The organism is Kitasatospora sp. P5_F3 (assembly GCF_054049135.1).
In genome coordinates, this window is record NZ_JBFUMY010000011.1 from 1 (window position 1) to 57671 (window position 57671).

General features: G+C 71.6%; 40 protein-coding genes and 1 pseudogene (1 of these 41 running past the window's edge). 20 read left to right on the plus strand and 21 right to left on the minus strand.

The window, feature by feature from the left end; all coding sequences use genetic code 11:
• Positions 1-36 precede the first annotated feature (36 nt).
• Positions 37-3792, minus strand: a complete 3756-nt coding sequence (locus ACXJMZ_RS09395; protein WP_457029526.1) for an FG-GAP repeat domain-containing protein — start codon at positions 3790-3792, stop codon at positions 37-39.
• A gap of 153 nt (positions 3793-3945) precedes the next feature.
• Positions 3946-9465 carry an RHS repeat-associated core domain-containing protein gene (locus ACXJMZ_RS09400; RefSeq protein ID WP_457029527.1) on the minus strand — a complete coding sequence of 1840 codons (5520 nt, stop codon included), beginning with the start codon at positions 9463-9465 and terminating at the stop codon, positions 3946-3948.
• Between the two features lie 199 nt (positions 9466-9664).
• Here ACXJMZ_RS09400 and ACXJMZ_RS09405 point away from each other — a divergent pair, with 199 nt between their 5' ends.
• A complete protein-coding gene (locus ACXJMZ_RS09405; RefSeq protein ID WP_457029528.1) occupies positions 9665-13390 on the plus strand; it encodes an nSTAND1 domain-containing NTPase in 3726 nt (1241 codons plus the stop codon).
• 19 nt (positions 13391-13409) lie between these two features.
• On the opposite strand, the gene ACXJMZ_RS09410 is transcribed toward ACXJMZ_RS09405, so the two are convergent.
• Complete coding sequence (locus ACXJMZ_RS09410; protein WP_457029529.1) at positions 13410-14132, minus strand: hypothetical protein; 723 nt, start codon at positions 14130-14132, stop codon at positions 13410-13412.
• Between the two features lie 194 nt (positions 14133-14326).
• On the opposite strand from ACXJMZ_RS09410, the gene ACXJMZ_RS09415 reads away from it, so the two are divergent.
• From ACXJMZ_RS09415 to ACXJMZ_RS09425, 3 genes are all read left to right on the plus strand, one after another.
• Positions 14327-15412 (plus strand): S-(hydroxymethyl)mycothiol dehydrogenase, encoded by a 1086-nt coding sequence (locus ACXJMZ_RS09415; protein ID WP_457029530.1) that lies wholly within the window; start codon positions 14327-14329, stop codon positions 15410-15412.
• Entirely contained in the window at positions 15412-16053 is a 642-nt protein-coding gene (locus ACXJMZ_RS09420; RefSeq protein WP_457029531.1) for an MBL fold metallo-hydrolase, read from the plus strand. Before ACXJMZ_RS09415 ends, ACXJMZ_RS09420 begins: the two co-directional genes overlap by 1 nt.
• Before the next feature lie 62 nt (positions 16054-16115).
• Positions 16116-16994: a hypothetical protein gene (locus ACXJMZ_RS09425; RefSeq protein ID WP_457029532.1), complete on the plus strand. Its 879-nt coding sequence runs from the start codon at positions 16116-16118 to the stop codon at positions 16992-16994.
• Between the two features lie 481 nt (positions 16995-17475).
• Here ACXJMZ_RS09425 and ACXJMZ_RS09430 read toward each other — a convergent pair whose 3' ends face one another.
• Both ACXJMZ_RS09430 and ACXJMZ_RS09435 read right to left on the minus strand, forming a co-directional pair.
• Complete coding sequence (locus ACXJMZ_RS09430; RefSeq protein WP_457029533.1) at positions 17476-17922, minus strand: hypothetical protein; 447 nt, start codon at positions 17920-17922, stop codon at positions 17476-17478.
• 295 nt (positions 17923-18217) lie between these two features.
• Positions 18218-19132 carry an MBL fold metallo-hydrolase gene (locus tag ACXJMZ_RS09435; RefSeq protein ID WP_457029534.1) on the minus strand — a complete coding sequence of 305 codons (915 nt, stop codon included), beginning with the start codon at positions 19130-19132 and terminating at the stop codon, positions 18218-18220.
• A 101-nt stretch (positions 19133-19233) separates the two neighbouring features.
• Here ACXJMZ_RS09435 and ACXJMZ_RS09440 point away from each other — a divergent pair, with 101 nt between their 5' ends.
• Both ACXJMZ_RS09440 and ACXJMZ_RS09445 read left to right on the plus strand, forming a co-directional pair.
• A complete protein-coding gene (locus tag ACXJMZ_RS09440) occupies positions 19234-20151 on the plus strand; it encodes an AraC family transcriptional regulator (RefSeq protein WP_457029535.1) in 918 nt (305 codons plus the stop codon).
• Positions 20152-20165: 14 nt separating this feature from the next.
• Positions 20166-20669: a GNAT family N-acetyltransferase gene (locus tag ACXJMZ_RS09445; protein ID WP_457029536.1), complete on the plus strand. Its 504-nt coding sequence runs from the start codon at positions 20166-20168 to the stop codon at positions 20667-20669.
• Here the strand turns inward: ACXJMZ_RS09445 and ACXJMZ_RS09450 are convergent.
• The 5 genes from ACXJMZ_RS09450 to ACXJMZ_RS09470 are packed head-to-tail and all read right to left on the minus strand — an operon-like array spanning position 20644 to position 28037.
• A complete protein-coding gene (locus ACXJMZ_RS09450; protein WP_457029537.1) occupies positions 20644-23676 on the minus strand; it encodes an alpha-mannosidase in 3033 nt (1010 codons plus the stop codon). The two genes, ACXJMZ_RS09445 and ACXJMZ_RS09450, sit on opposite strands and share 26 nt — an antisense overlap.
• 39 nt (positions 23677-23715) lie before the next feature.
• Positions 23716-24960, minus strand: coding sequence for a glycoside hydrolase 5 family protein (locus tag ACXJMZ_RS09455; RefSeq protein WP_457029538.1), 1245 nt, complete (start codon positions 24958-24960; stop codon positions 23716-23718).
• 35 nt (positions 24961-24995) lie between these two features.
• Positions 24996-25850 carry a carbohydrate ABC transporter permease gene (locus ACXJMZ_RS09460; protein WP_457029539.1) on the minus strand — a complete coding sequence of 285 codons (855 nt, stop codon included), beginning with the start codon at positions 25848-25850 and terminating at the stop codon, positions 24996-24998.
• Between the two features lie 2 nt (positions 25851-25852).
• Complete coding sequence (locus ACXJMZ_RS09465; protein WP_457029540.1) at positions 25853-26725, minus strand: carbohydrate ABC transporter permease; 873 nt, start codon at positions 26723-26725, stop codon at positions 25853-25855.
• A 25-nt stretch (positions 26726-26750) separates the two neighbouring features.
• The gene (locus ACXJMZ_RS09470) at positions 26751-28037 is read right to left on the minus strand and encodes an ABC transporter substrate-binding protein (RefSeq protein WP_457029541.1); all 1287 of its coding nucleotides are present in this window, start codon (positions 28035-28037) and stop codon (positions 26751-26753) included.
• 271 nt (positions 28038-28308) lie between these two features.
• On the opposite strand from ACXJMZ_RS09470, the gene ACXJMZ_RS09475 reads away from it, so the two are divergent.
• The 4 genes from ACXJMZ_RS09475 to ACXJMZ_RS09490 all read left to right on the plus strand — a co-directional run bounded on the left by ACXJMZ_RS09475 (position 28309) and on the right by ACXJMZ_RS09490 (position 33917).
• Complete coding sequence (locus ACXJMZ_RS09475) at positions 28309-30744, plus strand: endo-beta-N-acetylglucosaminidase (protein WP_457029542.1); 2436 nt, start codon at positions 28309-28311, stop codon at positions 30742-30744.
• A 129-nt stretch (positions 30745-30873) separates the two neighbouring features.
• A complete protein-coding gene (locus tag ACXJMZ_RS09480) occupies positions 30874-31752 on the plus strand; it encodes an ATP-binding cassette domain-containing protein (protein WP_457029543.1) in 879 nt (292 codons plus the stop codon).
• On the plus strand, positions 31749-32405 hold the full coding sequence (locus ACXJMZ_RS09485; RefSeq protein WP_457029544.1) for a hypothetical protein: 657 nt from the start codon (positions 31749-31751) through the stop codon (positions 32403-32405). The genes ACXJMZ_RS09480 and ACXJMZ_RS09485 overlap by 4 nt, the downstream gene beginning before the upstream one ends.
• A 321-nt stretch (positions 32406-32726) precedes the next feature.
• Positions 32727-33917: an MFS transporter gene (locus tag ACXJMZ_RS09490; RefSeq protein ID WP_457029545.1), complete on the plus strand. Its 1191-nt coding sequence runs from the start codon at positions 32727-32729 to the stop codon at positions 33915-33917.
• Here ACXJMZ_RS09490 and ACXJMZ_RS09495 read toward each other — a convergent pair.
• Positions 33904-35604, minus strand: a complete 1701-nt coding sequence (locus tag ACXJMZ_RS09495) for a substrate-binding domain-containing protein (protein ID WP_457029546.1) — start codon at positions 35602-35604, stop codon at positions 33904-33906. The genes ACXJMZ_RS09490 and ACXJMZ_RS09495 overlap by 14 nt on opposite strands.
• Positions 35605-35716: 112 nt before the next feature.
• On the minus strand, positions 35717-36577 hold the full coding sequence (locus tag ACXJMZ_RS09500; protein ID WP_457029547.1) for an MBL fold metallo-hydrolase: 861 nt from the start codon (positions 36575-36577) through the stop codon (positions 35717-35719).
• A gap of 228 nt (positions 36578-36805) precedes the next feature.
• Between ACXJMZ_RS09500 and ACXJMZ_RS09505 the strand changes: the two genes are divergently transcribed.
• Genes ACXJMZ_RS09505 through ACXJMZ_RS09520 form a run of 4 tightly spaced genes read left to right on the plus strand, consistent with a single transcriptional unit; the run spans position 36806 to position 39391 of the window.
• Positions 36806-37333: a TerD family protein gene (locus tag ACXJMZ_RS09505; protein ID WP_457029548.1), complete on the plus strand. Its 528-nt coding sequence runs from the start codon at positions 36806-36808 to the stop codon at positions 37331-37333.
• On the plus strand, positions 37318-37974 hold the full coding sequence (locus ACXJMZ_RS09510; protein WP_457029549.1) for an AIM24 family protein: 657 nt from the start codon (positions 37318-37320) through the stop codon (positions 37972-37974). Before ACXJMZ_RS09505 ends, ACXJMZ_RS09510 begins: the two co-directional genes overlap by 16 nt.
• Before the next feature lie 16 nt (positions 37975-37990).
• The gene (locus ACXJMZ_RS09515) at positions 37991-38683 is read left to right on the plus strand and encodes an AIM24 family protein (RefSeq protein WP_457029550.1); all 693 of its coding nucleotides are present in this window, start codon (positions 37991-37993) and stop codon (positions 38681-38683) included.
• 24 nt (positions 38684-38707) lie between these two features.
• Complete coding sequence (locus tag ACXJMZ_RS09520) at positions 38708-39391, plus strand: AIM24 family protein (RefSeq protein ID WP_457029551.1); 684 nt, start codon at positions 38708-38710, stop codon at positions 39389-39391.
• A gap of 19 nt (positions 39392-39410) precedes the next feature.
• Here the strand turns inward: ACXJMZ_RS09520 and ACXJMZ_RS09525 are convergent, their stop codons facing one another.
• A complete protein-coding gene (locus ACXJMZ_RS09525) occupies positions 39411-40109 on the minus strand; it encodes a DUF7158 domain-containing protein (RefSeq protein ID WP_457029552.1) in 699 nt (232 codons plus the stop codon).
• Positions 40106-44350 (minus strand): glycoside hydrolase family 38 N-terminal domain-containing protein, encoded by a 4245-nt coding sequence (locus tag ACXJMZ_RS09530; protein WP_457029553.1) that lies wholly within the window; start codon positions 44348-44350, stop codon positions 40106-40108. The genes ACXJMZ_RS09525 and ACXJMZ_RS09530 overlap by 4 nt, the downstream gene beginning before the upstream one ends.
• A 210-nt stretch (positions 44351-44560) precedes the next feature.
• Between ACXJMZ_RS09530 and ACXJMZ_RS09535 the strand changes: the two genes are divergently transcribed.
• The 5 genes from ACXJMZ_RS09535 (at position 44561) to ACXJMZ_RS09555 (ending at position 51453) form a co-directional block, all read left to right on the plus strand.
• On the plus strand, positions 44561-45583 hold the full coding sequence (locus ACXJMZ_RS09535; protein ID WP_057235928.1) for a LacI family DNA-binding transcriptional regulator: 1023 nt from the start codon (positions 44561-44563) through the stop codon (positions 45581-45583).
• 324 nt (positions 45584-45907) lie between these two features.
• Positions 45908-48124, plus strand: a complete 2217-nt coding sequence (locus tag ACXJMZ_RS09540) for an MMPL family transporter (protein ID WP_457029554.1) — start codon at positions 45908-45910, stop codon at positions 48122-48124.
• Between the two features lie 2 nt (positions 48125-48126).
• Positions 48127-49356 carry a sensor histidine kinase gene (locus ACXJMZ_RS09545; protein WP_457029698.1) on the plus strand — a complete coding sequence of 410 codons (1230 nt, stop codon included), beginning with the start codon at positions 48127-48129 and terminating at the stop codon, positions 49354-49356.
• A complete protein-coding gene (locus tag ACXJMZ_RS09550; protein WP_457029555.1) occupies positions 49353-50033 on the plus strand; it encodes a response regulator transcription factor in 681 nt (226 codons plus the stop codon). The genes ACXJMZ_RS09545 and ACXJMZ_RS09550 overlap by 4 nt, the downstream gene beginning before the upstream one ends.
• 133 nt (positions 50034-50166) lie before the next feature.
• Entirely contained in the window at positions 50167-51453 is a 1287-nt protein-coding gene (locus tag ACXJMZ_RS09555) for an MFS transporter (RefSeq protein ID WP_457029556.1), read from the plus strand.
• 163 nt (positions 51454-51616) lie between these two features.
• On the opposite strand, the gene ACXJMZ_RS09560 is transcribed toward ACXJMZ_RS09555, so the two are convergent.
• The 6 genes and pseudogenes from ACXJMZ_RS09560 to ACXJMZ_RS09585 form a co-directional block, all read right to left on the minus strand.
• Complete coding sequence (locus ACXJMZ_RS09560) at positions 51617-52483, minus strand: SDR family oxidoreductase (RefSeq protein WP_457029557.1); 867 nt, start codon at positions 52481-52483, stop codon at positions 51617-51619.
• Between the two features lie 38 nt (positions 52484-52521).
• A complete protein-coding gene (locus ACXJMZ_RS09565) occupies positions 52522-52986 on the minus strand; it encodes a hypothetical protein (protein ID WP_457029558.1) in 465 nt (154 codons plus the stop codon).
• 149 nt (positions 52987-53135) lie between these two features.
• Positions 53136-53654, minus strand: a complete 519-nt coding sequence (locus tag ACXJMZ_RS09570; RefSeq protein ID WP_457029559.1) for a MarR family winged helix-turn-helix transcriptional regulator — start codon at positions 53652-53654, stop codon at positions 53136-53138.
• Positions 53655-53800: 146 nt separating this feature from the next.
• Positions 53801-54232 carry a hypothetical protein gene (locus tag ACXJMZ_RS09575; RefSeq protein WP_457029707.1) on the minus strand — a complete coding sequence of 144 codons (432 nt, stop codon included), beginning with the start codon at positions 54230-54232 and terminating at the stop codon, positions 53801-53803.
• A gap of 206 nt (positions 54233-54438) precedes the next feature.
• Entirely contained in the window at positions 54439-54825 is a 387-nt protein-coding gene (locus ACXJMZ_RS09580; RefSeq protein WP_457029560.1) for a hypothetical protein, read from the minus strand.
• Positions 54826-54910: 85 nt separating this feature from the next.
• Positions 54911-55516 (minus strand): annotated as a pseudogene (locus tag ACXJMZ_RS09585) (DUF1152 domain-containing protein); the annotation flags it as partial.
• Between the two features lie 232 nt (positions 55517-55748).
• Here ACXJMZ_RS09585 and ACXJMZ_RS09590 point away from each other — a divergent pair.
• Entirely contained in the window at positions 55749-57134 is a 1386-nt protein-coding gene (locus ACXJMZ_RS09590) for an STM4012 family radical SAM protein (RefSeq protein ID WP_457029561.1), read from the plus strand.
• Positions 57135-57139: 5 nt separating this feature from the next.
• Here the strand turns inward: ACXJMZ_RS09590 and ACXJMZ_RS09595 are convergent, their stop codons facing one another.
• A protein-coding gene (locus ACXJMZ_RS09595; RefSeq protein ID WP_457029562.1) for a DMT family transporter crosses the window boundary here: on the minus strand, positions 57140-57671 show its 3' portion. It continues 404 nt past the right edge of the window; only the last 532 of its 936 coding nucleotides appear in the window; its start codon lies off the right edge, out of view; its stop codon occupies positions 57140-57142.

Sequence of the window (57671 nt, forward strand, 5' to 3'; positions counted from 1 at the left end):
ACGGGTGTAGTCCGCCTCGCCGCGTGGCCCGTCCGGTCAGGCGAACTTGAGTCTGGTCTGGTCGGTCCAGCCGGCACCGACCACTCGGGAGGTCCCCCAACCCGAGACGGTGACGTCCGGGTTGGGCCAGGCCAGCAGATCACCGTTGTCCTGAACTCGGACCAGGTCGTCCCGGTGGTCTCCGTCCAGGTCGGCGAAGAACACCCGCGACGGGTCGGAGAACCCGGAACCGATGACCCGGTCGGCGCTCCAAGTCCCGCCCAGAGCATTGACGTTGACCCAGGCTCGCAGGTCGCCGTTGCTGTCGACGTGCACGAGGTCGTCCCGGCCGTCGGCGTTGAGGTCGGCGAACCGGACCCGAGCGGGGTCGGCGAAGCCGGTGCCGATCTGGCGCTGGGCTCCCCAACTGTTGGTGATGCCCTCGATGTTGGGCCAGGCCTGAAGGGTGCCGTCCGCCTCGATCCTGATCAGGTCGTCCCGGCCGTCGCCGTCGAGGTCGGCGAACCGCAGGCGCGCCGGGTCGGGGAAGCCCTCGCCCACCTTGCGGCCGGTCCCGTAGCCGTCGTTGAGGCCGTCGGTGTTCGGGTATCCGCGGAGCACGCCGTCCGGCTTGAGGTAGATGAACTCCTTCTTGCCGTCCCCGTCGAGGTCGGCGAAGAAGGCCCTCGCCGGATCGGTCGAGGTGCCTGCGGAGTACCGCTCCGGGCCCCAGGAGCCGTGCAGGCCGTCGATGTTGGGGGCACCCCAGAGCTTGCCGTCGGACTTGATCCGGACGGTTTCGGCCCGGGAGTCACCCGTCATCGATGCGCCCTTGCCGGCGATGCCGAGCCCGGCGGTCACCCGGCCGTCCCACCGGAGGGTCCGGGTGAAGGCGGTGCCGTCGGTGGTGCGCATCGTCCAGAGGTTGGTCTGGGTCGCGGATGCGCGCTCGACCAGGACCGCCTCGTCGGGGCCGGTGTTGTCGACGTTGGCGGTGGACGGCTCCAACCTGTTCCAGTCCAGCGCCTCGGACGAGCGCTGCACCTCTGCTGCGAAGGCGTCACCGGCGACGTTCCCGGTGCTGGTCAGCGTCCGGAAGATGGTCTGGTTCGGCGCGGTGTTGTAGAAATCCCCGAGGTCGTCGCGTCCGTCACCGTTGAAGTCGCCGGCGACCGGCTTGACCTGGTTCCAGTCCGAGCAGCCGCTCTCCTTGACGCCGGAGAACCCCTGGGTGACGGAGCCCCGGGCGCCGGGCTGACGGAAGGTGTCGATGCTCCAGTCGCAGTTGCCGTCCCAGCGGTAGAGGACCGCGATCTCCTGCCGCCTGTCCGGCGCGTTGTCGAAGTCGCCGACGACGGCCTTGACCCGGTCCCAGCAGAACCCGTTGACGTTGCTGGCCCAGGCGGGCTGAGTGAAGGAGCCGCTGAACGCCGTGCCGGTGGAGTAGTACACCCAGAGCTTGGTCAGGCAGCTGCCGTAGTTGTAGTAGAGACCGAGGTCCGCTTTCCCGTCGCCGTCGAAGTCACCTGCGACCGGCTTGATGTTGCTGGTGAGCCAGCCGGGGTTGCTGCCGGAGTCCAGCGCAGGGGTGGTCGGCGGCTGGTAGGTGGTGCCGTCCGACCGGTAGATCCATCCGGTGATCCGGCCGCCGGTCTCCTGACGGATCATCGCGAGGTCGGTCCGTCCGTCGCCGTCGAAGTCACCGCGCACGGTCTGTACGTCGGAGGCCGCGTACCCGTTGTTGATCTCGACGCCGACCGGCGGGTAGCTGCCCGTCGCCGAGGCCTGCCAGGTGTAGACCGAGCTCTGGGTGGCGTTGTCGGAGAAGACCGCGGTGGTGTCGGCGAGCCCGTCGCCGTTGGCGTCTCCCCGTCGGCCGGGCGCGGTGTTCTGGTTGTAGGCGGCCATCACGTCGAAGGACGCGGTACCGAGGCTCTCCTGCCCGGCCCGGTTGACCGCCTTGACGAACAGCCAGGTCGGGTCACTGGTCCACTGGGTGACCGGGATCGTCGCGGTACCGTCCGGGCCGGCGGCCACGGTCATCGTGAACGCACCCTGGCGGGTGCCGTACCGGTACCTGACGATGCCGGTGTCACCCGGTGCCGGGCTGAGCGTGACGGCCCTGGCGGTGCCCATCGGCACGCCGAACTCACCGCAGGCGGGCGGATCGCAGCGCGAGCTGACCAGCGGGGTGCTCGCCGCCCCCAGGTCGATCTCGAACTCGCAGCCCGGAGCCGTCGTTCCGCTCCACGCCAGACCGTCCCAGGTGGACGCCCGGTAGGTGTAGACGACGCCTGCGGCGAGCGTGCCGGCCGGGACCGGGGCCCAGGTCTGGGCGCCGCCACTGGCCACCGACTGCGCCGGGTTCTGGCCGGCCGGAGGGTCGGAGTAGACCGTCGCGCCGTCGCTCTTGCGGACGACCTCCAGGCGGGCTCCGACGTTGTCGCCGTTGGGGTCGGAGAGCTTCGCCGTGAACTGCGGTGAGGTGGAGGTGAGATAGCTCCGGTCGGGCCCGGTGGCGCAGGGCTTGGACGGGACCATGGCCAGCGCGGCGGGAGCGCTCGGGGCGTGGTTGTACTCCACCACGAGCCGCGTCTCACCCGGTGTCAGCAGCTTGTAGACGCCGCTGGTCGCGGTGTTGATGCCGAAGGTGATTCCGTTGGACCAGTTGTTGCTCGCCGCTTCCTGCAGCTTGGCCCGGAAGGTCTCGTTGCTGGGGAAGTACAGCCCGTTGGCGTCCCCGCAGCCGAATGCGGAGGACATCCAGGCGCCCCAGCCCGAGTTCGACCAGGTGGCGTTCTGCGGGACCTGGGAGTTGATGTGCAGGTTCATCGCCGTCGAGGCGTCGCAGTTGGTCGCGGAGTTGACCACCACCTTGAGCTGCGCGCTGCGGACGGTCGAGCCGAAGATCGGGTCCACCCAGAAGCGGAAGATCCCCCGCCACTCGCGACTGCCGTCGGGCCCGACCTTGATGGCGTTGCCCTGGACGCCCCAGTAGTTGGTGGTGGTGTGCTGGCTCTCGAAGATGTTCCAGTCCCACATCGGGCGTTCGAGGTAGGTCGGGTCGATCACCAGCGGGAAGCGGGCGGCCGGGTCGGTGAGCATCGCCCGGTCCGGCACGACCTCCAGCTGACGGTCGGTCACCTTGACGGCGACCTTGGCCTGCTTGGCTTCACCGGCCGGTACGGGCGTGACCCGGTGATCCGCGGCCGGCGTGTCCCACATCGCCGGATCGGCGGAGGCGAAGACCGCCTTGCCGGTCGAGTCCTTGGCGGTGAGGGCACCTGAGCCGTTCACCTCGGTGGTCAGACCGGTGTTCGTCAGGCCGAACTTGACGCTCTGCAGGGCCGGATTCCTCGCCGCTGTCGGGTTCTTGACGACCAGGAGGTGGCTGAAGCCGGTCGAGGTCGCGTGCAGCACCAGGTCGGTGCCCGGGAGCACGTCGGCGTACGTCGCGGAGTCACCGTCCAGCGTGGGCTTCGGGAGGGCGGACGGCCAGCTGAGGCCGAACTCCTTGCCGTCCTTGGTCATCCGTACGAGCTGGGCGGCGCCACCGCCGGAGAACACCAGGTCGGTGACGGCCGCCTTCGGAGCGACCGTCCCGTCCGCGCGGACGGCGAGGGTGGTGTCGACCGGTATCCAGGTGTTGCCGTGCCTGACCCGGACGGCGGTCGGCGCGAACTCGGCGGTCAGGTGGCCGTCCGGATTCGCGAACACCTGCGCCGCCTCGGTCCGCCGGTCGAGCACCTCGACCCGCTTGCCGGAGTGCTTCGCTGCGGCGACGGCACCGGACTCACTCGCCGCCTCGGTCACCGCCGGCAGGCTGCCCGCCGACTCCCGCGCGGCAGCCGACCCGACACCCAGCGGCAGCATCGTCGCGGCAACGACGACTGCAACTCCCAGCCCGCCTTTTTGGATGGCCCGAGAATAGCCAAATCTTGTTCTTGCCAATCGCACGGTACTCTCCTAGTTCAATTGCCTTGAAGTGCCCATCAAGGGCAGATTTGGCTTATTCGGACCGGAATCCCTGGTGGATCCGACCAACTCGCGAGTGACTACCGTACGAATCTCGTAGCCGGTCCTGCCGTCCGGCATTTTGACCGAGGCCCATTTCTCCTCGGCGTAGTAAACGAACGTCGGATACTCCCAGTGCACCCGATTCGCGTCGTTGACATAGGAATCCGTGGTCTTTACGGTCTTCTTCACCTTCTCTCCCTGCTTGTACTTCACGCCAAGGTCGATCAAATTGGCCTTCCCGCCGACGCTCAGCTCCATTTCCGTGGACCACTCGACCTCGAAGATTCTCTCCTCACTACCCCCCGGTATCACCGTCACCGGCGAATACATGGTCACCGACTTGTCATCTTGCGGAACTCCGTCGTACAGGACGTGCCGCCCCTCCAACTGGTACTTCGCCTTGAGAAGCTTGAGGCCCTTACCCGAGTCCGAGCACACCTTGGAACAGGCGCCGACAATGAATTTCGGTACCTGGGGGTGCCGCCGCGCATCCGTGGGATCGTCCGGCACGGTCATGTAGTTCGGGCTGTAGTCCATCTGGTTCTGGCCGTGGTTCGAGTGGTCCTCGTTGACCGGGCGGCCGGTGTCCGGGTCGAGGGGGATCATTCCGGTGGGGTCGCTGAGGGTGGCCGGGCTGTTGTTGGCGTAGGCGTAGCCGTTCAGCTGTTGTGGGTCGTTGGAGTTGGTCACCGGGTCGTCGGAGATGAACCGGCCGAGGGCCGCGTCGTACTCGCGGGCGTCGAGGTGGATCAGACCCGTGGAGACGTCCTTGGTCTTGTTGAGGAAGCCGTGGTCGTCCGGCCAGCTGATCGGGGCGCCACGGTCCTCGCCGAAGGGGAGGGACCTGCGCCGGGTGACCGCGAGGGTGGCCGAGTCGAAGGCGAGCGTCGAGGTGCCGTGCTGGTCGCCCGACAGCCAGGACACCGTGCCCGCGCTGGTCCGCATCGCGAGGACCCGGGAGCCGAGCCCGTAGTAGCGAGTGCCCGTCACCGAGCCGCCGGACAGGCGGAGTTCGGTGCCGCCGACGTAGAGCGTGGTGCCGGTGGGGTCCTTGCGGAGCAGGCGGGTGCCCTCCGCGTCGTAGACGTAGTCGGTGGTGCTGGTGCCCGCGACGATCCGGGTGACCTTGCCCTCGGCGTCCCAGGTCAGCTGCTGTCCGGGGCGTGCTGTGGTGTTGCCGGTCCGGTCGTAGCTGTAGGCGTCGGTGCGTGCACCGCTCGGTCCGGTGGTGGCGACGGAACTGAGCAGATCGGGCTGCGGCTGGCCGACGGCCGGGTAGGTGTAGGTCTGGTCGGTGCGGCCGGAGCCGAGCCGCAGGGCCTGGGTGGCCCGGTTGCCGGCCTGGTCGTAGGTGTAGGAGGCCCAGTACTTGACGGGGTCGTTGGCGGGCGGGGTCACCGGGTTGGCGCACGTGGCCGTGGACGGCGTCCAGGCCTCGGTGAGGCGGCCGAGCTGGTCGCTCCGGAAGCACTGGTAGTCCGCCGGCACACCCGTGGTGGCGCCGGGCTGGCCGAAGATCGAGGTGACGTTGCCCGCCGGGTCGTACGTGTAGCGGGTGTCGCCCTGGGTCTTGCCGGCCACCTCGCGGTCGGTGACCGTCCGGGTGAGCCGGTGGGTGGCCTGGTCGTACTCGTTGCTCAGCCAGACCGACTTGCCGAGCGCGCCGAGGCTGACCTGGGCGATCTCGCCGAGCGGGGTGTAGGCGGCGTTGCGGACGTACGTGGTCTGAACGGCGCCGCTGCCGTCCTTGGCCTCCAGGCGGGTCGGGTTGCCGAAGACGTCGTAGCCGTGGTCCAGCTTCTCGGCCGGCAGACCACCGACGGCGGGCTGGCTGGAGGTGGCGATCTCGCCGCCGGCCAGGTAGGTCATCGACACCGGGTAGGTCCCGGCGAGGGCGCCCTCGGTGGCCGGGATCGTCACCGAGGTGCCGGTCGGCCGGTAGCCGGCGTCGTAGCCGGTGGTGCTCAGCACGTACTGGGCGGAGCCCACGTACCGGGTGGCGGAGCTGAGCCTGCCCAGTGCGAGCGTGTCGAACTGCCAACTCGCCCGTAGCGGGCCGGTCGTGGAGCCCTCGCGCAGCGAGACCTTGCGGCCGCCCGCGTCATAGCCGTAGTACAGCGACCGGTTCTCCGCGTCGGTGCTGGAGAGCCGTTGGCCGGCGTCGTCGTAGCTGAAGGTGGTGGCGCCGTGGTCGGGATCGGTCGACCTGACGGTCCGTCCGCGCAGGTCGTACTCGGTGCCGAACACCCGGCCCGCCGGGGTCGTCACCGAGGTGGCGCGGCCGAGGCGGTCGAATCCGTACCGGGTCACGTCGGAGCCGGTCGGTGTCAGCTGGTCGAGCTCGACGGTCTGGCCACGCGCATCTCGGACGGTGGTGGTCGCCGTGCCGCCTGCGGGAGGAGTGACGCTGACCCGGGGGCCGTCGTAGGCGGTGAGGGTCTCCCACTTCTTGATGTCGGAGCTGTACAGCGCCGAGGCGGTCACGCGGCCCGTGCCGTCGAAGGCGGTCCTGGTCTGACTGGGTACCACCGAGTCGGCGACGACGGCCAGTTCGGTACCGGGGGGCGAACTGTTGTAGTACGCGCCGTTGGACTTGACCGCCTGGCCGCGCGAGTCGTACACGGTGTCGGTGATCGTCCGGCCGCCGGCCGGGGTCGGTGACTGGGTCTGCCGCGGCCGGGCCAGACCGTCGACCAGGGAGTAGCCGGTTCGGTATGTGCTGTCGGGTGCGAGCGCGAGAGTGGTGACCACGCTGGCCTTGCCGTTGGTGTTCAGCGCGTAGCGGTACTCGCTGTTGGGCCCGTCCACGGCCTTCTGACGCCCCGGCAGCCAGACCTTGCGGGTGCGGCCGAGCGGATCGGACTCCGTGTCGGTGCGCTTGCCGTTCGCGTCGGTCTGCGCGACGGCCGCGCCCCGGGCGTCCTTCTCGGTGGTGACGGCGTGGCCGAGCGGGTTGGTGACCTTGACCCTGGCCGGGCCGCTCAGGTACTCGGTGGTCGTGGTGCGGTCCAGCGCGTCGCTGCTCGACGTGGTGCGGCCGAGCGCGTCGTAGGCCGTCCGCCCGGCCGAGGTGTACCCGGGGGTGCTGCCGTTCCAGCCCGACAGCACCTCGGACCGGGTCAGGTCGCCCACGGTCGGAGCGGTGCCGAAGGCGGAGGCGCCGTCGTAGTAGCTGCGGGTGTCGGCCAGCACATCGGCCGGCGCCGGGGTGTCGGTGCAGGCACCTGCGACGGTGACCACCCGGCTCGGCTTGTTGACCAGCCAGCCGTCGGTGTTGCGGACGTAGCCGGTGCGGGTGCACCGGTCGTCGTCCGTGGTGCTCAAGTCGCCCTGGTCGAGCGAGTCGAGCACCGTGCCGTACGTGCTGTCGTAGGTGGTCTCGGTGCCGCTGCGCAGCGCGACCGTGCCGTCGGCCTTCGCGGTCCGGGTACGCGTCCTGGCCACGCCGGTGAGGCGCGCGGTGTCGGTGCCCCAGGGGCGGACCCTGGTGGCGGTCGGGTCGGACACCCACTGGTCGTTGATGGTGCCGGTGACCTCCTTGCCGCCGACGCCGTTGTAGGTCACGCTCTCGCGGACCGTGCCCGCCAGCGGCGCCGCGTCCGGCACGGCGACGCCCTCGGTGTCGGTCACGCTCGCGGAGCGGGTGCCGGAGGGGAGCTTGTCGCCGTCCATGCCGCGGAAGTACGTGGTCTCGGTCGAGGACCGGGCGCCCTCGGCCTGGTTGCCGCCGATCACTCGGACCTTGCCGTAGCCGCGCCACTGGGACCAGGTCTTGCGCGAGGCCGGCACCAGGCCGTCCTCGCTGTCGTAGTGCCAGGCGGGCGTGCCCAGGTACTCGTAGGCGGTCTCGACGGGTGTGGACTGGTCACCGGTGAGGTTGGCGTTCTGCACGACCCTGGTCACCACGTACTTGTGGAAGTACTCCAGCTTCGGCTGGCCGTCCTTCTCGTACAGGGTGGGCAGGCAACGCCGGGTGTTGCTGTCGGGCGAGGCGGGCAGGTTGCCGGCCGAGCAGTCCTTGTCGGAGTAGGTGACGGTGAGCGTGCCGCCGAACTCGTTGCGGATCGCCTTGATCCGCCACCAGTTCATCAGTGGGCCGTCGGTCTCGTTGACCCGGTTGGGCATCTGCACACCGTCGAAGACCACCTCCGGCATCGCCAGGGTGCCGCCGAGATGGCCGGTGTGCGTGATGCCGTCCAGCCAGAGGCTCGCCGGGGTGCCGTCACCGTTGCTCGGGAACGACTGGCGCAGGGTCCAGGAGTCCACGTCGGCGTACGCGCTGCCGTTCCACGCCTGGGCGACCACCCGGGCCAGACGCTTGCGAGTCCAGAACGACGGGCCGGTCTGCTGGCACGAACCCGCTCCGCAGTCGAGCGTCACGGGGGTGTCCGGCAGGCTGCCGGTCGGGCCGGTGCGGTCGGCGGTCTCGAAGACCACCCGGGCGGCGGCGGTACCGGCGACGCCGTCGCGCCTGCCGTACTCGATCTGGGCGAGCTGTCCGCCGCGGACGTACTGGGTGCCGGCCGTGGTGTTGTTGTTGCGCGCGTAGTAGTTGGTCTCGGGCGTGTAGGTGTAGACCATCGCGTTGCCGTGGGTGTCGACGACGTAGTCCAGGTTCCACCGGTAGGCCTGGGTGCAGGTCGAGTCCGCGAACGCGGCCTTGTTGCAGGGCTCGCCGCCGTTGTTGCCGAACACCGGGACCGTGTACGTCGACTTGGTGTCCGGGCGGGATCCGAAGTGGTACCTCGTCCCGTCCCGGGAGGTGACCAGCCACGACTCGCCGTTGTCGTCCCCGTTGGCCGTGCCGGTGAGGCGCTGCACCCTCATGCCGTTGTCGTTCTTCAGCCGCCAGGTGGTGCCCGCCGGGTCCACCGGGACGAGTTCACCGGCCGCACCGTCCATGGAGAGTGTCGCGTTGTCGGTGCCCCAGCACAGGTCCTGCGTCTTCGTCTGGCCGTTGTTCCCGCCGAGGTCGTCCGAGCACGCCTTGTAGCGTCGCTCGATGCTGCCCGGCGCGAGTTCCCAACCTTGCCCCGCCCAGGAGGGCTGGTTGTTGGTGGCCGCGGTCCGCCCGTCCACGCCCTGGGAGGAGTAGGCCAGCGCGAGGGTGGGCGCCAGAGCGCCGTCCACCGGTGGCACGGGCATCGGGTAACTCCAGGAGAAGTCACCCGAGGAGCCGCCCGAACTCCAGGTCCCCGACGAGGAGAGCGGGGTGACGGCGAAGCTTCCTGACGGGGCGTCGCCCGCTGTGGTGGCCGCGGCCAGGCCCGAAGTCGTCAGCTTCGTCGGCTCCTTGACGACATGTTTGGACACGTCGGTGGGTACGACGGCCTTGGGCCGGGGCGTGGAGACCGGCACCGACCTGGGGGCCGCCACCCTGGACGGGGTCAGATCCTCGCCCGCCAGGGCGGGTGTCGCCTGCAGCACACTCGCAGGCAGAGCCAGCGCGAGCAGCGCCACTCCGAGCACCCTCGGCGATCTCCTCCCTCGTGGTCGAAGAAAGACTGAGAACTTCGTCAAAGCTCCTCCAGAAGATCATCTGTCCCGCACTGGCGCGCTGGGCGGGAACAGCCTGGACAGTGGCTGCGGCACCATGTCTAATCGGCCCAGAGTTGTCCGGCAGGTGAGTGGGCGCCGGACAAACAACCGTGGTCAATGGGGGGTTGGCGTGGGTCGTCCGGAGAAGCCGCTGGACCCGGACGGCGGTCGGACGGCGCTCCTGGCAGCCGGGCTGCGCGAGCTCCGGGAGCGGGCGGGGCGCCCCGGCTACCGGGCGATGGCCCAGCGCGTCCACTACTCCGCCAGCACGCTCGCCGAGGCCGCCAAGGGACAGCGGCTGCCGTCGCTGGAAGTCACGTTGGCCTACGCGAAGGCTTGCGGCGGCGACGATGCGGAGTGGCGGACTCGGTGGGAGGCGGCGGCCGACACCGGCGGCGCGGCGGCGCGCGAGAGTGCGGCGCAACCCTGCCCGTACCAGGGCCTGGCCGCCTTCCAGCCCGAGGACGCCGGATGGTTCTTCGGCCGGGCGGAGATGGCCGGCCGGCTGCGCGCGAGGGTCGAACGGCTGCCCCTGGTGGGGCTGTTCGGGGCCTCCGGCAGCGGGAAGTCCTCGCTGCTGCGGGCCGGGCTGGTCGGTGCGCTGGAGGCGGACCGGGCCGCCGCGAGCCGGTGGCGCACGATCCTGATGACCCCGACGGCGCACCCGCTGGAGGAGTTGTCCGACCAGCTGGCGAAGTTGTCCGCCGGCGATGCCGCCCGCCTGTCCGAGGAGTTGACGGCCGATCCGGCCGCCCTGGACATCGCCGTGCGGGGTGTGTTGGCCGCGGGGCCCGCCGAGAGGCGGCTGCTGCTGGTGGTCGACCAGTTCGAGGAGGTCTTCACGCTCTGTGCCGACGAGGCGGAGGCGTTCCGGTTCGTCGACGCCCTGCTGGACGCGGCACACGGCCCGGGGCGGCGGACCACGGTCGTGCTCGGGGTGCGGGCCGACTTCCTGGGCCGGATCACCCGGCACCCCGGGCTGACCGAGGCGCTGCGGGACGAGGCCCAACTCCTGTTGGGGCCACCTTCGCAGAGTGACCTGCGGGAGATCGTGGTGCAGCCGGCCGCGCGGGCAGGCATGCGGCTGGATCCGGAACTCGCAGCGGTGGTCCTGGCGGACGCGGCGGAGCAGCCGGGCTCGCTGCCGCTGGTGTCGCACGCGCTGCTGGAGACCTGGCGCCAGCGCACCGGCGAGGAGCTCACGGCGGCCACCTACCGGGCCTGTGGCGGTGTGCGCGGAGCCCTGGCGCAGACGGCGGAAGGCGCGTACCAGCGGCTCGGTCGGCAGCAGGACCTCGCCCGGCGGATCTTCCTCCGCCTGGCCGTGCTCGGCGACGGCACCGAGGACACCCGCCGGCCGATCACCCGGTCCGAACTGAACGGCCTGGCCCCCGACCAGGCGCTCGCCGAGGTGCTGGACCTACTCGCCGGCGCCCGGCTGATCGTGCTGGACGGGGACTCCGTCCAGCTCGCGCACGAGGCGCTGATCCGGGCCTGGCCCCGGCTGCACCGCTGGCTCACCGACGACCGGGCGAGCCTGCTGGTGCACCGCAGGTTGACCGACGCCGCCCAGCACTGGCAGACGCTCAACCGGGATCCCGGTGCGCTCTACCGGGGCACTCAGCTGCAGACCGCGCGGGCCTGGGCGGCGGAGCACCCGGGCGAGGCCAACCACGGGGAGGCCGACTTCCTGCAGGCGGGTTCCGAACTCGAGGCGGCCGAGCAGGGGGCGGTGCGCCGTAGGACCCGCCTGTTGCAGCGGCTGGTCGCCTGTACCGCGGTACTGCTGGTGTTGGCGCTGCTCGGCGGCGGCGTGGCGCTCAACGCGCGCCAGGACGCCCAGCGGCGTCAGACGGCCGCGCTGGCCGGGGAGTTGGCCCTGAAGTCCCGCTCACTGCTCTCGAGCGACCCGGCACTCGCGGGGCTGCTGGCGGTGACGGCCGCCCGGATGCACCCGGACGCCGAGACCCGGGGCTCCGTATTGAGCGCCGCTGCGGCGCCGCGCCCCATCGAATTCGGCACCCCCGGCGTGCCCGTGTACAGCGTCGACTTCAACCCGGACCACACGCTGCTCGCCTCGGCCGGGGTCGCCGGATCGGTGAGCCTCTGGGACCCGGCGACCGGTGCCCTGGTGGCCGAACTCGCGGGCGGCCAGGGCGTGGTGCAGCAGGTGCGGTTCAGCGGGGACGGGCGGCTGGTGGCCTCGGCCGGGGCCGACGGTACGTCAGGCTCGGTGGTCGTCTGGGATGTGGCACAGCGCCGCCAGGTCACCCGGCTGGCGGAGGAGGGCGTGGGCCGGGGCATGGCGTTCAGCGCGGACGGGCACCTGGTCGCGGTCAGCGCGGCGGGCGGCTCGATCGCGCTGCACGACCTCTCCTCCGGCGCGCGGACGGTCCTGGCAGCCGGACAGGCCCAGGTCACCACGCTGGCCTTCAGCCCGGACGGGGGCCTGCTGGTCTCCGCCTCGGGCGGCGACGGACCGCTGGTGTGGGAGGTGGCTACGGGCCGACGGATCACCCAACTCGCCGCCGCTCGTTCGGATTCGGTGGCCTTCGGGGCGACCGGACGAATCCTGGCGGCCTCGGCCGACGACCACGGCCTGAGCCTGTGGGACCTGAGCGGACCGACCCCGGCGGCGATCACGCCACCTGCGCTCACGTCCTCGTACGCCTGGACGCCCTCCGCCCCGGCCGGGGACCGGATAGCGGTGGCGGACGAGACCGGCACGGTGCACCTCTGGGACTTCCGGCGCGGTGTGGCACTCGGCTCGTACCGGGACCGGGGGCGCAGCGAGACGGTGTCGGTGGCGCTCAGCCGGGACGCCGGCATGCTCGCCTCGGCCGGCTACAACGGCACCATCGTGGTGCACGACCTGGCGGCCGAGCCGTTCGGCGGTTTCAGCGCCGAGGTGACCGACGTCCGGACCAGCCCGGACGGTGCCACGGTCGCCACCGCCGGGAGCGACGGCGCCGTACGGCTCTGGAGCCGGGACGGCAGGCCGACGGGTGTGCTGGACGGTCACGGGGACGAGGTGGCGGCGGTCGCCTTCAGCCCGGACGGACGGCTGCTGGCCGCCGTGACCCGCAACCGTCGGGTCACCCTCTGGGACGTCGCCCGGCGCTTTCGGGTCGGCGAGCCACTGGGGCCGTTCGGCTTCGGCTCCGCCACCGGCATCGCCTTCGCACCCGACGGGAAACTGCTGGTGGTGGCTGCGCTGGGACTGTTCGCCTGGGATGTCGGTACACCCGCCGCCCCGGTGGACGTCACCGCACGGTTCGCCTCCCGGCTGGCCGGCTCGGTGGCCTTCACCCCCGCCGGCGAGCGGCTGGTGGGCGTCGGGCCGTCGGGGAAGCTGACCACCTGGGACACGACCTCGGGGGCGGTCCTGACCCGCGACGACACCGGTCAGGGAGCAGTACAGGCGCTCGCGCTCAGCCCGGACGGCAACGTGCTGGCCACCTCCGGCGACGGTCGCACGGTGGCGCTTCGCGACGGCCGCACCGGTCGGCAGACCGCTCTGCTGGAGGGCCACGGTTCGGCCGTCCAGACCCTGGCCTTCAGCCGGGACGGACGACTGCTCGCCTCGGCGGGCGACGACGGCACCGTGATGGTGTGGGACGTCGCGGCGCGGAGCAGGCTGGCCACCCTCACCGGCCACACCGCACGCATCCGTGCGCTGGCCTTCACCGACGACGGCGCACTGCTCTCCGGTGCCGAGGACGGCCGGGTGATCCGCTGGCCGCTCGACCCCGACCGCGCGGCGGCCGGTATCTGCCGGGCGGCAGGGACGGGCCTGAGTCGTGAACAGTGGGGCGACTACCTGCCGTCGCTGGGATACCGGGGCGGTTGCCTCTGAGCTTTCCGAAAGAACCGCCCTACGCCACCCCGCGTCGACCCGCCGCCGGTACCCCGCCACGCGCATGCCGGCCGGCCGCACGCGGGCTGCGCCCGGCCACTGCGGCCACCACGCCGGCCACCAGCAGCAGCCCCGCCGGGACCGCGAGCGCCAGGCACTGCCGGATACCCCACCGRTCGGCAGCGACGTCCACCGGCAGGTGGATCAGGTCCAGCAGGTGGAACGCGTCGTAGGTGGCCAGCACGTAGGCCAGCGCCGCGTACCCGAAGGCGAACAGCAGCAGCCAGCTGCTGCGTTCGGCGGCCGCCAGCAGCACCAGGGCGGCGGCCGAGACCAGCAGTGGGGTGGCGCCGTTGAAGATCAGCAGCTGGGCCGAGCCCAGCACCGCCGAGGGCGAGCGGAAACCGTGCCAGTGAGTCACCGTCAGCGCGGCTGTCGCACCGCCGAGCAGCACCATCACGGCCAGCGCGGGCAGGGCCCGCCGCAACCGCCCGGCCCGCCCGTACCGACGGGCCGTCAGCCAGACCGTCAGCGGCAGCGCGACGGCCCAGTAGACGGCCAGCCAGCCGGGGTGGCTGAGCACCTCGGGCCTGAGGATGCCGCCGGGCGCGTGGACGGGCACCGCGCAGATGGCGTCGGCCGCCCCGCCGCAGCGGGTGCCCGGCAACCGGTACAGCGGCAGCGGAAGTGCGAGCAGCACGCCGAACAGCACGAGCACGAACCAGTACCGCCGTGCGGCCACTTGCCCTCCTCTTGTCCGCCTCGGAGACAGTTGCCAGGCATCTTCCAGGGGTGACGGCCCGCGCACAAGGGGGATCGCCACCGGAATCGGGGACACACCTCGTAGGCGGGGCCGGACGGGTGCTCGTTGCGTAACCTTGCCGACGGGAGGGAGCCGTGGGTTCCCCGGCCGGTCCGACGAAGGGGTTTCCATCCATGTCCCAGCAGGTCAAGGGCGTCATCGCCCGCGCGAAGGGCGAGCCCGTCCGGGTGGAGACCATCGTGGTGCCCGACCCGGGGCCGGGCGAGGCGGTGGTGCAGGTACAGGCCTGCGGGGTCTGCCACACCGATCTGCACTACCGCGAGGGCGGGATCAACGACGAGTTCCCGTTCCTGCTCGGCCACGAGGCGGCCGGGGTGGTCGAGTCGGTCGGCGAGGGCGTCACCGAGGTGGCCCCCGGTGACTTCGTGATCCTCAACTGGCGTGCGGTGTGCGGCCAGTGCCGGGCCTGCCGGCGCGGACGGCCCTGGTACTGCTTCGACACCCACAACGCGAAGCAGCGGATGACGCTGCTGGACGGCACCGAGCTCTCGCCCGCGCTGGGCATCGGCGCGTTCGCCGAGAAGACCCTGGTGGCGGCCGGCCAGTGCACCAAGGTCGACCCGCTGGCCTCCCCCGCCGCCGCCGGACTGCTCGGCTGCGGCGTGATGGCCGGTCTGGGCGCGGCGATCAACACGGGCGCGGTCGGCCGTGGCGACAGCGTGGCGGTGATCGGCTGCGGCGGTGTCGGCGGCGCGGCGATCGCGGGCTCCCGGCTGGCCGGTGCGGCCCGGATCATCGCGGTGGACATCGACGACCGCAAGCTCGACCTGGCCCGGGGCCTCGGCGCCACCCACACCGTCAACTCCCGCCAGGCGGACGCCGTCGAGGCGATCCGCGAACTGACCGGCGGCTTCGGCGCGGACGTGGTGATCGACGCGGTCGGCCGCCCGGAGACGTACCAGCAGGCCTTCTACGCCCGCGACCTGGCGGGCACCGTCGTCCTGGTCGGCGTGCCGACCCCGGAGATGAAGCTCGAACTGCCGCTGCTGGACGTCTTCGGCCGGGGCGGTGCGCTCAAGTCGAGCTGGTACGGGGACTGCCTGCCCAGCCGCGACTTCCCGCTGCTGATCGACCTCTACCAGCAGGGCAGGCTGGACCTGGACGCCTTCGTCACCGAGACCATCGCGCTGGACGGCGTCGAGCAGGCCTTCACCCGGATGCACGGCGGCGACGTCCTGCGCTCGGTGGTGGTGTTCTGATGACCACTCAGCCGTCGGCTCGCATCGAACACCTGGTCACCTCCGGCACGTTCTCGCTGGACGGTGGCACCTGGGAGGTCGACAACAACGTCTGGCTGGTCGGCGACGACCACGAAGTACTCGTGATCGACCCGGCCCACGACGCCGAAGCCGTGGCCTCGTTGGTCGGCGACCGCCGGGTGGTGGCGATCGTCTGCACCCACGCCCACGACGACCACATCAACGCCGCCCCCGAACTGGCCGCGAAGACCGGCGCCCCGATCCTGCTGAACGAGACCGACCGGCCGCTCTGGGACCGTACCCACCCCGACCGCGCCCCGGACGGCCCCCTCCCCGACGGCCACCGACTGACCGTGGCGGGCACCGAACTGACGGTGCTGCACACCCCGGGCCACGCCCCCGGCGCGGTCTGCCTGTACGCCCCCGCCCTGGGCACGGTCTTCACCGGCGACACCCTGTTCGCCGGCGGCCCGGGCGCCACCGGCCGCTCGTTCTCCGACTTCCCCACCATCATCGGCTCGATCACCGACCGTCTGCTCACCCTCCCCCCGGACACCACGGTCCGCACCGGCCACGGCGACTCCACCACCATCGCCGCCGAGGCCCCGCACCTGGCGGAGTGGGTGGCCCGCGGCCACTGACGGCCGCTCAGGCGGTGCAGCCCGGCCGGGCTGGGCCGCACCGCCTGCACTAGCATCCCGGCATGCCGATATCCGAGGGCGCGGCCTCACCCGGTTGGCGCGTCACCGTCCTGACGCAGAAGCGCCGCACCGGCCGGCCGCCGTACTGCACACCTCCCGCCGAAGCCCAGCCGCTGGCCCGGCGGGACGACCTGCGCATCCACGGCCGGGTCGGCGAGATCAGCTGTGTCGACACCACCGGCCGGACCCACTGGACTCTCCCCTGCGCCGGCCGCCCGAACGCCGCCCACATCTCCGGCGGCCGGGTCCTGGTCACCACCGACTCCCTCGACTACACGCGCTGGGGCTTCCTCGGCCCGGCCCTGCTGATCGACCTGGCGGACGGGACCCTGGTCGCCGAACTCCGGGGCGAACGCGGTGCCGTGCTGCGCGGCGGCCGCTTCTTCCTCGGGCTTCGGGGGTACGACTTCTTCGACACCTGGGAGTACGACCGCGATGCCAACCAGGTGGACGCCTGGCGCAGTTGCGGCCACTACGTGGTCGGCAGCGGCGTCCGGGTGGTGGAGTCCGCGCGCGGCCTGCCCGAGGGCAGCCGGGTGGTCCGGCTGCGGCCCGGCGGCGTGATCGAACGCGGGCCGCGCATCACCGACCTGACCGCCTCCGAACCGCTGGTCCTGTCGGACGGCACCATTCTCGTCCTGGACGCCGGAGTACTGCGCGCCGTCGGGCGCGACCTGGAGGAGTCCGTGCTGGCCGAGTTGCTGCCCATCGCGCCGGGCCAGGTCCACCGCTTCCTGGGCTCCCTGGAGCGCACCGCCGACGGCCTCACCGTGACCCTCGCCGAACGCCACCCCGACAAGCACACCAGCTACACCGTCCACACCTGGACGCTGGCCCTGCACCCCGGGCTTCGGCGAAGTCGGCTGACGTCCGAGTCGTGACGGTCTGTCAGAGGGTGGGGCCTGGAGGCGAGAAATGATGCCACCCGGGTGGGATGCCGGCGCCTTTCCTGCTGGGGCGGGTGGCGGGTGAGTGGTTGCCGTGGGGGGCGCCGGCATCCCTGTCAGGTGACCACGGAGTTTGAGGTGTCAGGGGGAGCAGGGCTCTGGCCTGGAGGCACCGTCTCTGCTGGTCAAGGATGGTTCCTCCTGCAGGGTGGGCGCAGAGGTAAGACCGACGTCTGCTTCGTGACGGTCAGTCAGATGGTCGAGCAGCGCCGCGAGATGGACCGCCGCCACCGCCTCGGCCGGGGCCTTGGGTGCGCCGACGAGCAGGAGAACGGCGTCGGCCCCGGGCACAGTGTGCCCGGGGCCGTGCACCCGGCGGAGCAGGCGTGCGGAAGGTGCCCGAAGGGGTGCGTCGTTGCCACTCAGCCCGCTCTTCTGGCGCAGATGCGGCGGGGTCAGGTGAGCTCAGAAACGGTTAGAACCAGGTGGTGCAGGCGATGTTGTACCCCCACTGCGGATTACCGTAGGGGTTGCCCGCCCACTCTGCGGCCGAGCAGGCGCGGTACCAGACACCGCCGTCGTCGTAACGCTCCGGCAGGCTGCCCGTTCCCGGGTTGACGTAACGGCGGTCGACGAAGGAGTTCCAGGTGCGCCCGCCGTCGTACGACTGATCGTAGTAGACAGCGAGGTTGTAGTCCGTCGAGGAGTAACTACCGGTGACGTAGTGGTGACCGTTCCTGAGGTAGCGGTGCAGGAAGACACCGTCCCAGGTACCGGCCGGCTCGAACCACCCCTCGCTCCGGGCGTCGTCGGCCTGGATTGCTACAGCACTCGCCGTGCCGGCGGGCACAGCAGGCGCAGCCACCGCCGTACCGGCCAACGGCGCAGCCAGCAGGGCCACGGCACTGACCAGCAAGGTCATGCGATGAAGCTTCCTCACAGCGACTCCCCCATCTTCGGCTCCCGCCCCGTTGGCAGAGCCGAGGCCAACCGTTGCAGTGTGTCGGCCTGTCGAGAAGCGGTCCCCTGCGGACGGGCTGATTCCCCCACCCCCGATGGCCCGCACTGCCGCCTTGACGGCCACCCCGAGCACGATGTTGAACCGTGACAGGTGGGCGCTCTTGTCGATGCTGATCACGCACCACAGACAGCAACACTCACCGACACCCGGCGCTACGGCAGGCTCAGCGACCTGTCGGGGCGGGTGTCGGCCGGGGCTACTCCCGCCCGTAGGCCGCCCACCGGCCGAGCGTGAAGCCGTCGCCCGCCTTCCTGACCTCCACCGCGCCCGCCCCGCCGAAGTGTGCAGGGATCACCAACTCGCGTTCGGCTGCCGCCCGTTCGAGAATCCGGCGGCGGCTGGTCGCCGCCTGGGCCGGGTCCAGGCAGAGGCAGCTGCTGCAGCCCGGCCGGAGGATCTGCACCGGGCTGTGCAGCAGGTCCCCGACGAAGACCGCCCGGTCGCCGCCGGAGGCCAGCCGTAGGACGGCCGAGCCGGGGGTGTGGCCGGGCGCGGACTCCAGGGTGAGGTGCTCGTCGATCCGGTGGGTGCCGTCCCACAGTGCGACCTGCCCGGCCTGGTGGACGGGGGCGATGCTGTCCTGGTAGATCAGCCGGTCGACCTCCCGGGCGCCCTTGGCGTACCCGTTGTCGGGGCCGAAGTACTTGTCGTCGGCGGCCGGCAGCAGGTACTGGGCGTTCGGGAAGGTTGTCGCCCAACCCCCTTCCACCGCAGTGGTGTTCCAGCCCACGTGGTCGACGTGCAGGTGAGTGTTGACCACCACGTCGACCTCCTCCGGGGTGATCCCGGCCCGGGCCAGCAGGCCGGGGAAGTCCCCCTGCCAGTGGTGGAACATCGGTGAACCGGGCCGCTCGCGCCCGTTGCCCACCCCGGTGTCGACCACCACCGTCCGGCCTCCGCTGCGCAGCACCCAGGTCTGCAACGCGGCTGCGGCCCGGTCACTTTCCGGCTCCCAGTGGTCCGGGGCCAGCCAGTCCTCGTTCTCACGCCACACCTCGGCCTCGGCCCCCGGGACGAGGTCCCGGGCCGGGAGGAACGTTCCCCGCCACTCCACCAGCCGGATGACCTCGACGTCTCCCAGCATCATCCGCTGCACGCTCTCGTTCTCCATGACCACGACCTTAGGGAGCAGGCAGTGAGCAGCTCAATACCTGCTGTGCTCAAGCGAATACGCGTCCGTCTCACCCCCGAGGGCCCACGTATGCTGGCGCGATGGATGTGGTGAGCGACGCGATCTCCGCCGTACGGCTCGGCCGACCCTCCTCCAACCGGCTCCGGGTCGGCGGGAGTTGGTGCACCCGGCTGCCCCCGTACGACGGCGCGGGCTTCCACGTCGTGCTGGAGGGCGGCTGCTGGCTGCTGCCCGACGGCGGCGGCGCGCCGGTCTCGCTCGGCCCGGGCGACGCGGTGCTGCTCCCGCACGGCACCGGCCACGTGATCGCCGACTCGCCCGCCGATCCGGCCACCGTGGCACGTGCGGTGCCCTTCGAGCAGTACGCCGGGCACGCAAAGACCGGCGGGACGGAGCTGCTGTGCGGGAAGTACCGGCTGGACCGCAGCCGCGTGCACCCGCTGCTGGCCGAGCTCCCGGACGTCGTCCACCTGCCGAACCGGGTCGGCGCCAACCCCGAACTCCGCTTCGCCATCGACCTGTTGGGCCGCGAGCTGGCGGAGGCCCGGCCCGGCTCCTGCCTGGCCGTGCCCAGCCTGCTCGACCTCCTGCTGGTCTACCTGGTCCGGGCCTGGCTGGCCGGGGCCACCACCGGAGCCTGGCCCACCGCCCTCGGCGATCCGGTCACCGCCGCCGCCCTGCGCGCCCTGCACACCGACCCGGCCGCCCCGTGGACCAACGACCGCCTGGCCGCCGAGGCCGGCGTCTCCCGCCCCACCCTGGCCCGCCGGTTCACCGCCCAGGTCGGGCGGCCGCCGATGGCGTACCTCACCTGGTGGCGCCTGACCTACGCCGCCACCCTGCTCCGCGACACCGCCGACCCGCTGGCCACCATCGCCGAGCGGGTCGGCTACGCCGGTCCCTACGCCTTCTCGCACGCCTTCAACCGCGAGTTCGGCACCACCCCGGGCCGCTACCGGACCGAGCTGCAGGAACGCGTGCCACTGCCGACCTCCTGAGTAGGCTGTCGGACATGATCCGACTGCAGCGGCTCACGGCCGAGCACGAGCAGGCCCTGCTGGCGTTCGAGCTGGCGAACCGCGCGTACTTCGCCCGGTCCGTGCCGGATCGCGGCGACGCCTACTTCGCCGGGTTCGCCGACCGGCACCGCGCCCTGCTCGCCGAGCAGGACACCGGTCTGATCCGCTTTCACCTCGTCCTGGACGACCGGGGAGAGCTGCTCGGCCGGGTCAACCTGGTCGACGTCGCGGACGGCACCGCCGAACTCGGCTACCGGATCGGCGAACACGCCGCCGGCCGGGGCGTCGCCACCGCCGCCGTCGAGCAGCTCTGCCGACTGGCCGTCACCGACTACCGGATGACCTCCCTCAACGCCGTCACCACCCACGACAACCCGGCCTCGATGGCCGTCCTGGCCCGCACCGGCTTCACCCCCGAGGCGGACGTCGACCTCGACGGCCGCCCCGGTACCCGCTACCGGCGCCGGCTCGTCAGCTCCGGACGAACCGCAGGGTGACCAGCTCGAACGGGCGCAGCCGTAGTCGGACGCCCGCGCCTGCCACCACCGCGTGCCGGTCCGGCAGCTGACGCTCCAGCAGGTCGCAGACCTGCACGGCGGCGAAGTCGAACCCCGCGCCGAGCACCGCCTCGGCCCGGCCGCCCGCGCTCTCGTACAGGCGCACCACCACGTCCCCGCTCCCGTCGTCGGCGAGCTTGACCGCGCTGACCGTCACCGCCTCGTGGTCGACCTCRACCAGCGGCCGGACCTCCGTGTCACCGGCGACCCGCCGCTCGGGCAGGTTGATCAGGTATCCCTCCCGGACCGCGTCGCCGATCCCCGCGCCCGGCACCAGCGCGTGCCGGAAGCTGTGCAGGCCCTGGTCGGTGTGCGGGTCGGGGAAGCGAGGTGCTCGCAGCAGCGAGAACCGGACCGTGGTGGTGGTGCCGTGGTCCTCCTCACGGACGGTGCGCGTGACGTCGTGCCCGTAGGTGGAGGCCGTCACCAGCGCGACGCCCCAGCCGGGTTCGGCCAGGTGGACGAAGCGGTGGTTGCAGGACTCGAACCTGGCCGCCTCCCAGCTGGTATTGGTGTGGGTCGGGCGGTACAGGTGGCCGAACTGGGTCTCGGCGGCGTACCGGTCGGTGTGCAGGTCGAGCGGGAAGGCGGCCTTGAGGAACTTCTCGGTCTCGTGCCAGTCCACCTCGGTGCCGAGCTCCAGCCGCTTGGCGCCCGCCGTCAGACCGATCGTCTGCACCGCCGTGGACGCCCCGAACGAGCGCGACACCCGGACCGACACGGCCTGCGGCGAGTCGGCCGACACCGCGATCGCGTCCACGTCGGTCAGGTCGGTGACGGTGTTCCGGTAGAACTGGTCCACGTCCCAGGCGTCCCACATGTTCGGGAAGTCGGGGTGGATCTGGAGCAGGTTGGCCGCCGTCCCGGGGGCCACCGTCTCCCGCCCGGCGGCGAGGTCGAGCACCGACACCACCAGCCCGCGCCCGTCCACCTCGACCTGGAGCAGACCGTTCCCCAGCCGGAACCCGCCGTCCGGCCGGGCCGTCACGGTGCAGCCCCCGGCCGATGAGCCGGCCACCCGCCCGCCACCGGCGGGCACTCCACCGCGCGCGTGCGGGGCGGCGTTGAAGACCACCTCGCCCCCGGCCCCCGGGTCGCCGGCCAGCGCGCGCTGAGCACGCTCGGTGATCCCGGTCAGCTCGGCGCCGACCGCCGCGTACGTCCGCTCGGCCTCGCGGTGCACCCAGGCGATCGAGGAGCCGGGCAGGATGTCGTGGAACTGGTGCAGCAGGACGGTCTTCCAGATCCGGTCCAACTCCTGGTACGGGTACGGGACTCCGGCCCGCACCGCCGCCGTGGCGGCCCACAGTTCGGCCTCCCGGAGCAGGTTCTCCGCCGCTCGGTTGCCCTGCTTGGTCCTGGCCTGGCTGGTCAGCGTCGCCCGGTGCAGCTCCAGGTAGAGTTCGCCGACCCAGACCGGCGGGTTCGGGTACTCGGCCTGCGCCTTGGCGAAGAACTCGGCGGGCCGCTCCCAGGTCACCCGGGCCGATCCCTCCAGGTCGCGCAGCCGGGCCGCCTTGGCGATCATCTCGCGCGTGGTGCCCCCGCCGCCGTCGCCCCAGCCGGTCGGCGCGATGGAGTGCCTGGCCACCCCCTTGTCCTTGAAGTTCCGGGCGGCGTGGGCGATTTCACGCCCGTCCATCGAGCAGTTGTAGGTGTCCACAGGCGGGAAGTGGGTGAAGATCCTGGTCCCGTCAATGCCCTCCCACCAGAAGGTGTGGTGCGGGAACTTGTTGACCTGGCTCCAGGAGATCTTCTGGGTGAGCAGCCACTTGGACCCGGCCGCCTTGATGATCTGTGGCAGCCCGCCCGCGAAGCCGAAGGTGTCCGGCAGCCAGGCCTCCTCGTTCTCGATCCCGAACTCGTCCAGGAAGAACCGCTTGCCGTGGACAAACTGACGGGCCATCGCCTCCGAGCCCGGCATGTTGGTGTCCGACTCGACCCACATGCCACCGGCCGGCACGAACCGACCCTCCGCCACCGCCTTCTTCACCCGGGCGTACACCTCGGGCCGGTGCTCCTTGATCCAGGCGTACTGCTGCGCCTGCGACATGGTGTAGACGAAGTCCGGCTCGTCCTCCAGCAGCGCGGTCATGTTGGCGGTGGTCCTGGCCACTTTGCGGACCGTCTCGCGCAGCGGCCAGAGCCAGGCCGAGTCGATGTGGGCGTGGCCGACCGCGCTGATCCGGTGCGCCGAGGGCTCGGCGGGGCTGGCGAGCACGCCGGCCAGCTGCTCCCGGGCGGCGGCGGCCGTCCCGTTGACGTCCTGCAGGTCGATCGCGTCCAGGGCCCGTTCGACGGCTCGCAGGATGTCCCAACGGCGGGCGCCGTCCACCGGCAGCTCGGCCATCAGCTCACCGAGCACCTCGAGGTCGATCACCAGCTGCCAGACCGTCTCGTCCAGGACCGCCAGGTCGACCCGCTCCAGCCGGTACTGCGGCTCACTCCCGGCGGTCTCCTTCTCGCCCAACTCGGTGGGCAGGAACGGGTGGTAGTCCAGGATCACCGGGTTGGACGCGGCCTCGACGTGCAGCAGCACCTGTTCGCCGCCGACCGCCGGGGCGGCGATCCGCACCCACTGGTTGCGCGGGTTGAGCCCCTTCACCGGCGTGCCGTCCGGCCGGTAGACCAGGCCCTCGCACTGGAAGCCGGGCATGTTGGCGTCGAAGCCGAGGTCGATCAGTGCCTCGACCGTCCGTCCGGCCCAGGCCTGCGGCACCGTCCCGCTGACGGTCAGCCAGCTGGTGCCCCAGGGCGCGCCCCAGCGCTGTCCGGCCGCGATCGGGGTGCGTGGGGCGGCGAGGCCCTCCGCCACCGGCACCGGTTCGTCCGGCGCGGTCCAGATCCCGACCTTCAGCGGCACCGACTCCGGGTACATCGCCGGTCGGATGCGCTCCTCCAGTACCCGCTTCAGGCGGGCCTCGACCAGGCTGCGGTCGTCATGCATGCCGGACACTCCATCAACTAGTGGGTATTGGTGGGTACTTCAGGCCTGATCGACGGTGACCAGCTCGGTGATCCCGCGCGCGGCCAGGTGCTCGGCATCGGCGGCTCGGCCGGCCAGCACCACGGCCGGTCTGGCACCGGTCGCGCTAAGCCGCATGAACGCCTCGAAGAACGCGCCGCCCGGGGCGCAGGTCGAACGCTTGGCCGCCGCCTCCGGCAGGTCCAGCACCAGCGCGGTGCTGCGCGGCGCCGGTCGCTGCCAGTGCGCGCGCACCTGCTCGACCGCGCGGGCGATCGCCCGGCCGGCCGGTTTGACCTGCCGGTCGTTGGTCAACAGGCCGAGGCTGTACTCCAGTTCGGGGAAGTCGGCCAGCGAACGTGACACGTCGTGCGAGCACCACCAGGTGACGCCCCACAGCCCGGGGCAGTCCAGGGCGGCGGCCACCGTGGTCCGGACGAAGTCGGCCGCCTGCCCGGGCGGGATGTGCGGCTCGGGGGCGCCGACCTCCTGGAGCCAGACCGGCCGGGCCGGGTCCTCGGCCCAGGCCTTGGAGAGCTCGATCAGGTAGGCGGCGTGCTGCCCGACCGCGACCGAACCGGCGCCGTGCCGCTGGGCGGTGCCGTTGAACACCCAGGAGTGCACCGCCGTCGCCGAGCCGATCCTGGCGGCCTGCGCGGGGGTGAAGGGGTGGTCGTCCTGGTACCAGCACGCGTCGTACTCCGCGTGCAGGTGCAGCCGGCCGGGTGCGCCCTGCTCGCAGGCGGCCAGCATCCGGCGCAGCCAGGCATCCGCCTGCTCCGGGGTGATCCGGTCCGGGTCGGGGTGCGGGTCGCCGGAGAACTGGTTGATCTCGTTGCCGACCGTCATGCCGAGGAAGTTCGCCCGCTCTGCCAACGCCGAGGCCAGGGTGTGCAGATAGCGGGCCTGACCGTCCAGCACCTCGGGGTCGGTGAAGATGTTCCGCCGGTGCCAGGTGGCGGTCCAGGAGGGCAGGAAGTCGAAGCTGGACAGGTGGCCCTGCAGCCCGTCCACCGCGACGTCCAGCCCCCGTTCGGCCGCCGCGTCGACCAGTTGCACCAGCTGCTCGACCGCCCGGGGGCGGATCAGCGTCCGGTTCGGCTGGAAGAGCGGCCAGAGCGGGAAGACCCGGAGGTGGTCGAGGCCGAGCGCGGCGATCGAGTCCAGGTCGGCCCGGAGCTGGTCCAGCTCGAAGTCGAGCCAGTGGTGGAACCAGCCTTGGCTCGGCGTGTAGTTGACGCCGAAACGGGGGGTGCTGGTGGTCATACCGGGAACGGCCCTCCTCTGCGGAGTACGCGCGGTCAGCCTTTGACCGCGCCTTCCTCGACGCCCTTGAAGAAGAAGCGCTGGAGGGTGGCGAAGACCACGACGATCGGCAGGAAGGCGATCATCGTGCCGGCCGCGATCAGCCGGGGGTTGGCGCTGAACGTGCCGTTCAGGTACTGCAGTCCGACGGTGAGGGTGTACTTGCCCGGGTCGTTCAGCACGATCAGCGGCCAGAGGAAATCGTCCCAGGCGCCGATGAAGGTGAAGATGACCACCACGCTGAGCATCCCCCGGACGTTCGGCAGGCCGACGTGCACCAGGCGCTGCCAGACGTTGGCGCCGTCCACCAGCGCCGCCGCGTCCAGGTCCGGCGGGACGGCCTGGAAGGCGGTGCGCATCAGCAGCACGTTCAGCATCGCGACCGCCCCGGGCAGCGCCACCCCGGCGAGCGTGTCGGTCAGGCCGAGGCTGCGCACCGTGACGTACTGGGAGACGATGGTGACCTCGCCGGGCAGCACCAGGGTGGCCAGGAACAGGCCGAGCACCAGCCGGGCACCCCGGAACCGCAGCCGGGCCAGCGCGAACCCGGCCAGGGTGGCGCCCACCGCGTTGCCGACCACAGCGATCCCGGCCACCACCAGCGAGTTGGCGGCGTACGTCCAGACCGGGATGGTGTCGGCCACCTTGCCGTAGTTGGCGAAGGTCAGCTGCTGCGGCCAGAAGCCCGGGGTCCTGGACCAGACGTCCTCCCCCGGGCCCTTGAGCGAGGTGGACAGCTGCCAGAGGAACGGGCCGACGGTCAGCAGCAGCACCACTGCCAGCAGCAGGTAACGCACCGTCCGCTCGGCGGGTGACGGGGTGTTGAAGCTCCGGGTCCTCGCCTGTCGCACCGTCAGGCCGCCTTTCGGTTCAGCCGCGCCAGCAGCAGCATCGGGCCGATGGTGATCAGGAAGAGCAGCAGGCTGAGCGCCGAGGCGTAGCCGATGTGCCCGGTGAAGCCCCGGCTGTACATCTGAATGAGCATCACCACCGACATGTCGCGTCCGCCCGGCCCGCCGGTGCCGTTGGAGAGCACGTACAGCTCGGAGAACACCCGCAGCGCGGAGACCGAGATCAGCACCGAGACCAGCATCATGGTGGGCCGTACCCCCGGCAGCGTGACGTGCCAGAACCGGCGGACCGCCGACGCCCCGTCGACCGCGGCCGCCTCGTGCAGCTCGCGGCCGACGTTCCCGAGCGCCGATAGGTAGATCACCATGTAGTACCCGAGGCCCTTCCACACCGTCAGGCCGATCGCGCTGAACAGCAGCAGCCAGCGGTCGGTGAGGAAGGACACCGGCTGGTCGGCCAGGCCGAGTTGGCCGAGCAGCCCGTTCACCAGACCCCGGTCGTCCAGCACCCAGCCCCAGATCAGCGCGACCACCACGGCGGAGGCGATCACCGGGGTGTAGAAGGCGGTCCGGAAGAAGGTGATGCCGGGCAACCGCTTCTCCACCAGCAGGGCCAGCAGCAGCGGGAACAGGGTGAGCAGCGGCAGGCAGATCAGCAGGTAGACGATGCTGTTCAGCAGCGCATCGGCCAACTGCTCGTCGCTGAACGCGCGTTCGTAGTTGGCCAGGCCGGTGAACCGGCCGCCGCCGAGCGGCTTGGCGTTGGTGAACGACAGCACCACCGTGTTCAGTGCGGGCCACAGGTTGAAGACGGCCAGCCAGACCACGGCCGGGGCGGCCAGCAGCCACGGGGTGAACCAGCGCCGGTGGGTCATCGCACGCCTCTCCGTTCCGAGTCGCTCAGTCCTTGAGCAGCTGGTTGCAGCGGTCGACCGCCGTGTCCAGCGCCTGCTTCGAGCCGGCCTGACCGCTGATGGCGAGCGCGATCTGCTGGTTGATGACGGTGCTCATCGCGTCGTTGACCTGCACCGGCTGCAGCATCTGCGCCTCGGCCAGCGAGTTGAAGGCGATCACCTTCGCGTCGCTGGCGTTGCTGCCGTCGCTCTTACTGAAGAAGGCGTCCCCGGCCGAGGCCTTGGTCGACGGGAAGATGCTGGTCAGGTGGGCGAAGGCGGCCTGGTTCTCGGCGTTGGTCACCCAACGGGCCAGCGCGACGGCGGTGGCTGCGTTCTTGCTGCCCTTCGCGACCGACAGGCCCTGGACGTAGAGCGGCGGCGTGCCCATCGCGGCGGACGGGACCACCTTCGGCGCCAGCGTCGGGTTGTCGGTGGCGAGGCTGGTGATGTAGTTACCGCCGCCCGTGGTCCAGGCGACCGTACCGGCGTTGAACAGCTTGGCGTTCCCGGCGTAGGTGTCGGTCAGCACGTCCTTGGGGAGCAGGCCCTCCTTGAAGGCGGCCACGTACTTGTCGAGCAGGGCGGCGGCCTCGGGGGTGTTGAAGGTGAAGCTCTTCCCGTCCTCGGCCATGATCTTCACGCCCGCGTTGGCCAGGTCACCGAGGCCGGGCTTACGGCTCATCAGGTAGGCGGCCCCGCCCGACTTCTCCTTGACCGTCCTGGCCTGCGCGATCAGCTCGTCCAGGCCCGCCGGCACCTTCTTCGGGTCCAGGCCGTACCGGGTGAGCAGCTCCGAGTTCCAGTAGTTCACATCGGTGTTGAGGTACCAGGGGTAGCCGTACGCCCCGGTGCGCCCGGCGAAGCGGTAGGCGTCGATGCCGCCCTTCACGTAGTCCTCGGTCAGCTTCGGGTCCGCCGCCGCCACGTCCAGCAGCATGTTCTGCTTGGCCAGCGGCAGTGCGAAGTCCGGCGGGAGGTTGACCACGTCGGGCAGCGAACCGCCCGCCGCCTGGCTGAGCACCTTGTCGGAGTAGCCGTCGCCGGGCTGGTCCAGCCACTCGACGTCGGTGCCGGGGTACTGCTTCTCGAAGGCGGCGATGACGCCGTCCATGTACGCGGTGAACTTCGGCTTCAGGGCCCAGGTCTGGATCGAGACCTTGCCCTTCACTTCGCCTGTGACGGCCGCACCGGCACCGTCGGTGGAGCCGGAGTTGTCGCCGAGGCCGCAGCCCGCGAGGGTCGACAGGGCGAGCGCGGTGACGGTCAACCGTACCCGGTGGCTTCTTCGCATCAGAGGGGTCTCCTGGGGTGTCGAGACGAGGGTGGTCCTGACTAAACCGCTCTAGTGATCGGGGACTATGCCGCCGATCCGATTCGCCGTCAAGGGTGCGTGCAGCAGCACACTTTCCCAACTCTCCAGCTTCACAAGGCACTCCGCTCTTCCAGTAGAGCTTCAGTTGCTCCCGGCACCCTTGACGCCACCAGCTAAAGCAATTTAGCCTCCGGGGCGGCATGCCAACCCGAGCGCAACTCCACCCACTTCGCTTGGACCGGAGCATCGGATGAGACGACATCTCCCCCTCCTGCTGACCACGGCGCTCACCGCAGCCGTCCTCGGCATCGCCCCTACCTCCAGCGCCACCTCGCACGCCGTCGACCGCCCCGGGCTCACGGCGGCCGCCGGCACCCAGCCGTTCGCGTCCTACTGGTACCCGAGCAGCATCCTGAACTGGGACCCGGCCACCGACCCGGACGCCCGGTTCAACCGCTCCCGGGTCCCGCTCCGCCCCCGGGTCTCCGACCCCGCCCTCAAGGCCAACGCCAACGCCCGGGCCGGGGAGGGGAAGATCGCCTCGCTGGTCTCCTTCGGCCCGACCTCCAACAACCCCTCGCAGGGCTCGGCCGACCCGAACTACTACGCCTTCGGCTACTGGCAGTACGTCGACAAGCTGGTGTTCTGGGGCGGTTCGGCCGGCGAGGGCCTGATCCTCGCCCCCAACCCGACCGTGATCGACGCCGCCCACCGCAACGGGGTGAAGGTCTACGGGACGGTGTTCTTCCCGCCCACCGCGTACGGCGGCCAGCTCCAGTGGGTCCGCGACTTCGCCCAGAAGTCCGGCTCGAGCTACCCGGTCGCCGACAAGCTCGCCCAGGCCGCCCAGTACTACGGCTTCGACGGCTGGTTCATCAACCAGGAGACGGCCGGCGGCGACGCGGCACTGGCCACCGAGCTGCGCAACGAGATGCGCTACGCCCGCTCGCTCGGCCCGGTCGAGTTCATGTGGTACGACGCCATGACCGAGTCCGGCCCGGTGAGTTGGCAGAACGCGCTGACCTCGGCCAACGACGCCTTCCTCCAGGAGACGGCCGGGCGGACCTCCGACTCGATGTTCCTCAACTTCGGCTGGAGCAGCTCCGGCCTGAACTCCTCGCGCACGCTGGCCCGTTCACTGGGCCGCAGCGAGTACGAGCTGTACTCCGGCATCGACACCGAGGCCAACGGCTACAACACCTCGGTCTCCTGGTCCACCCTCTTCCCGGCCGCCCAGCCGCACACCACCTCACTGGGCCTCTACCGGCCCGAGTGGACCTGGAAGTCCGCCACCGACCGCGCCGACTTCTACGCCAAGGACTCCCGCTACTGGGTCGGCGCCAACGCCGACCCGGCCGACACCACCACCAGCTCCACCTGGAAGGGTCTGGCGAACTACGTCGCCGAGTCCTCCCCCATCACCGCCAAGCCCTTCGTCACCTCCTTCGGCACCGGCCAGGGCGACTTCTACAACTCCGGTGGCGTACGCGTCGGTTCGACCGGCTGGAACAACCTCTCGCTCCAGGACGTCCCGCCCACCTACCGCTGGTCGGTCAGCTCGACCGGCAGCCGGCTCACCCCGTCCATCGACTTCACCGACGCGTACGAGGGCGGCTCCTCGCTCCGGCTCACCGGCACCCTGGACGCCACCAACACCGTCCGGCTGTACCAGACCAAACTGCCGGTGGCCGCCGACACCAAGCTGTCCGTGACCCTCAAGACCCCGACGGCCCGGGCCACCAACCTCCGGGCGGCGGTCGCGTTCACCGACGCACCGACCACCTTCACCACCCTCGACCTCGGCTCGACCACCGGCTCGGGCTGGGAGACCAGGACCCTCGACCTGTCCGCCTACGCGGGCCGGACGATCGCCCAGATCGGCCTGCAGACCGTCGGCACGACACCATCCTTCGACCTGAAGATCGGTCAACTCCGGGTCTACGACGGGCTGGTGGACAGCGCTGCCGCACCCACCGCACTGACCGTGCTGGGCAGCACCGACGTCTCCGCGACCCGCAAGTCCCTGCGGCTGGCCTGGACGGCCTCCGCCTCCGGATCGGTCCACCACTACGAGGTCTACCGCCGCAACGCCGACGGCACCCGGACCTTCCTCGGCGCCACCCCGAACGACGCCTACTTCGTCCCGCAGCTCGACCGGGCCGGCACCGAGACCGCCACCACCCTGGACGTCGAGGCCGTCTCCACCGAGCTCGGCCGCTCCACCGCCGCTGCCACGACGGTCTCCTGGTCCACCGTCACCGAGTCCAACCTCGCCCTGAACCGGCCTGCCACCGCCTCCGCCCAGTGCAACGCCAACGAGGGCGCGGCCAAGGCCGTCAACGGCAGCGTCTCGGGTGGCAACAGCGACAAGTGGTGTGCGCTGACCACCAGTCCGTCGCTGGAGGTCGACCTCGGCTCGGTCCGGCCGCTCAGCCGATTCACCGTCAAACACGCGGCGGCGGGCGGCGAGAGCGCCTCCTGGAACACCCGCGACTTCACCGTCCAGGTCCGCAACACCACCACCGACCCCTGGACCACCGCCACCACCGTCACCGGCAACACCGCCGCCACCACAAACCATCCGGTCGCCCTGAGCGCCCGCTACGTCCGCTTGGTGGTCAGCAAACCCACCCAGACCACCGACCCCGCCACCCGCATCTACGAGTTCGAGGCCTGGGGCTCCTGACCCATCGCTGCCCCACCACCCGCCCCGGCGCTCGCCCGCAGCGCCGGGGCACCGGCTTTCAGCTGTCCTGGTGACTCGATGTTTGATGTAGTGGCGGGAGCGCGGACAAACGGCCGGGGAGTCAAGGTGTTGCACTGTGAAGCTGTCTGCAAACGTTACGGTGCAGGGCCGTGGGTCCTCAGCGAGGTGGACATGGAGGTCTCCGCCGGCGACGTCGTCGCGGTGCTGGGCAGCAACGGCTCCGGGAAGTCGACCTTGCTGAAGATCCTCGTCGGACTGTCGCGGCCCACGTCCGGCACGGTGTCGGGCCGGCCGTCGACCATCGGTTACGTACCGGACCGCTTCACGGCGCACGAACGCATGTCTGCGATCTCCTATCTCACCCACCTGGGACGCATCCGGGGCCTGTCGGCCTCCGCCGCCCGCGCCGGCGGAGCCGCCCTGCTGGACCGGCTGGCCCTCGTCGGCGGCCCGGACACGTCGCTGCGCACGCTCTCCAAGGGCAACGCGCAGAAGGTGGCGCTGGCCCAGGCGCTGCTTGTCCGGCCCGACCTGCTGGTCCTGGACGAGCCGTGGTCCGGTCTGGACGCCTCGGCCCACGGCGTCCTGGGGGAGCTCATCGGCGAAGTGGCCGCCCAGGGTGGGGCGGTGGTCTTCACCGACCACCGCGAGGCGATCACCGAGACGCACGCCGGCGGCGCCTACACCATCACCGACGGCCGGGTCACCCGGCGGGGCGGCCCGCAGTCCGAGGGCCCCGCCTCGGTGCTCGAGCTGGTGCTGACCCTGCCGCCCACCGGCGCCGTACCGGACGAAGTCGACTGGCCCGCACTCCCGGGCGTGCTGGACGCCGCCCGCCGGGGTCAGCGCATCGTTCTGCGCGTGACGCGGGCGCACTCGGACGCCGTACTGACGACGGCGCTCCGGCACCGCTGGTCGGTGGACTCCGTGGCTGGGGCCGCACACGACCACGCCTCCCGAGCGGACGCGAGGAGTGTCGCCCGGTGATCGCCCTGATCCGCTACCTGTTCACGGCGCTGCTGCTCTCCCAGCGCTACCTCGCACCGCTCCTCCTGTTCGTCGGCCTGACCGCCGTGCTGACCAGCAGTGACAGTGGTCCGCTCCCCGCCGCCTACTCCGCCGTGGCCGGGGCCATGCTGCTCTGTTCCGTCTGGCTCACCGTGGCGCTGATCGGCCTGGAGGATCCGCCGCACCGCTCGATCGTGGTCGTCAGTGCGGGCAGCCGCCTGAGGGTCCTGCTCGGCTCGGTCGCGACCGCCGCTGTCGGGTGCCTGCTGCTGACGGTGGTCGGTCTGGTGCTGCCGCTGGTGTTCGGGACACACACCGTCGGCCTCGCCGATCTGGCGCTCGGCACGGAGGCCCAACTCGTCTGTGCTTTCACCGGCATGGCCATCGGACTGCTCTGCTCACCACTGGTGTTCCGGCGGCAGGGCTACGCGCTGGTCCTGTCCCTGGTGCTCCTGCCGACCGTCCTGCTCGGCAAGGGCGTCTCCCCGGTCAACATCCTGCTCACCGACCTCCAGCACGCCTCGAACTCGGCGGACGTCCTGGGCTCCGCGGCCGTCCTGGTGGTCGCCGCCACAGGTCTGCTCGGACTGGGAGCGGCCGCCACCCACGCGATCACCGTCAGGAACAGCTGAGTACTGGTCAGGGGTATCCGCCGGACCCGCCACTCGGAGACAGCGGGGGTGGACATCGCCCGATAAATCCCAGGATCGTAACCACTTCTGAGGTGGCGTTACACAATCTCCAACGGGACACGGTGGCGGCCACGTTCCCGTTCGGCGTGTGACATTTCCCCTGCCGTTGCGGCCTTCTCCGGGCGCTGATCGCGACCCCATACTCCGAGTTCGGCAGCGGCGGTGAGCTGCGGAAACCTTGAGTGGGGATGGCGGTCCGAGGCCTTGGAAAAAATGACAACAGCGTTCCCTGCGGAATCCTGGCTGGTCTCGCGAGGGATCATGCTCGAACGGGGGCCGAGGCGGACGCTCGCGGCCGCGAGTTTCGTCAACATGGTGGGCAGCGGCGTCTTCATGCTGAGCGCCGCGCTCTTCTACACCCGCTCGGTCGGGCTGTCGGTGGCGCAGGTCGGGCTCGGGCTGGGGGTCGGCGGGTTGGTCGGGCTGCTCTCCGGGATACCGGTCGGGCGGCTGGCCGACCGGCGCGGGCCGCGCGAGGTGTACCGGCTGATGCTGATCGTCCAGGCCGCGGCGATGGCGGCGATGGTGCTGGTGCACTCGTTCTGGCTCTTCGTGGTGGTGGTCTGCCTCACCGAACTGGCGGGCTCGGCCAGTTCGGCCGCCCGGGGGCCGCTGGTGCGCGCGCTCGCGGGCGAGCAGCCCGCCAAGTTTCGGGCCTATCTGCGTGCCGCCGTCAACCTGGCCGCCAGCATCGGCGCCGGACTTGCCGCGCTGGTCGTCCAACTGGACACGCACACAGCGTACTTGTGCCTGGTACTGGGCAATGCGCTCAGCTTCGTGGTGACCGCGGCCATCGTCGGCCGACTGCCCTCACTGCCGCCCGTCCCGCCGCCGCCGGGGACCGGTCGGTGGATCGCGCTCAAGGACTACCGCTACGTCGTGGTCACCGCGCTGGACGGCGTCATGTCGCTCCAGGGCGAGGTGCTGGTCTTCGCACTGCCGCTGTGGATCGTCCAACGCACCGATGCGCCGCGCTGGTTCGTCGGGGCGAGCGCGCTGGCCAGTACCTTCATGGTGGTGGCCCTGCAGGTCAGGGCGAGTCGCGGGATCGACGGCAACGCCTCCGCCGCGCAGGCCTGGCGCCGCTCGGGCTGGGCGTTCCTGGCCGGGATGACCCTGATCGGCCTGGCGGCCGGGGTGCCCGGGTGGCTGGCGGCGTTGCTGATCCTGCTCGGGGTCGGCGTGCACACGATCGGCGAAATCCTGCAGGCGGTCGGCTCGTTCGAACTGCGTTACAACCTCGCTCCGGCCCACGCGCAGGGACAGTACTCGGGTGTCTTCAGGTTCGGCAGTGGCCTGGCAGGCGTCGCCGCACCCTCCCTGTTGGGCTTCCTCTGCATCACCTGGGGGACGCCCGGCTGGTTGCTGATGGGCGGGGTCTTCGTCGCGGTCGGGCAGGTGATCCCTTACGTCGTGCGGTGGGCCGAGAGTGACCCGCTCAGATCGCGGTGAGCGTGAGGATCGACGTGTACGTGCCCGGCGGCGTGCTGGTCGGGATCTGCAGGGTGAGGTCCGCGCCCGCCCTGGTGGTGCCGGGGCCGGTGCCGGAGCTGAGGGTGCGCGGGGAGTTGAGGCCCGTGCCGGGTAGGACCGCCGGGCCCGGGGTGACGGAGCGGATGGTGCCCCGGTCGAGGACGGCCGGGGCCCAGCCGAGCTGGCGGGCCTCGATGACGCCGGTGGCCGGGCCGGTGAAGTCGCTCGCCTGACCGGAGAGCGACCAGGCGAGGTTGCCGGGGCGGGTGTCGGTGATGGTGACCGGGGTGATCGGGCCACCGGTGCGGAACCAGGTACCGGCGGAGTCGAGCGCCGCCTGCGGCAGGACGACCCCGGGCGGCCCGGCCACGGACACCACCAGGGCACCGGGGGGCACGGTCGCGGTGATCCTCTGCACCGGACCTGACGGGACGTCCGTACCGCAGACCTGGGCGCCGAGCCGGTCGCACGGCAGCGGCTGCGGCGCGCTGTCGATGACGGCGACGGACGGCGCGGCGCAGGCCGACGGGTCCGGGCCGGCGGCCGCGGCACCGGGGATGCGCGGCAGGGTCCGGAGCCCGGCCTCGATCATCCGGGGCGACAGCGGTGCATCGCCCATGACCGCCGCCTTGCTCTGCTGGCACAACCCGTACGAGGCGAAGGCGCGAAGGGGTTGGCCCTTGAACGCGCTGAAGTTGGCACTCACGGCGGTCGGCACGATCATGTGGCTGACCACCGGCAGCGGATAGGCGCGGGGATCCGGGCTCGTACGGACGGTGGAGAGATCGACCGGCTCGCCGGGCGTCACGGTCGCGGCGGTCAGACCGACGGCCACCGCGCCCGCCGTGGGCGCCGTGTAGTACCCGGCACCGTTCAGTACCCGCGCCATCGGCAGCCGGGCTTCCATCGCGTAACTCGCGTTCGTGTACCCGATGGAGCCGTTGTTCCCCTGGTTCGCGACGAAGACGGCAACTCCCAGTGCGGAACCGAGCGCTGTCACGGTGCCCGGAGCGGCGGGGAAGACGGCCGTGGCACCGCAGGGCGCACCACGGACCGCCGAGCAGTACGCGTCCCAGGCCGCGGGCTGCTCGGCCCCGAGCCAGCGGGTCAGTTCGTAGGTGGTGGCGTTGCCGTCGGAGCGGACGGCCGGGCGGATCGGCAGGTCGGGCAGCGCCAGACCGGGGTTGTCGGCGACGATCACGGGGTCGTTCCACCGGGTGACGGCCCGGGTGAAGATCCCGGCGGCCGCGACGCTGGACAGCCGCAGATCGGTGACCCGCCGCCCGTCGACCACCAGGTTGTACGGGAACGCCACCGCCCCTGCGGTGATCGGCAGATAGGCGTGCGGCCGGGTCGGCGGCGGGTCGGTCACGCCCTGGTCGGTGATGCCGTAGGGCAGTTCCGAGACGGCGAAGTCCGTTGCGTCGTGCCAGAAGTTCACCCGCCCGTAGGCGGAGCCCTGGGGGTCGTAGTCGACCACGGGACCGGAAGCCCGGAGCGTGTTGATCCAGTAGTCGATCTGGTTGTAGGCGGTGGTCGACCCGGCACCGGACACCCGAGGGTCGGCCGCCGACGCCGGTGACGCCCCGTCAACCACCAGACAGACCAGAGCGGTCGCCAACGCGACCGTGCCCGGCGAACGCCACCAACTCGCGGCAGACCGCACGATGTACTCGCTTCCCCCGAAGATATTCCAAGATCACCCTTGGTGGCCCCGGTGAACGCGCGGCGACATCCTGCCGAAGGGCGGACATGCGGAGCTCGAACGTCGCGACAGGTCAGCGGCAGATGACGAAGTCCGGGTAGGGGTACGTCCCGGGCTCGTCGCCGATCTCCTGGATGGCGGCGCGGATCTGCCGGAGGTGGTCGGCCGTCAGCTCGAGGACGTGTTCGTCGGGCTGGTAGGTGGTGAAGATGGGGTAGTCGTCGCCCGGAGTCGTGGTCATCTCGATGTGGCAGCCGAGCACATGGGTGACGGGGCGGGTCTCGGTGAAGGAGACCAGGCGGTCGATCGAGTGGGTGAAGGCCGCCCAGTCCTCGACGTACAGCCGGCCGGGGTAGACGGTGTCGCCGGTGAGCAGGAAGCCGGTGTGCGGGTCGTAGTACGTGACCGAGGCCCGGTGGTGGCCCGGGGTGGCGAGGCACTCCAGGACCCGGCCGCCGAGGTCGAGCGGGACGGTCACGGACGGGTCGTCGGCGAGGCCGAGGAACCCCCAGGCGCTCGCCTGGTCGGCGGGGACCACGACGGTGTCGGGCCGGTCGGCGAACTGACCGTCCCCGGCCACGTGGTCGCCGTGCCCGTGCGAGTGCAGGACCAGGAGCTGGTAGGACTCACGCGGGTGGGCGGCGAGCCACTGGTCGACCAGGGTGTCGACGGTGGCACGGAGCGGGAAGTACTCGGCGGAGGCGGTCGCACCGGTGTCGATCAGGACAGCCCGGTCGGCGCCGAACAGCAGGTAGAGGAACGGGGCTTCGTAGTTGACCGCCATGTTCTGACGGAGGACCAGGGTGTGCTCGTCGTGGGAGTACACCTGGATGTCCGGGTCGGCGTTGTGCTTGGCCGACACCGACCCGTGGATCCACCGGACGTCGAGCGGGCGGGTGGCCGGGGCCTCACTGTTGAAGGTGATCTTGTCCATGGCCCGGAAGCTACCGTGTGCCCACCGTACCCGCCAAGGGAATTGGTCTGATCTGACGGCGGATCAGGCGGGTGGCTCAAGCGGCCGGGCTCCGTACAGGCGTGGCAACGGCAGGTCTCGGGTTCCGGCTTGAGGTGAGGTCAGAGACCCCGGGGGCTGCTGTCCGCCGTCGGCCTGGGATAAGGTCCGGAGATCAGTAAGCCGTCCGGAAGGGGGCCGGTCCGCGCCATGTCCAGAGAACTTGCCAAGGCGTCCCGGGTGCGGGTCAGTGAGCTCACTTCGAGCACCGATCTCTACCTCGGTGTACACATCGCCGGGCCCGGGCTCACCTTCGACATCAGCTGCTTCGGGCTCGACGCCGAGGAACGGCTGAGCGACGACCGGTACTTCGTCTTCTTCAACCAGCCCAACAGCCCCGAGCAGTCGATCCGGCTGCTCGGCGCGCAGGAGGGCGACTCCGAGTCCTTCGCGGTGGCACTGCCGCAGGTGCCGGAGACCGTCCACAAGCTGGCGTTGACCGCGACCATCGACGGCGGCGGGCAGATGTCCCAGGTGGCCTCAGGGTACGTCCGGATCGTGGCGGACGGCGCCGAGGTCGGCCGGTACAGCTTCACCGGCACCGAGTTCTCCACCGAGCGGGCCGTGATGCTCGCCGACGTCTACCGGCGTGGTGGCGAGTGGCGGTTCGCCGCCGTCGGCCCCGGCGTCGGCCCCAACCCGCCGAGCCCGTCCCGGTCGGCGTGCGGATCTCGCTGACCAAGTACACCGAGCTCCCGGAGAGCCCGGGTTGGGTGCAGCAGAACGACAACCTGGTGCGGGTCACCCTGACCAAGGGTCAGGACGTGCTCGCCCTCCAGGGCAGCATGGTCGCCTACCAGGGCAAGGCCGACTTCGCGTACGAGGCCTCCGGCATGCTGCGCAAGCTGGTCGGCAACCTGACCGGCCAGCCGCTCAAGCTGATGCGGGTCTCCGGCGAGGGTCAGGTGTTCCTCGCCGACGAGGCCTGCGACCTGCACGTGGTCCGGCTGGAGGGCGACTCGCTCTGCGTCGGCTCGGACCGGCTGCTGGCCTTCGACGCGGGCCTGGAGTACGAGGTGCGCCGGATCGAGGGCGATGGCCTGCCGAACGGCGGCTTCTTCACCCTGCAACTCAGCGGGCACGGCATGGTCGTGGTGAAGACCAACGGCGTCCCGGTGGTCCTGCCGGTCACACCCGTGCCGGAGACCTACGTCGACATCCAGGCGCTGGTGGCCTGGTCCAAGGGTGCGCAGGTGATCACCACCGCGCCGGTGCGGATCCGGCGCTCCGCGTACACCGGGCACGCGGCCCAGGCGCACAGTCTCCAGTTCCGTGGCGGGCCGGGGAACTTCGTCGTCGTCCAGCCGTTCGAGGTCTGAGGACCGAGGGGGATTCATGCAGGCACAGTTCCTCACGGGCGGCGGGCTCGACACCCACCGACCCGTCGACACCGCGACCCGGATGAGCAACCACGGCAAGGCGATCTGCCGGGTCGCGGTCACCACCGGGGCGGATGTCTACGCCAAGGCGGGCTCGATGGTGGCGTACGACGGCTTCCTCCAGTACGAGTCGGTGTCACAGACCTTCCGCCGGGCGCTCGGAGAGTGGGCCGCCGGCGAGCGGAGCCCGCTGCTGAGCTGGTCCGGCGACGGCGCGCTCTACCTCGCCGACATGGGCGCGGACGTGCTGAACCTGCACCTCGCCGACGAGAGCCTGTCGGTGAACGGCTCGCACCTGCTCGCCCTGGACGCCACCCTCCGCTGCACCGTGGAGAAGGTGCGCGGGGTGGCCAAGCTGGCCGGCACCGGCCTCTACAACGTGGAGGCCTCCGGCACCGGTTGGGTCTCCGTCACCTCCCGCGGCGTGCCGGTGGTGCTCAACTGCGCCGAGGCGGAGACCTACGTCGACCCGGACGCGCTGATCGCCTGGACGACCGGTCTCCAGGTGCGCGCCCGGCGGTCCATGAAGCTCGGCTCGCTGGTCGGCCGAGGCAGCGGCGAGGCCATGCAGCTCGGCTTCCAGGGCTCGGGCTTCGTGGTCGTACAGCCCAGCGAGGACACCGCCGACCGTCTCAAGATCCGCGGCTGAGAACCGAGTTCGAGGAGCCCTTCCGTGCAGAGCCCCCTCCTGGCGCACACCGCCGGCACCGGCACCGACCGCTTCGGCCTGCAGAACCCGCAGCTGCTGCGGGTGGTGCTGGACGGCAGTTCCGAAGTGCTGGCCCGCACCGGCGCGATGGTCGCGCACGTCGGCAAGGTCGCCTTCGCCGCCTGGTCGCCGCCGTCCGGCAACCGCCGCAACCGTCGGCGCGACGCCGACGCCCTCGACCTGATGCGCTGCTCCGGCACCGGCACCGCCTACCTCGCCAACCTGGCCCAGCACCTGCACGTGCTGCCGCTGAACGGCGAGAAGATGGTGATCACCAACACCTACGTGCTGGCACTCGACGCCGCACTGGAATGGCAGGCGGTGGCCATCGAGAACGGTGACCGGATCGCCGGAGTCGGCTCGCGCGCGCTGGAGTTCACCGGCACCGGAAGCCTGGTGCTGATGACCTCCGGCCGCCCCCTGGTGCTGCCGGTCGAGCCCGGCCGGTACGTCTACGGCGACGCCGACGCGGTGGTCGGCTGGTCCTCCGGTCTCGAGGTGCAGCTCCAGGCGCAGAGCAGCAACACCGAGGCCTGGCGCCGACGCGGCACCGCGACCGAGGGCTGGGAGCTGTCCTTCACCGGGCAGGGCTACGTGATCGTGCAGCCCAGCGAGATGCTGCCGCCGCAGCGGGTGCCGCGCGGCTGACCCCGGCGGTCAGTGGCGGTCAGTGGCGATGGTGGTTGTCGGGCTGGGCCGGGTCACCCGGGTGTTCCAGTCCCGGCACCAGGGTCAGGCGCTCGGCCCGGGCCCGGTCGATCCAGCGGACGAAGGCGATCCGCCGGGCGCTGCCCAGCATTTCGGCGCTCCGGTCCGGCGACGCCGGTGCCGGCTGACGCCCGGTCAGCGCCGCCGTCCACGCGCCGACCGTGACCTGCCGGCCGGGGGCGGCGGCCCGGAGCGCCCGGACCAGCTCGGTCGGCAGGGTGGCCGGGTCGGCGTCGAAGTCGCCGTCCGGCGAGCTCAGTTGCCAGCGCTCCCCCGCCAGGTGATCGACGGCCGGTACCGGTCCGGGCACGACGTCCGCCGTAACCGCGTCGAACACCGCCCGGACGGCCGCGCTGCCCTCGAACGCGGCGGYCGCGATCGACCCCAGCTCGACGGCCGCCCGCTGGTCCAGCCGCACCGGCAGCGCGGCACCCGGGTCCAGCCCCCGGGCCGCCGCCTCGGCCGCGCACAGCTCCTCCGTCAGCACCACCTGCGCGACCCAGCGGGTGAGTWGCCGGTCCTCGGCACTGCCGGGCCGGGGCAGCGCCGAGGCGCGCGGTCCACCGCGCAGGGCGGCCAGCCTGAGATCGAGCTCGGTACGTGGCAGCGGCCGCCCGTCCAACAGGCCGAGCACAGCCGCCGACTGACGGTCCGTCATGGCGAGACCATCAGCTCGACGGTCGGCGCGTACTGACAGCGGCCGAACCACATCACCTTGGCGACCAGCCAGTACGTCCCCGGGTCGAGATCGGCGGGCGGCGCCAGCTCGAAGACCACCTGCTCCGTCGCGCCCGCCGCCACCCGGAAGCCGCGGACCGGCGTCCGGACGATCTCCCAACTGCCCCACGGGGAGACCGCCTGCAGCTCGCCGTGGATCTCCCCCATCGTCCGATTGCCGAGCAGCAGCGACAGCTGCGCCCGCCCGCCGGGCGCGACCCGGATCGTGGTCGTGTCCGTCGCCACGGTGAGGCCGGTCTGCCGACCGGTGTCGGCCTTGGTGCCCTGGGCCTGCGACCAGCCGTCCGGGATCGGGCCCGGCACCGGGAGCAGGGCGGGCAGTTCGCCGAGCGCGACGGTGGCGACGTCCTCGATCTGCTGGCCGAGGTACTCGGTCCGGACCGCGACGAAGTACAGGCCGGGGCCGGCGTCGGCGGGCGGGGTGAGCGTGACAGGGAACCGGAGGTGCCCGCCGGCCGCCAGGCGGTACGGACGGCGGCGCAGGCCGGCCTGCCAGCCGTCGGGCGGCAGGATCTCGGCGGTGCCCTCGACGGCGGCGTCCGTCAGGTGCGAGGCGAGCACGGCGGACAGCTCGACCGGCTCACCGGCGGTCCGGAGCAGGCCGGGGGCGAGGCCGACCGACACCGGCAGGTAACCCATCGGCGCGGGGCCCCGGTTGTGCAGCCAGTAGCGGGCGTGCACGGGCTGGGCGGCCTCGGCGACGGGGCCGAGCGGGCCGGCCGACCCGGCCGAGCTGAGCGGGGCTCCGCCGGACACGGCGTCGACCGGACGGGCCGTCAGGGTGGCGACGCCGGAGCCGTCGAGGGTGATCGGCCCGTCCAACCGGGCGAGCGGGCGTTCCAGCAGGTCGGCCCGGTGCAGGGCGGTCAGCCGCAGCGCACCGTCCAGCTCGGCCGTCCGGCCCAGGCCGGTGGACTCGACCAGCCGCAGGGTGACCCCGGCGGCCGGGTCGGTGGCGGCGGCCGAGCCGTGCGCGATCGGGTTTCCGGTCGGCTTGAGGGTGCTCAGCCGGACCTCGCGTTCGGGACGGATCCGCAGCCAGGAGTGCCGGGCGGGCAGCGGGCCGTCCTGCGCGGGGGCGAGCCTGGCGAGCAGCGGGTGGTTGAACTCCTGTCCCTGGGACGGCAGCGCGAGCGTCCGCCAGTCACCGTCGCCACTGACCAGCGCATAGCTGAAGTCATGGGTCCAGTGCTGGAGTTGGAACGACGAGCCGTCCGGGGCGGTGCGCCGGGGCGGGTCGATCCAGACGCCCGAGGGCCAGCCGGTGCAGGAGCGCAGCAGCGAGAGGTGCAGCGCGCCGCCCGGGTCGACGGCGAAGCCGGGCAGGCCGAAGGTGAGCAGCGCGGCGGTGTGGTCGGTGAGCCGCTCGCCGGCAGACGGCTCGCCCGGGCAGACGGCGGTGACCCGGGCGTCCGCCAGGTCGTCGGTCAGCGCCTCGGGGTCGGTGACCACCAGCGCGGGGAGGACACGCAGTCCGCGCAGGTCGGCGTCCGGCTGCCAGACCTCGCGCAGCGGGCGGGCGGCGGGGACCCAGACCCGGCCGTGCGCCTTCAGCACGGCCGCGTACTCCTCCCCCACCTCCGCGAGCAACTGCCGGGTGGCGTCGTTGACTTCGGGCCCGCCGAGCAGGATGCGGAAGTCCGGCAGGTTGGAGTCGACGTCGAGCCAGCCGTAGCGGGACCAGTCGGCGCTCGCGGTGGTCGCGGTGACGCCGACCCGGGCCAGCGCCACCACCAGGTCGCGGGCGTCAGCCGCCCGGTCGAGGTCGGGGACGACCACCTCGGCCACACCCAGCGCCCGGTCGCCGAGCGCCGTGCCGTCCGGCCGGGTGAGGGTGACCCGGGCGGTGCAGCCGAGGCCGAACCAGGTGTTGGCGGGGTTGTCGAGCGTCCAGGGCGTCTCCGCCACGTCGACGTCGGGCAGCGCGAAGCCCCGGCCGACCACCGCGTCCGCGACCTCGCTGACCGGCAGGGTGCCGGGCAGGTCCAGGGCGAACCGCAGGCGGAGCAGCCGGTCGGCGGAGCCGTGGTCGATCACCCTGGTCCGGCAGTCGATCCGGTCCAGGCCGTGCCACAGAGTGACGGTCTGTTCGTACCGGATGCCGTCCACGGTGCCGCTGCTGACCAGCCGTTCGCCGAGCGGGCCGACCTCCCGTCGGGTGACGGCCGCGGTGTCGCCCGAGCCGAGCACCGGGCCCTTGGGCAACAGGTGCCAGGGGCCTTCGCCGAAGTCGGGGTGCTGCTGGTACTCCTCGTACACCCGCAGCTCGTTGCCGAGCCGACCGGGCTGGAGCAACTCCCGTCCGGACAACAGGTCCTGAACGCTGCTCAGGGCGCCGCCCCGGGCCGGATCGGCGGTGACCCGGTAGCGGTGATTTCCGATACCGACGCCCCCGGCGGCCGTCCAGAGCGCTTCCGGAGTACCGTCCACGGCCCGCCAGCTGCGCCAGCCGAGAGCGGGGACGGCGTCCGCGCGGAAGTACAGGGTGCCCTGGTCCACGGCGCAGGGCACCGGCGCTCCGGTGTCGTCGACGATCCGGACCGCCGCCGGGGAGCCCTCGGGCAGGCGGACCGCGACGGTGGCGGAGCGCTCGAAGGAGAGCGTGTTGGTGACCACCACGGCGGTGCCAGGACCCCGGGTGTCGACGGTGCCGACCAGGGCGTCCAGGGCCCGGTCGCGGACCTCGGCGGCCAGGTCGTGCGCCTCCCGCCAGCCGCCGAGCAGGTCGAGGTACACCTGGTCGGACTCGGAACCGGTGATCGCGTCATGGTGTGCGCCGTACGCGAGTTGGCGCCACACCTTGTCGAGCGCGGCCTCGGGGTAGCTGCCCAGCCCCTGCAGGGCGGCCAGGGTGGCGAGCTTCTCGGCGTCCAAGGCCGCGACCTCGCCTGCCCGTTGGGCCTGCTTGGTGTCGATGTACGAGACGTCCTTGCCGGTGTAGACCGGATTCATGTCGCGGGTCTGCGGGCTGGGCCGGCGGCCGGTGGCGGCGGACTCGGCCCGGACGGCGGTCAGGAAGTCGCGCGGGGTGCCGCAGACGAACCTGGGCCAGACGTACTTGGCGGCCCAGGAGCGGTGGATCTCGGTGACCCACTTGTTCGGCGGGGTGTAGTCGGTGCCGACCGGGAGCAACAGGTTCCTGGTCGCGCCGACCGGCTTGAGCTTGCGGTACAGCTCGTACACCGCCTGCTCGGCGGCGGGCAGGTCGGCGGCCGAGTCCATCCACCAGCCGGCCGAGTAGTGGTGCGGCATGAAGTGCGTCAGCACGCCCCGGCCCGAGGGCGAGATCCACTCGAACTCGCTCGGGAACTGCATGACGGTGGCGTCGTCCTTGGCCGCCCGGAAGTTCTTCTGGATCGGCCCCCACTGGTGGAAGGGCCCGCGCGCCCACGCACTGCCGGTCAGCCCGGCGTCGGCCAGGTAGCCGGGGAACTGCGGGTCGTGGCCGAAGACGTCGAGTTGCCAGGCGGTCTGCGGGTCGCCGCCGAGGATGTCGCGCTGGTAGCCGATGCCGTAGACGATGTTGCGGATGGTGGTCTCGGCGCCGGTCAGGTTGGTGTTCGGTTCGTTGTAGGTGCCGCCGACCAGCTCGATCTGGCCGCGCTCCAGCAGCCTCCGTAACTGGGCGCGCCGCTCCGGATGTTGGTCGAAGTAGGGCTTGAGGTAGTCGATCTCGGCCAGCACGAACCGGTACACCGGGTCGCGCAGGGCCAGCTCCAGATGGGCGTCCACCAGCGCGAAGCCGTTCCGCTCCCAGAGCGGCCGGGTGGTGGCGTCGCCGGAGAGCAGCTCCCAGGGCGAGGTGTAGGCGGCCTGGGTGTTCCACCAGACCGGGTCGTAGTGGAAGTGCGAGACCAGGTACATCGTCCAGCCCGGCTCGGCGACCAGCAGCTCGGCCGTCACCTCGGCCCCGCCCGCGCGGACGGTGACCGGGCGGCGCTGACCGGGTACGGGGTCGGTGACCTGCAGCGGGATCTCCACCGTGCCGGTGCCGGTGGCCTCGCCTCGAACTCCCGCTCCGGTGACGGTGATCGGGGTCGGCGGCCCCGTCACGGTGACCCGCAGGACCTGCCGGGGATCGGCTTCGCTGCCGGTGAACAGATCGGTGCTCTCGACGGCGGTGACGGTGACCGGCACGGGGGTTCCCTCCTGCTGATCCATGGGCTGAATCCATGGACTGGGCCATCGGCACGGCGAACCTAAACCGCTATAGTTTGGGTGTCAATAGACCATTCCGACGACCGCCGCCAGGTCTCATCTGACGTGCTCTCAGCAAGTGTTCTGACCAGCGGGATCGGTAAACCGGTCGATGGGGCGTGCACTATGCTCCGACCAGGTTTTCGACGGGTCGTGAGAGAGGGGGGACGCCCCATGGCAAGACCGACCATCGCGGACATCGCCCGGCAGGCCGGGGTGTCCAAGGGCGCCGTCTCGTTCGCCCTCAACGGGCGGCCCGGGGTCAGCGAGGAGACCCGTCGGCGGATTCTCGGGATCGCCGAGGAGATGAACTGGCGCCCGCACAGCGCCGCCCGCGCGCTCGGCGGCGCGAAGGCCGGAGCGGTCGGCCTGGTACTGGCCCGGCCGGCCCGCACCATCGGTGTCGAACCGTTCTTCGCCCAGCTGCTCTCCGGCCTCCAGGCGGGCCTGTCCGCCCACTCCACCGCCCTGCAGCTGATGGTGGTCGAGGACACCGCCGCCGAGATCGAGGTGTACCGGCGCTGGGCCTCCGAACACCGGGTGGACGGCTTCGTGGTGGTCGACCTCCAGGTCCGCGACCCCCGGATCGCGGTGCTGGAGCAGCTCGGCGTGCCCGCCCTGGTGCTCGGCGGACCCGGCCGGCACGGCACCCTGCCGAGCGTCTGGGCCGACGACCGGGAGGCGATGATCTCCACCGTCAACTACCTTGCGGCGCTCGGTCATCGACGGATCGCCCACCTGGCTGGGCTGCCCGCCTTCCAACACACCCAGCGCCGGATCCGCGCGCTGCGCGACAGCGCGAAGCGGCTCGGGCTGACCGAGGCCCTCTCGGTGCCCACCGACTTCAGCGACGCCGAGGGCGCCGCGGCCACCCGCGCACTGCTCACCCGCAGCCGCCGTCCCACCGCGATCATCTACGACAGCGACGTGATGGCCGTGGCCGGGCTCGGTGTCGCGATGGAGATGGGGGTGGCCGTGCCCGGCGACCTGTCGATCGTCTCCTTCGACGACTCGACCCTGACCCGGATCGTCCACCCGCCGCTCACCGCGCTCTCCCGCGACACCTTCGCCCTCGGCGAGCAGGTCGCCCGTACGATGCTCGCCGCCATCGCCGACCCCGAGGCGGTGCACGACCTGAAGAACCCCACCCCCCGGCTGACCGTCCGGGAGAGCACCGCCGCCCCGCGCCCGGAGTAGGGCGTGTCTTTCGGGTCAGGCCGGCTAGTGGGCGGCGTTGGGGTGCGTGGCTCGGCGGTGCCGAGGAGGGAGTCCATGCGGAGCATCGGCGACCGACGAGAAGCCGGCGAGGTGCGTGCCCCGGCGGCGACCGCCCGGCCTGACCCGAAAGACACGCCCCTGCCTGCTACCTGCGCGGTACGCGCTGCCGGTCCGTACTGCAACGGCAGTACGCCCAACTGTCTGCCACCGGACGACGACGTGAGCCCCCGCACCAAGAAGGATTGAGGCATCCTGCGGCACCCCCGCCGCCCACTGCCGATCCAGACTGGAGCGCCCTTCTCCGTGGCCACCTTTCTCTACCGGCTCGGCCGGTTCTCGTTCCGGCAGCGACGGTACGTCGTCCTGCTCTGGGTGGCGCTGCTGGCCGCCTGCGCGTTCGCCGCGGCCAAGGCACCCGCGGCTGAGGACGACGGGTTCGCGATGCCGGGCACCCAGTCGCAGCAGGCCTTCGACCTGCTCAACGAGCGCTTCCCCGGCGCGAGTTCGGACGGCGCCGACGCCCGGATCGTGTTCGTTGCACCGCAGGGGCAGCAGATCACCGCGACCGCCAACAAGGCCGCGGTCGAACAGGTGGTCGGCGAGCTGACCGGCAGCCCGCAGGTCAAGAGCGTGCTGGACCCGTTCGTCACCCACGCCGTCAGCAAGGACGGCAGCACCGCCTACGCCACCGTCTCGTACGACGCGAAGAGCACCGAGCTCACCTCGGCCACGAAGGCGCACCTCGAGGACGCCGTCAAGGGCGGCCAGCACGCGGGCCTGACCGTGGAGCTCGGCGGTACGGCGCTCCAGCCCGGGCCCGAGGCGGGCGGCGTCACCGAGGTCGTCGGCATCGCCGCCGCCGCGGTCGTCCTGCTGATCACCTTCGGCTCGCTGGCGGCCGCCGGACTTCCGCTGCTCACCGCGCTGATCGGCATCGGGGTCGGCGTGACCGCGATCGTCGCCGTCGGCATGTCCAGCACCACCACCACGCTCGCCCTGATGCTCGGGCTGGCGGTCGGCATCGACTACGCGCTCTTCATCGTCTCCCGCTACCGGACCGAACGGGCCGACGGCCACCGTCCCGAGGAGGCCGTCGGCCGGGCCGTCGGTACGGCCGGCTCGGCCGTGGTCTTCGCCGGGCTGACCGTCTTCATCGCGCTGGCCGGTCTCGCCGTGGTCGGCATTCCCGCCCTCACCAACATGGGGATGGCCGCAGCCGGCACCGTCCTGGTCGCGGTCGTGATCGCGCTGACCCTGCTGCCCGCGCTGCTCGGCTTCTTCCAGAAGGCCGTCCTGCCCCGGTCGACCCGCCGAGCGGCAGCACCGCGCGCCACCGCCACTCCTGCTGCCGCCAGGCCGAACGGCGGCACCCGCTGGGCCCGGTTCGTGACCCGCCGTCCGGTCGCCGTCCTGGTGTTCGGCGTGCTCGGCCTCGGCGTGCTGGCCGTACCGGCGCTCAGCCTCGACCTCGGGATGCCGGGCGCCGAGTCGCAGCCCACCTCGTCCACCCAGCGCCGGGCCTACGACGCCCTCGCCGACGGCTTCGGCCCCGGCTTCAACGGGCCGCTCACCGTGGTGGTGGACGCCAAGGGCGCCGCCGACCCGAAGGCCGCCGTCGCCCGCGCCGCCGGTCAACTCGCCGCCACCGAAGGCGTGGTGTCCGTCTCGCCCGCCGCCTTCAACCCGGCCGGCAACACCGCGCTGATCACCGCCGTGCCCGCCACCGGCCCCAGCACCACCGACACCAAGGACCTGGTGCACACCATCCGGGGCGAGGCCGCCGGGCTCCGCGCGGAAACCGGCGCGACCGTGCTGGTCACCGGCACGACGGCGGTGAACATCGACATCTCGCAGAAGGTCTCCGACGCGCTGCTCCCCTACCTCGCGCTGGTGGTCGGCCTGGCCGTCCTGCTCCTGATGGTGGTGTTCCGCTCCGTGCTGGTTCCGCTGAAGGCGGCGCTCGGCTTCCTGCTCTCGGTCGCGGCGGCGTTCGGCGTGATCGTCGCGGTATTCCAGTGGGGCTGGTTCGCCGGACTGCTGGGCGTCGAGCAGACCGGCCCGGTGATGAGCATGATGCCGATCTTCCTGATCGGTGTGGTGTTCGGCCTTGCGATGGACTACGAGGTCTTCCTGGTGACCCGGATGCGCGAGGCGTACGTGCACGGGGAGCGGCCGGGGCAGGCGATCGTCACCGGTTTCCGGCACAGTGCCCGGGTGGTGGTGGCCGCAGCCGTCATCATGATCGCGGTGTTCTCCGGGTTCATCGGGATGAGCGAGTCGATGATCAAGATGATGGGGCTCGGCCTGGCCTCGGCGGTCTTCCTGGACGCCTTCGTGGTCCGGATGACCATCGTCCCGGCGGTGCTCGCGCTGCTCGGCGACCGGGCCTGGTGGCTGCCGAAGTGGCTGGACCGGATCATTCCCCGGGTGGACGTGGAGGGCGAGTCGCTGACCGCCACCGCGCCCGCCCCCGCCCCCGCTGGCCAGGAGCTGACGGAGCGTCCGGCCGTTCACGTCTGATCATCGCCTGGCGCCCGTGGCTCCGCAGGCACCCCCGCACCGTCGACGTGACGCTCGCCGTGCTGCTCTGGGGCCTGGCGGTGCTGGCCAGCACCATGTCGGCCACCGACCCCCGGATCGTCCGGGCCCCGTCTCTCGCCGTCGCGCTGATCGCCGCGGCGGCCTCGGTCGCCCTGCTCTGGCACCGCACCCGTCCGCGCACCGTGGTGGCCGTCACCACCCTGTGCGGCGCCGCCATCAGCGTGCTGGCCGACTCGGGCGGCTTCCAGCCCTCGCCGTTCACGGCGGGCGCCGCACTGGCCGCGCTCTACTCGATGGCCATGCGCACGGACCGCCGCACCGCCATGCTGTACACCGCTGCGGTCGCGGGCATCCTGTTCACCGCCACCGTGCTCTCCACCTCCGGCTCGATCCTCACCGCCAACCGGATCGGCTTCGTCGCCTGGATCCTGCTCTCGGGCGCCATCGCCGACTCGGTCCGCAGTCGGCGCGACTACGTCGCCGCCGTCGAGGCCCGGGCCGAACTGGCCGAGCGCACCCGGGAGGACGAGGCCCAGCGGCGGGTCGGCGAGGAGCGGATGCGGATCGCCCGCGAGCTGCACGACATCGTCGCGCACCACATCGCCCTCGCCCACGCCCAGGCCGCCACCGCCGCCTACCTGCTGCGCAGCAAGCCCGAGCAGGCCCAGGAGATGCTGGACAGCCTGGCCGGCACCACCTCCGCCGCACTGCGCGAACTCAAGGCCACGGTGGGCCTGCTGCGCCGCTCGGACGACCCGGAGGCGCCCCTTGAGCCCGCCCCGGGTCTGGCCCAACTCCCGGATCTGCTGGCCGCGTTCGAGGGCGCGGGCCTGACCGTCACGGTACACAGGTCCGGCGAACCGCGGCCGCTCTCCCCCGGCGTGGATCTGACCGCCTACCGGATCATCCAGGAGGCGCTGACCAACGTCACCAAGCACGCGGGCGCCGCAACCGCCTCGGTCCGGCTGGCCTACACCCGCCGCCTGCTGACCGTGACGGTCGCCGACGACGGCCACCCGGCCGCACCGGCGGGCGCACCGGGTTACGGTCTGATCGGCATGCGCGAACGGGCCCAGTCGGTCGGCGGACGCCTGCTGGCCGGACGCAGCTCGGACGGCGGCTTCGAGGTCACCACCGAACTACCGCTGGAGACCGGCGAGTCCGACCCCGGCCAAGGCGATCAGGATCTTGACGAGAGGACCGCACGGTGACCATCCGGGTACTGCTGGCCGACGACCAGGCCCTGCTGGCCGGCACCTTCCGGCTGCTGATCGAGTCCTGCGAGGACATGGAGGTGGTCGGCGTCGCGGGCGACGGCCGGGCGGCGGTCGCCCTGGCCCGCGCCACCAGGCCGGACGTGGTCGTGATGGACATCCGGATGCCGGTACTGAACGGGCTGGCCGCCACCGAGGAGATCTGCCGCGACCGAGCCCTGTCCGGCACCCGGGTGCTGATCCTCACCACCTTCGAGATCGACGAGTACGTGGCCCAGGCCCTGCGCGCGGGCGCCAGCGGCTTCCTCGGCAAGGACGTCGGCCCCGAGGAACTCCTCGGCGGCATCCGGGCGGTGGCCGCCGGGGACACCCTGCTCTCCCCCACCGCCACCCGGGCCCTGATCGACCGCTTCCTGGCCCACCCCGAGACCGACCCGGCCACCCCACCCCCGGCCCTCGACGTCCTCACCGCCCGCGAACGCGAGGTGATGGCCCAGGTCGCCGAGGGCCTCTCGAACGACGAGATCGCCGAGCGGATGTACGTCAGCCCCCTCACCGTCCGCACCCACGTCCAGCGCACCATGACCAAACTCGGCGCCCGCCACCGCGCCCAACTGGTCGCCATCGCCTACCAGTCGGGCCTGGTCCGGGTCGACCCGCCGGACCGCACCTGATCCTGTGACCGCAGGTTGGCCGGGGTGAGGCCTCGGGCCGCGTGGCGTCGCAGCTGGGACATGAGCGATCGCCTTCCCCTTCCGAAGAGCTGACGCCCCGGCAGACGCCCGACGATCGCCCGGAGAAGCGCTCATGACCGTCGCCGCCCCCGCCCGGGCCGACGAGGACCCGGCCGCCCCGGACCGGCGGCCGCTCGGCGCCCTGCTGGCCGCGAACCTCGTCTCGATCACCGGGAACGCCTTCGCCGGCATCGGTGTGCCGTGGTTCGTCCTGCAGACCACCGGCAGCGCCTCCCGGGCCGGCCTGGTGGCCTTCTGCGGGATGCTGCCGCTGGCGGTGTCGGCGCTCGCCGTCGGACCGCTGATCGACCGGATCGGACGCCTGCGCGCGTCGGTGCTGTCGGACCTGGTGTGCGGGACGGCCATCGGGCTGATCCCGCTGCTCCAATGGGCCGGCGCCCTGCGGTTCTGGCACCTGTGTGTGCTCATGGGGGTCAACGGGCTTTTCCAGGCGCCGGGCGAGACCGCACGCCAGGTGCTCACGCCCGATCTCGCCGATCACGCCGGCCTCCCGCTCGCCCGGGCCATGAGCCTGTACACAAGTGCGTCCAGAGGGGCCCGACTGCTCGGAGCCTCGGCCGCCGGTGTACTGATCGCGCTGTTCGGGACCGGGCCCGTCCTGCTCCTGGACACGGCAACCTTCGGTGTCTCGGCGCTCCTGGTCGCCCTCGGCGTCCGGCGCGTCCCCGCCGCCGCCCCTCGACGGGACGGTCCCCCGGCGAGCCTGCGCAGGTACCGCGACGAACTGCGCGAGGGCCTGACCTTCCTGCTCCGTCAGCGGCTGCTGCTCGCCATCACCTTGCTGCTCATGGTGACCAACGGCCTGGACCAGGGCTGGAGCGCGGTCCTGCTGCCCGTGCACGCCGAGCGCGACCTCGGCGGATCGGTCGACCTCGGCCTGCTCGCCGGCCTCTTCGCGGCCGGCGCGCTCGGCGGCTCGCTGCTGTACGCGGCGCTGGGGGCCCGGCTTCCCCGCTGGTCGCTGTACGCCTGCTGTCTCCTTGTCAGCGGAAGCCCGCGCATGCTGGTCGCGGCGTTCGCGCCCGGCCTGCTGCCCCTGGGCGTCACGCTGGCCATCGCCGGTGTCGCCGCCGGGATCCTCAACCCGATCGTCTCGACCGTGCTGTACGAGCTCGTCCCCGACGCCCTGCGCAGCCGCGTGACGGGCGTCCTGGCTGCGGGAGTACTGCTGGCGACCCCGCTCGGCGCCCTCGCCTGCGGCTACCTGGTGGACCGGGCCGGGCTGACGACGGCCCTCGTGCTCCTCGGCGGGGCGTACCTGCTGACCACGCTCTGCCCGCTGGCCTTCCCTGCCTGGCGCCGGATGGACAACACGACCGACGCCAGGGCAGGTATGTAGCTACGGGACCGGGCAGCAGCCCTACCGCTGGACCTACGACGGCACACCGCTGAAGGCCGCATGACCCTCAGCAACACCCGTTTGAGGCACCAGCCGAAAAGCTGATGCCTCATCACGGTGAGCACCGCTCCTGTACCGGCAGGCCGCCCTCCTACGGACTGACCTACCGGCGGTAGTGGTCGCGGTGTTCGTACAGGAAGGCGTCGAGRGTGCGGGGCGGGCGGCCGAGGATGTCGGTGACCGTGGTGGAGGGGGTTTCCGGCCGGGCGATGGCGAGTTGCTGGATCTCCGTCACGTGCTCGGCGAGCCAGTCGGGCATCCGGGCACGGTGGATCAGGCTGTCGCGCAGTTCGTCCGGGGTGAGGTCGACGTAGCGGATCCGACTGCCGGTCAGGGTGCTCAGGCGGGCGGCGAGTTCGGGGTAGGAGACGGCTTCGGGGCCGGTCAGGGTGTACGTACCGCCGGAGATCTCGGGCCTGGTGAGCGCGGCGGCGGCGACGTCGCCGATGTCACGGCAGTCGACGTAGTTGCAGGGCGCGTCACCCATGCTGCCGAGGATGACTCCTTCGGCGACGGCGGGGGCCAGGCGCAGCAGGTTCTGCATGAATGCGTACGGGCGCAGGATGGTGTGGGTGAGCCCGGTGACCCGCAGGTGCTCCTCGACGGCATGGTGCCCCCGGGAGATGGCGACCGGGGAGTCGGGTTCGGCAGCGGGTGCCGAGATCTTGACGATGTGTCCGATACCGGAGTCGGCGGCGACGTCGATGACACGAGTCTCGAGTTCTACCTGTGCGGGACTGTTGGCCATGGCGAGGAAGAGCCGGCTCGCGCCCTTGAAAGCCGTACGCAGCGAGTGCGGGTCGGTGGCGTCTGCGTACTGGACCTCTACGGGCGGGTGGTGTGCGCCGGTCAGGCCGGGCAGCGGCCGTTGCGGAGTCCGGGTCAGCGCACGCACAGGTTCGCCGAGTGCGAGCAGGCTGTGGAGCAGGGCGTTTCCGGTTGCTCCGGTCGCTCCCATGACAACGATCATCAGGTGTCCTCGTTTCTTGGTGGTGGGTACCGCTGGGGTTACGACTGGGACGCGGTGGTGGTGCTGCGCCAGCGCAGGGTGACGATGGTGGTGGCGAGGGCCGCCGAGATCGGCAGGTCGATGCGCAGGCGATCCAGCCAGGGCGCACCGGGAACCGGGGTGTGTGCGGGCAGCCACTGGGCGACGAACCATCCCAACGCCCCCGCTGCACCGACGGCGGCGATGAGGAGCACGGCGGTCAGGGCAACGCGCGGTATGACGGTGGTCCACCGTCGAGGCTGCCCGCCGCGCCGCAGCCAGGCGCCGACCAGGAACGCCACCACGGCGGAGGTCCCGGCGATGGAGGTAACGGCCGCCACGGCCAGGTCCCGCTGCCCGGTGACGACTCCGGCGGCGCCGGCCATCAGCGCGGGGGCCGCGTAGGCGGTCAGTACCTCCCGCCACAGGACGAACTTCCGGGAGGCCGTCCGGCTTCGGACGGTTGGGTCCTTCGTTGCGGGCATGTCGACCTCATTCTCGTTCGTGTTCGGGAAGCAGAAGGTTGCCGCTGGGTGGCCGACGTCCTACCCAGGTACAGTAATTAGCTGGCTAACTACTACGTCGTAAAAAAGGGCCCTGCCCAGCGGACGGGGCCCTACAAGACCAAGCCGGATCAGTCGGCGGCCAGGGCCGCACTGCCGCGCACGACCCGGGCGAGCAGGTCCAGGAACACCGCGCGCTCCTCGCCACTGAGACCGCCCACCATCGCCTCCAGTCGCCCGAAGTGCTCGGGCGCCATGTCACGCAGCCGCTGCGCACCACGCGCCGTCAGGATGGCCACCGTGCCCCGCCCGTCCTCCACGGACGGGCGTCGGGCGATCAGGCCTTCGCGTTCGAGTCCGTCCAGCAGACCGGTGACCGTGGCCCTGGAGATGTCGAGATCCGCAGCAAGATGCGAAGGGGACTTCTCCCCGCCATGGGCTTCGAGGTCGGCGAGCAGGCGGTACCGCCCCGTCGACAGGCCGAACCTGGCGAAGTGCGCCTCGGCCGCCCGGCCGACCCGAGCTCCCGCCGAGATCAGTCGCACCGCGACCAGCACTGCCTGCGGATCGACCTCGAGGCCGTAGTGCTCGACCTGCCGCCTGGCCTGGTCCAGCGTGGGCATCTCGCCGTCATCCCCGTTCCTCGTCATGCAGATAATATGGCAGCTAACTACTTCGATCGTCAAGGCGCCAGGCCCTGGTACTGCAACCAGGCCATGGCAGCTAACTACTTCGATCGTCAAGGCGCCAGGCCCTGGTACTGCAACCAGGCCATGGAACAGTCGGGGCCCCCGCCCTACTCGCGGAACTCGAACCGCCACGCCTGCCGCTGGTCGCCGACCTCCAGCGGGCGCAGCGCGGTGCGCGGCGGGAAGATCCTCAGCAGGCTGACGTCCAGCGCGAGTTCCACACCGTCGATCGGTCCGCCGGGGATGACCACGTGGAAGGTGAACGGCTGGGCGCTCTGGTAGAGCGCCCACTCGCGCGTCTCGGGGGAACCCTTCACGGGCGCGTTCACGTTGGGCTCGTCGTCGTAGCCCAGGTACGTCCCGTCCTTGAGGTTGCGGATGTGGATGTTGCCGTTGCCGAGCGCCTCCACCTGCCAGTCCTGCTCGCCCGGCTCACCGGTGGGCGGGAGGATGACCGCATCCCCCTTCCCTTCCTGCAGGGTGAGCAGCTGTTCGCCGGGCTTGGTGATCGCGTAGACGCCGTTGGGTACGGGTGCCATGTCAGACTCCTCCTCTGATACGCGGCGCGGGGACAGCGCCGCTGAACCACGGACGCGCCGATTCAATCGGTACACACACGATCGGCGACGGCGGCTCGCCGCCCGCCACCCGAACGGGCGCAGGCCCGCACGGACCCGTCTCCCAGGCGCTCGCCGGAACCGGCCGGCCCCTGACCCGCCCGGGCCTGACCGGGTGTTCTGTCGTACTAGATCCGCCAGAGCGGCGGAACGTGTCGCCCCGCCACCCGCAGCTCGACCCGGAGCAGCCGGGAGTCCGCCGGGGTCAGACCGAGCTCCTCGGTGATCCGGCGGGTGGTGACGTACTCGATGCCCCGGGCCGCCGTCCGGGCCGCCCAGTCCGTGTAGCGCTCCGACAGGGAGCCGACAACGGCGGGCACGGTGACGGGGGGCTCCGGGGCCAGCGCCCTGGCCCGTTCGCGGGCGATCTCGGAGAAGCCGCAGACCGCCGTGCTCGCCGCCTCCGCCTGCGCCAGGTCGGTGCTGCCCGCCAACGCCCGGGCCAGCGGGTTGAGTTCGAGAGCCCGGGCCAGCGACAGGCGGTGGACCCCGGCACTCGCCGGCCCCAGCAGCACCGGCTGCGGGGCGTCCCGGGTGCCGCAAGACCCCGCGCACTCCCCTGGCCGCCGCCACCAGCAGCGCACTCGCCTCGGACGGGTGCCAGTCGAAGACCCCGTCCACGACGGCGGTGTGCCGGTCCGTCAGTGCGAACGCGGGCGCACCCAGCCGGGGCAGCAGGACGGCCTCGGGCACCTCGGAGTCCAGACCCGGCCCGGCCACGTACACGGCGGTCGGCAGTCCCGCCGCCGCGCAGCCCGCCAGCGCGAGTGCGTCCCCGAGCGGGCTGCGCAGCGTCGGTTCGGTGCCGTCGGCGACCACGTCGCCCCCGACGTCGACCACGTCCACCCGGTCGGCGCCGCAGTACTCAGCCGCCGCCAGGATCTGCCGGGCCAGCCCGAGCGCGCCCTGATACGGGTCCAACAGGCCGAGCTCCGGCCCGAGTTCACCTGCCAGCCGGGGCAGCAGCGAACCGGCCGGCGGCCTGGGTGCGGACTCCGCCGTGACCAGCCACACCCCGGGACCGGCCTCGACGGTACCGGTGAAGTCGGCGGGCCGCCGAGGGCCGGGGACGGGGTCGACCACCAGCCGCTCCCAGGCGTAGGTCAGCACCAGCGCAGGGGCGTCCGCCCCGTGCAGCGCGGCGTGCACCATCGAGGTCGCGATGGCGTCGCCGCCACCGCCCGCGGCGATCAGAAGTCGCTTCATACGCACCAGAGTTACCGCACCTCAGGGCACATCTCCAAGCCCCCGACCCCGGCGATAACAGCAGCAACCGGACCGCACAAGGCGCGGAACGTTCCAAGCACCGGGCCGCCCGGCGGCCGCAGTTCTGGTGTTCACCCCATGAACACAACTGACACACCGTCAATAGCTTTACGTGCAGGCGCGATCGACAGTTCGTCACCATCGAGTCCAGCCGAGAGGAAACACCGGACCCATGGCCGCACCAGTCCCAGTCCAGCTGTCCGCATCCGTGCCGGAGGAACCGGCCACCCCCTACAAGCAGTACGTGTACGCCTACCCGCACCAGAAGGCCTACCGGCTGCTGACGGACCGACCGCTGCTGCGGGACGTCTGGGCGAAGGAGCGGCTCGACGCGCTCTCGCTGTACGTGCACATCCCGTTCTGCGAGATGCGCTGCGGCTTCTGCAACCTCTTCACCCGCACCGGCGCCCCCGAGGACGTCACCCGCGCCTTCCTCGGCACCCTGGAGCGGCAGGCCACCGCCACCCGCGAGGCGCTGGAGGCGAAGGGCGACCCGGTCCGCTTCACCCTCGCGGCCTTCGGCGGCGGTACCCCCACCTACCTGACCGCCGACGAGCTCAGCAAACTCTGCGACATCTGCGAGCACGTGATGGGCGCCGACCTCAAGATGCTGCCCTGGTCGGTGGAGACCTCGCCGGCCACCGCCACCGCCGAGCGGCTGGCCGTGCTCGCCGAACGCGGGGCCACCCGGCTGAGCATCGGCGTGCAGAGCTTCGTCGACGAGGAGGCCAGGGCCGCCGTCCGGCCGCAGAAGCGCAAGGAGGTGGACGAGGCGCTGTCCCGGCTGAAGGAGGCGGCCTTCCCGATCCTCAACATCGACCTGATCTACGGCATCGACGGCCAGACCGAGCAGTCCTTCCGGGTCTCGCTGGACGCCGCGCTGAGCTGGGAGCCGGAGGAGATCTACCTCTACCCGCTGTACGTCCGCCCGCTGACCGGCCTGATGGCCCGTCACGACAAGGACGGCAAGCTCTGGGACGCGCAACGCCTGCGGCTCTACCGCTACGGCCGCGACCACCTGCTCGCGGCCGGCTACCGGCAGACCTCGATGCGGGTCTTCCAGCGGATCGGCACCGCCGCCGTGGAGCTCTCCGCCCTCACGGGTATCAGCGAGTACAACCAGCAGGCCGGCATGGTCGGACTCGGCGTCGGCGCCCGCTCGTTCACCACCGACCTGCACTACACCACGGACTACGCGGTCGCCGTGCCGGAGGTCCGCCGGATCATCGACGACTACATCGCCACTCCCACCGAGGAGTTCCGGCGCGCCCAGTGGGCGTTCCGGATGGACCAGGACGAGCGCCGCCGGATGTTCGTCCTGCAGGCCCTGCTGGAATGGACCGGGCTGCACACCGACGCCTACCACCGGCAGTTCGGCACCCGGCCGCAGGCCGACTTCCCCGCCGAGTTCACCGCACTCGCCGAACGGGGCTGGCTCGCCACCCGTGGCGAGGAGTTGCTGCTGACGCCGGAGGGTATGGCCTGGGCCGACGCGATCGGACCGCTGTTCTTCTCCGCCCGGGTGAACGAGGCGATGACCTCGTACCAGGAGCGCTGACACCGCTACGCCCCGTCGGACGCCCGCACCGCCGGGGTGTCCGACGGGGCCGCCACCCGGGCCCGGCGCTGTGGCCAGGAGACCAGCACCAGCCCGCCGAGCAGCAGGGCGGCCCCGCAGCCGCCCGCCACTCCGAGCCGTTCGCCGAGCAGGGCCAGCCCGAGCAGCGTCGCGACCAGCGGTTCGGTGAGGCTCAGGGTGCCGACGGTGGCGGCGCTCAGTCGGCCGACCCCCCGGGTGAAGAGCAGGTAGCCGAGTGCGGTGGTCCCCAGCGCGAGCCAGGCGATCAGCAGCAGGCTGTCGGGTTCGGTGATCCCATGCGGCGCCGCCAGCAGTCCGGGAGAGACCACAACTCCCGCGCACAGCACGCTCATCGGCGCTGCGGCGGCGGTGTCCGCACCGCGCTCCGCGAGCCGGCCGGTGACGGCGATGTAGACGCCGAAGCCGGCCCCCGCGCCGACCGCGAGCAGCACGCCCGCCACCGAGGCCCGGTCCGTCCGGCCCGGCAGGAGCAGCAGCGCGATCCCAGCCACCGCG

Bases quoted from the DNA above. Each gene is read 5' to 3' on its own strand.
- ACXJMZ_RS09590 (WP_457029561.1), top strand. From the start codon at position 55,749: ATGGCCGCACCAGTCCCAGTCCAGCTGTCCGCATCCGTGCCGGAGGAA.
- ACXJMZ_RS09440 (WP_457029535.1), top strand. From the start codon at position 19,234: ATGGATGTGGTGAGCGACGCGATCTCCGCCGTACGGCTCGGCCGACCC.
- ACXJMZ_RS09555 (WP_457029556.1), top strand. From the start codon at position 50,167: ATGACCGTCGCCGCCCCCGCCCGGGCCGACGAGGACCCGGCCGCCCCG.
- ACXJMZ_RS09570 (WP_457029559.1), bottom strand. From the start codon at position 53,654: ATGACGAGGAACGGGGATGACGGCGAGATGCCCACGCTGGACCAGGCC.
- ACXJMZ_RS09420 (WP_457029531.1), top strand. From the start codon at position 15,412: ATGACCACTCAGCCGTCGGCTCGCATCGAACACCTGGTCACCTCCGGC.
- ACXJMZ_RS09445 (WP_457029536.1), top strand. From the start codon at position 20,166: ATGATCCGACTGCAGCGGCTCACGGCCGAGCACGAGCAGGCCCTGCTG.
- ACXJMZ_RS09500 (WP_457029547.1), bottom strand. From the start codon at position 36,577: ATGGACAAGATCACCTTCAACAGTGAGGCCCCGGCCACCCGCCCGCTC.
- ACXJMZ_RS09515 (WP_457029550.1), top strand. From the start codon at position 37,991: ATGCAGGCACAGTTCCTCACGGGCGGCGGGCTCGACACCCACCGACCC.
- ACXJMZ_RS09430 (WP_457029533.1), bottom strand. From the start codon at position 17,922: ATGACCTTGCTGGTCAGTGCCGTGGCCCTGCTGGCTGCGCCGTTGGCC.
- ACXJMZ_RS09455 (WP_457029538.1), bottom strand. From the start codon at position 24,960: ATGACCACCAGCACCCCCCGTTTCGGCGTCAACTACACGCCGAGCCAA.
- ACXJMZ_RS09505 (WP_457029548.1), top strand. From the start codon at position 36,806: ATGTCCAGAGAACTTGCCAAGGCGTCCCGGGTGCGGGTCAGTGAGCTC.
- ACXJMZ_RS09425 (WP_457029532.1), top strand. From the start codon at position 16,116: ATGCCGATATCCGAGGGCGCGGCCTCACCCGGTTGGCGCGTCACCGTC.
- ACXJMZ_RS09415 (WP_457029530.1), top strand. From the start codon at position 14,327: ATGTCCCAGCAGGTCAAGGGCGTCATCGCCCGCGCGAAGGGCGAGCCC.
- ACXJMZ_RS09490 (WP_457029545.1), top strand. From the start codon at position 32,727: ATGCTCGAACGGGGGCCGAGGCGGACGCTCGCGGCCGCGAGTTTCGTC.
- ACXJMZ_RS09535 (WP_057235928.1), top strand. From the start codon at position 44,561: ATGGCAAGACCGACCATCGCGGACATCGCCCGGCAGGCCGGGGTGTCC.
- ACXJMZ_RS09435 (WP_457029534.1), bottom strand. From the start codon at position 19,132: ATGGAGAACGAGAGCGTGCAGCGGATGATGCTGGGAGACGTCGAGGTC.
- ACXJMZ_RS09565 (WP_457029558.1), bottom strand. From the start codon at position 52,986: ATGCCCGCAACGAAGGACCCAACCGTCCGAAGCCGGACGGCCTCCCGG.
- ACXJMZ_RS09470 (WP_457029541.1), bottom strand. From the start codon at position 28,037: ATGCGAAGAAGCCACCGGGTACGGTTGACCGTCACCGCGCTCGCCCTG.
- ACXJMZ_RS09465 (WP_457029540.1), bottom strand. From the start codon at position 26,725: ATGACCCACCGGCGCTGGTTCACCCCGTGGCTGCTGGCCGCCCCGGCC.
- ACXJMZ_RS09475 (WP_457029542.1), top strand. From the start codon at position 28,309: ATGAGACGACATCTCCCCCTCCTGCTGACCACGGCGCTCACCGCAGCC.
- ACXJMZ_RS09530 (WP_457029553.1), bottom strand. From the start codon at position 44,350: ATGGATCAGCAGGAGGGAACCCCCGTGCCGGTCACCGTCACCGCCGTC.
- ACXJMZ_RS09575 (WP_457029707.1), bottom strand. From the start codon at position 54,232: ATGGCACCCGTACCCAACGGCGTCTACGCGATCACCAAGCCCGGCGAA.